The sequence below is a fragment of the Microcoleus sp. B4-D4 genome, assembly GCF_036705185.1.
In the GTDB taxonomy this organism is placed as follows: Bacteria; Cyanobacteriota; Cyanobacteriia; order Cyanobacteriales; family Microcoleaceae; genus Microcoleus.
Genome location: NZ_JAUBTX010000001.1, coordinates 351,688 through 409,358, shown reverse-complemented (window position 1 = coordinate 409,358; position 57,671 = coordinate 351,688). Strand labels below are relative to the sequence as shown.

Annotated in this window: 47 protein-coding genes, 1 tRNA gene and 1 riboswitch (2 of these 49 only partly in view); of the genes, 23 read left to right on the top strand and 25 right to left on the bottom strand. The window is 45.5% G+C overall.

All coding sequences use genetic code 11. The annotated features are described in order from the left end of the window. A protein-coding gene (locus tag QUB13_RS01670; protein WP_333378196.1) for a ribonucleoside-diphosphate reductase subunit alpha crosses the window boundary here: on the top strand, positions 1-807 show its 3' portion. It extends 1,452 nt beyond the left edge of the window; 807 of the gene's 2,259 nt are visible here — the last part of the coding sequence; its start codon lies beyond the left edge, outside the window; its stop codon occupies positions 805-807. 90 nt (positions 808-897) lie between these two features. Then, positions 898-1,932, top strand: coding sequence for a ribonucleotide-diphosphate reductase subunit beta (locus QUB13_RS01665; protein WP_333378193.1), 1,035 nt, complete (start codon positions 898-900; stop codon positions 1,930-1,932). Between the two features lie 908 nt (positions 1,933-2,840). On the opposite strand, the gene QUB13_RS01660 is transcribed toward QUB13_RS01665, so the two are convergent. Together QUB13_RS01660 and QUB13_RS01655 are read right to left on the bottom strand one after the other, a co-directional pair. Then, a complete protein-coding gene (locus QUB13_RS01660) occupies positions 2,841-3,332 on the bottom strand; it encodes a hypothetical protein (RefSeq protein WP_333378191.1) in 492 nt (163 codons plus the stop codon). Between the two features lie 247 nt (positions 3,333-3,579). Then, the gene (locus tag QUB13_RS01655) at positions 3,580-4,167 is read right to left on the bottom strand and encodes a tetratricopeptide repeat protein (protein WP_333378188.1); all 588 of its coding nucleotides are present in this window, start codon (positions 4,165-4,167) and stop codon (positions 3,580-3,582) included. A gap of 195 nt (positions 4,168-4,362) precedes the next feature. On the opposite strand from QUB13_RS01655, the gene QUB13_RS01650 reads away from it, so the two are divergent. From QUB13_RS01650 to QUB13_RS01640, 3 genes are all read left to right on the top strand, one after another. Beyond that, entirely contained in the window at positions 4,363-5,610 is a 1,248-nt protein-coding gene (locus QUB13_RS01650) for a WD40 repeat domain-containing protein (protein WP_333378185.1), read from the top strand. A gap of 69 nt (positions 5,611-5,679) precedes the next feature. After that, on the top strand, positions 5,680-6,003 hold the full coding sequence (locus QUB13_RS01645; RefSeq protein WP_333091468.1) for a hypothetical protein: 324 nt from the start codon (positions 5,680-5,682) through the stop codon (positions 6,001-6,003). After that, positions 6,000-6,365 carry an aspartyl protease gene (locus tag QUB13_RS01640; protein WP_333378182.1) on the top strand — a complete coding sequence of 122 codons (366 nt, stop codon included), beginning with the start codon at positions 6,000-6,002 and terminating at the stop codon, positions 6,363-6,365. The genes QUB13_RS01645 and QUB13_RS01640 overlap by 4 nt, the downstream gene beginning before the upstream one ends. A gap of 237 nt (positions 6,366-6,602) precedes the next feature. Here QUB13_RS01640 and QUB13_RS01635 read toward each other — a convergent pair whose 3' ends face one another. Both QUB13_RS01635 and QUB13_RS01630 read right to left on the bottom strand, forming a co-directional pair. Then, positions 6,603-7,538 (bottom strand): isoaspartyl peptidase/L-asparaginase, encoded by a 936-nt coding sequence (locus QUB13_RS01635; protein ID WP_333117484.1) that lies wholly within the window; start codon positions 7,536-7,538, stop codon positions 6,603-6,605. 64 nt (positions 7,539-7,602) lie between these two features. Continuing rightward, positions 7,603-7,758 carry a DUF2256 domain-containing protein gene (locus tag QUB13_RS01630; RefSeq protein WP_333378179.1) on the bottom strand — a complete coding sequence of 52 codons (156 nt, stop codon included), beginning with the start codon at positions 7,756-7,758 and terminating at the stop codon, positions 7,603-7,605. Between the two features lie 128 nt (positions 7,759-7,886). Between QUB13_RS01630 and QUB13_RS01625 the strand changes: the two genes are divergently transcribed. The 3 genes from QUB13_RS01625 to QUB13_RS01615 all read left to right on the top strand — a co-directional run bounded on the left by QUB13_RS01625 (position 7,887) and on the right by QUB13_RS01615 (position 11,336). After that, positions 7,887-8,897: an RNA methyltransferase gene (locus QUB13_RS01625; protein WP_333378176.1), complete on the top strand. Its 1,011-nt coding sequence runs from the start codon at positions 7,887-7,889 to the stop codon at positions 8,895-8,897. A 290-nt stretch (positions 8,898-9,187) separates the two neighbouring features. After that, positions 9,188-10,759 (top strand): serine hydrolase, encoded by a 1,572-nt coding sequence (locus tag QUB13_RS01620; RefSeq protein ID WP_333378172.1) that lies wholly within the window; start codon positions 9,188-9,190, stop codon positions 10,757-10,759. Positions 10,760-10,928: 169 nt separating this feature from the next. Further along, entirely contained in the window at positions 10,929-11,336 is a 408-nt protein-coding gene (locus QUB13_RS01615; protein ID WP_228050322.1) for a hypothetical protein, read from the top strand. A 220-nt stretch (positions 11,337-11,556) separates the two neighbouring features. On the opposite strand, the gene obgE is transcribed toward QUB13_RS01615, so the two are convergent. From obgE to QUB13_RS01595, 4 genes are all read right to left on the bottom strand, one after another. After that, on the bottom strand, positions 11,557-12,597 hold the full coding sequence (obgE, locus tag QUB13_RS01610; RefSeq protein ID WP_333378170.1) for a GTPase ObgE: 1,041 nt from the start codon (positions 12,595-12,597) through the stop codon (positions 11,557-11,559). Between the two features lie 638 nt (positions 12,598-13,235). Next, a complete protein-coding gene (locus tag QUB13_RS01605; RefSeq protein ID WP_333378167.1) occupies positions 13,236-14,123 on the bottom strand; it encodes a Mo-dependent nitrogenase C-terminal domain-containing protein in 888 nt (295 codons plus the stop codon). Positions 14,124-14,740: 617 nt separating this feature from the next. Continuing rightward, positions 14,741-15,814, bottom strand: coding sequence for a class I SAM-dependent methyltransferase (locus QUB13_RS01600; protein WP_333378164.1), 1,074 nt, complete (start codon positions 15,812-15,814; stop codon positions 14,741-14,743). A 458-nt stretch (positions 15,815-16,272) separates the two neighbouring features. After that, positions 16,273-16,584, bottom strand: a complete 312-nt coding sequence (locus QUB13_RS01595; RefSeq protein ID WP_228042653.1) for a 30S ribosomal protein PSRP-3 — start codon at positions 16,582-16,584, stop codon at positions 16,273-16,275. 176 nt (positions 16,585-16,760) lie between these two features. On the opposite strand from QUB13_RS01595, the gene QUB13_RS01590 reads away from it, so the two are divergent. Beyond that, complete coding sequence (locus QUB13_RS01590; RefSeq protein WP_333378161.1) at positions 16,761-17,546, top strand: TIGR01548 family HAD-type hydrolase; 786 nt, start codon at positions 16,761-16,763, stop codon at positions 17,544-17,546. Between the two features lie 195 nt (positions 17,547-17,741). Here the strand turns inward: QUB13_RS01590 and QUB13_RS01585 are convergent, their stop codons facing one another. After that, positions 17,742-18,560 carry a tetratricopeptide repeat protein gene (locus QUB13_RS01585; RefSeq protein WP_333378158.1) on the bottom strand — a complete coding sequence of 273 codons (819 nt, stop codon included), beginning with the start codon at positions 18,558-18,560 and terminating at the stop codon, positions 17,742-17,744. 303 nt (positions 18,561-18,863) lie between these two features. Between QUB13_RS01585 and QUB13_RS01580 the strand changes: the two genes are divergently transcribed. Then, the gene (locus QUB13_RS01580) at positions 18,864-19,625 is read left to right on the top strand and encodes a cobalt-precorrin-6A reductase (protein ID WP_333378154.1); all 762 of its coding nucleotides are present in this window, start codon (positions 18,864-18,866) and stop codon (positions 19,623-19,625) included. 367 nt (positions 19,626-19,992) lie between these two features. Next, the gene (locus QUB13_RS01575) at positions 19,993-21,528 is read left to right on the top strand and encodes a flavin-containing monooxygenase (protein ID WP_333378151.1); all 1,536 of its coding nucleotides are present in this window, start codon (positions 19,993-19,995) and stop codon (positions 21,526-21,528) included. Between the two features lie 110 nt (positions 21,529-21,638). Here QUB13_RS01575 and QUB13_RS01570 read toward each other — a convergent pair whose 3' ends face one another. From QUB13_RS01570 to QUB13_RS01555, 4 genes are all read right to left on the bottom strand, one after another. After that, complete coding sequence (locus QUB13_RS01570) at positions 21,639-22,859, bottom strand: CapA family protein (protein ID WP_333378149.1); 1,221 nt, start codon at positions 22,857-22,859, stop codon at positions 21,639-21,641. 591 nt (positions 22,860-23,450) lie between these two features. After that, on the bottom strand, positions 23,451-23,846 hold the full coding sequence (locus QUB13_RS01565) for an SH3 domain-containing protein (protein WP_333378146.1): 396 nt from the start codon (positions 23,844-23,846) through the stop codon (positions 23,451-23,453). A 61-nt stretch (positions 23,847-23,907) separates the two neighbouring features. Then, on the bottom strand, positions 23,908-25,734 hold the full coding sequence (locus tag QUB13_RS01560; protein WP_333378143.1) for an N-acetylmuramoyl-L-alanine amidase: 1,827 nt from the start codon (positions 25,732-25,734) through the stop codon (positions 23,908-23,910). A 189-nt stretch (positions 25,735-25,923) separates the two neighbouring features. Then, positions 25,924-27,606 carry a potassium channel family protein gene (locus QUB13_RS01555; protein ID WP_333378140.1) on the bottom strand — a complete coding sequence of 561 codons (1,683 nt, stop codon included), beginning with the start codon at positions 27,604-27,606 and terminating at the stop codon, positions 25,924-25,926. Positions 27,607-28,001: 395 nt separating this feature from the next. Here QUB13_RS01555 and QUB13_RS01550 point away from each other — a divergent pair, with 395 nt between their 5' ends. The 3 genes from QUB13_RS01550 to QUB13_RS01540 all read left to right on the top strand — a co-directional run bounded on the left by QUB13_RS01550 (position 28,002) and on the right by QUB13_RS01540 (position 32,458). Beyond that, positions 28,002-28,919: an FkbM family methyltransferase gene (locus QUB13_RS01550; protein WP_333378137.1), complete on the top strand. Its 918-nt coding sequence runs from the start codon at positions 28,002-28,004 to the stop codon at positions 28,917-28,919. Positions 28,920-29,268: 349 nt separating this feature from the next. Then, the gene (gene cobJ / locus QUB13_RS01545; RefSeq protein WP_333378135.1) at positions 29,269-31,113 is read left to right on the top strand and encodes a precorrin-3B C(17)-methyltransferase; all 1,845 of its coding nucleotides are present in this window, start codon (positions 29,269-29,271) and stop codon (positions 31,111-31,113) included. A 559-nt stretch (positions 31,114-31,672) separates the two neighbouring features. Continuing rightward, a complete protein-coding gene (locus QUB13_RS01540; protein ID WP_333378132.1) occupies positions 31,673-32,458 on the top strand; it encodes a hypothetical protein in 786 nt (261 codons plus the stop codon). A 152-nt stretch (positions 32,459-32,610) separates the two neighbouring features. Here the strand turns inward: QUB13_RS01540 and QUB13_RS01535 are convergent, their stop codons facing one another. From QUB13_RS01535 to QUB13_RS01495, 9 genes are all read right to left on the bottom strand, one after another. Further along, entirely contained in the window at positions 32,611-33,372 is a 762-nt protein-coding gene (locus tag QUB13_RS01535) for a nucleotidyltransferase domain-containing protein (protein ID WP_333378129.1), read from the bottom strand. Positions 33,373-33,403: 31 nt separating this feature from the next. Next, a complete protein-coding gene (locus tag QUB13_RS01530; protein ID WP_333378125.1) occupies positions 33,404-34,345 on the bottom strand; it encodes a nucleotidyltransferase domain-containing protein in 942 nt (313 codons plus the stop codon). A 194-nt stretch (positions 34,346-34,539) separates the two neighbouring features. Beyond that, positions 34,540-35,535: a site-specific integrase gene (locus QUB13_RS01525; RefSeq protein ID WP_333091504.1), complete on the bottom strand. Its 996-nt coding sequence runs from the start codon at positions 35,533-35,535 to the stop codon at positions 34,540-34,542. A gap of 119 nt (positions 35,536-35,654) precedes the next feature. After that, positions 35,655-35,726 (bottom strand) — tRNA-Val (locus QUB13_RS01520). A gap of 125 nt (positions 35,727-35,851) precedes the next feature. Then, positions 35,852-36,064, bottom strand: a complete 213-nt coding sequence (locus QUB13_RS01515; RefSeq protein ID WP_194011129.1) for a DUF2839 domain-containing protein — start codon at positions 36,062-36,064, stop codon at positions 35,852-35,854. 65 nt (positions 36,065-36,129) lie between these two features. Beyond that, the gene (locus tag QUB13_RS01510; protein ID WP_333378120.1) at positions 36,130-37,638 is read right to left on the bottom strand and encodes a helicase C-terminal domain-containing protein; all 1,509 of its coding nucleotides are present in this window, start codon (positions 37,636-37,638) and stop codon (positions 36,130-36,132) included. Between the two features lie 22 nt (positions 37,639-37,660). After that, positions 37,661-39,190 (bottom strand): pentapeptide repeat-containing protein, encoded by a 1,530-nt coding sequence (locus tag QUB13_RS01505; protein WP_333378117.1) that lies wholly within the window; start codon positions 39,188-39,190, stop codon positions 37,661-37,663. A gap of 284 nt (positions 39,191-39,474) precedes the next feature. Next, a complete protein-coding gene (locus tag QUB13_RS01500) occupies positions 39,475-41,037 on the bottom strand; it encodes a pentapeptide repeat-containing protein (RefSeq protein ID WP_333378114.1) in 1,563 nt (520 codons plus the stop codon). Between the two features lie 95 nt (positions 41,038-41,132). Further along, positions 41,133-42,698, bottom strand: coding sequence for a pentapeptide repeat-containing protein (locus QUB13_RS01495; protein WP_333378111.1), 1,566 nt, complete (start codon positions 42,696-42,698; stop codon positions 41,133-41,135). A gap of 38 nt (positions 42,699-42,736) precedes the next feature. Here QUB13_RS01495 and QUB13_RS01490 point away from each other — a divergent pair, with 38 nt between their 5' ends. The 6 genes from QUB13_RS01490 to ccmS all read left to right on the top strand — a co-directional run bounded on the left by QUB13_RS01490 (position 42,737) and on the right by ccmS (position 51,411). Continuing rightward, positions 42,737-43,576 (top strand): prephenate/arogenate dehydrogenase, encoded by an 840-nt coding sequence (locus QUB13_RS01490; RefSeq protein ID WP_333378108.1) that lies wholly within the window; start codon positions 42,737-42,739, stop codon positions 43,574-43,576. A gap of 67 nt (positions 43,577-43,643) precedes the next feature. Next, complete coding sequence (locus tag QUB13_RS01485) at positions 43,644-45,479, top strand: APC family permease (protein WP_333378105.1); 1,836 nt, start codon at positions 43,644-43,646, stop codon at positions 45,477-45,479. A gap of 652 nt (positions 45,480-46,131) precedes the next feature. Further along, complete coding sequence (locus tag QUB13_RS01480; RefSeq protein WP_333378102.1) at positions 46,132-47,037, top strand: hypothetical protein; 906 nt, start codon at positions 46,132-46,134, stop codon at positions 47,035-47,037. 300 nt (positions 47,038-47,337) lie between these two features. Beyond that, positions 47,338-48,801: an RtcB family protein gene (locus tag QUB13_RS01475; protein WP_333378100.1), complete on the top strand. Its 1,464-nt coding sequence runs from the start codon at positions 47,338-47,340 to the stop codon at positions 48,799-48,801. Positions 48,802-49,009: 208 nt separating this feature from the next. Then, entirely contained in the window at positions 49,010-50,809 is a 1,800-nt protein-coding gene (locus tag QUB13_RS01470; protein WP_442922121.1) for an ABC transporter ATP-binding protein, read from the top strand. A 167-nt stretch (positions 50,810-50,976) separates the two neighbouring features. Further along, positions 50,977-51,411, top strand: coding sequence for a beta-carboxysome assembly chaperone CcmS (gene ccmS, locus QUB13_RS01465; protein ID WP_333378094.1), 435 nt, complete (start codon positions 50,977-50,979; stop codon positions 51,409-51,411). Between the two features lie 91 nt (positions 51,412-51,502). Here ccmS and QUB13_RS01460 read toward each other — a convergent pair whose 3' ends face one another. The 3 genes from QUB13_RS01460 to QUB13_RS01450 all read right to left on the bottom strand — a co-directional run bounded on the left by QUB13_RS01460 (position 51,503) and on the right by QUB13_RS01450 (position 53,469). After that, positions 51,503-52,438 (bottom strand): spermidine synthase, encoded by a 936-nt coding sequence (locus tag QUB13_RS01460; RefSeq protein WP_333378091.1) that lies wholly within the window; start codon positions 52,436-52,438, stop codon positions 51,503-51,505. 108 nt (positions 52,439-52,546) lie between these two features. Continuing rightward, positions 52,547-53,155: an adenylate/guanylate cyclase domain-containing protein gene (locus QUB13_RS01455; RefSeq protein WP_333116930.1), complete on the bottom strand. Its 609-nt coding sequence runs from the start codon at positions 53,153-53,155 to the stop codon at positions 52,547-52,549. 59 nt (positions 53,156-53,214) lie between these two features. Next, a complete protein-coding gene (locus QUB13_RS01450; RefSeq protein WP_333378087.1) occupies positions 53,215-53,469 on the bottom strand; it encodes a hypothetical protein in 255 nt (84 codons plus the stop codon). 718 nt (positions 53,470-54,187) lie between these two features. After that, positions 54,188-54,334: riboswitch (cobalamin riboswitch) on the top strand. 568 nt (positions 54,335-54,902) lie between these two features. Between QUB13_RS01450 and metE the strand changes: the two genes are divergently transcribed. The 3 genes from metE to QUB13_RS01435 all read left to right on the top strand — a co-directional run. After that, positions 54,903-57,149 (top strand): 5-methyltetrahydropteroyltriglutamate--homocysteine S-methyltransferase, encoded by a 2,247-nt coding sequence (gene metE, locus QUB13_RS01445; protein WP_333378084.1) that lies wholly within the window; start codon positions 54,903-54,905, stop codon positions 57,147-57,149. After that, the gene (locus QUB13_RS01440) at positions 57,133-57,573 is read left to right on the top strand and encodes a hypothetical protein (RefSeq protein WP_333378080.1); all 441 of its coding nucleotides are present in this window, start codon (positions 57,133-57,135) and stop codon (positions 57,571-57,573) included. The genes metE and QUB13_RS01440 overlap by 17 nt, the downstream gene beginning before the upstream one ends. Positions 57,574-57,652: 79 nt before the next feature. Then, positions 57,653-57,671 carry the 5' portion of a hypothetical protein gene (locus QUB13_RS01435; protein ID WP_228042705.1) on the top strand. Its footprint extends 446 nt past the window's final position, so 19 of the gene's 465 nt are visible here — the first part of the coding sequence; it begins with the start codon at positions 57,653-57,655; the stop codon falls past the right edge of the window.

Sequence of the window (57,671 nt, the reverse complement as noted above, 5' to 3'; positions counted from 1 at the left end):
GCCGTGCGGATTTTGGATAACACGATCGATCTAACCACACCGCCCTTTGCCGCCAGCACCACACATAACAACAAATATCGCACGATTGGGGTGGGCTGCATGGGGTTAGCCGATTGGTTGGCCAAGCGCCATCTAACTTACAATCACCTGCAAGAGATTAGCAATTTGTTTGAAGACATCGGTTACTATTGCACCGCCGCATCAATGAATCTGGCAAAAGAGCGGGGGGCTTATCCTGCTTTTCCCGGCAGTGAATGGAGTAAAGGTCATTTGGTAGGAGCAAAGCCCGTGAAGTGGTTTTTGGAAAACGCCAGTCAGCCGGAACGTTGGCAAACCTTGAGTCAGGCGATTCAAGAGCATGGCATTCGCAATTCCCATATCACGGCGATCGCGCCCAATACCTCTTCATCCTTAGTCCAGGGTTGTACTGCCAGTGTGTTGCCCGTTTATAGCAGGTTCTTCTATGAAAAATGGGCCAAAGGGACGGTTCCGGTTGCGCCACCTTACATTCGGGATCATTTCTGGTTTTACAGTGAAAACAAGACGCTGAATCAACGGGTGGTAATCCACGCGATCGCCACGATGCAGCAGTGGATTGATACAGGAATTTCAATGGAATTATTGTTCAATCTAAATGCAGGTGTGTATTTTCCTGATGAACCAGATCGCTCTCTCAAGGCAAAAGATATCTTTGACATCTTGGTGTTAGCTTGGCACTCTGGCTGCAAAGCAATCTACTACATTCGCACCGTACAGAAAGATAGTTTCAAAGAATCTAGCGATGGCTGTGTTGCTTGTGCGAATTAACTGATTATTTCACTTGTTGTATTAACTATATCGGATGAACTCACAATGGTTTTAAGTCTAGCTACACCCTCAGCGACTGCATCGAATCGAATGCCAATTAATCCCGTGTTCAATCCCCTAGGGAATGATGCAACAGGAAATCGCAAGATTTGGTTTGGCGAAACAACCAACTTGATGCAGTTGAACGATGTTCGCTACGGCTGGGCAGTTGGACTGTACCGACAAATGCGGGAAAACTTTTGGATTCCTGAAAAAATTGATGTGACTCAGGATGTGACTGATTATGCTAATCTCACGCCTGGGGAACGGCGAGCTTTTGATGGCATCCTCAGCTATCTGACATTTCTCGATTCGGTACAAACCTGCAATGTGCCGCACATCAAAAATAGTGTCACCGCACCCGAAATCTCCTTGTGCATGGCGGAACAAATTTCTCAGGAGGCAATGCACAATCAGTCCTATCAGTACATCATTGAAACCATTGTTCCTAGCGATCGCCGTTCCCAAGTCTATGAGTTTTGGCGCAGCGATCGAGTGTTGAAACAGCGCTGTCAATTCATCGCCGGACTGTATCAAAAGTATGTTGACGATCCAACCCCAGAAAACTATTTTGTCTCACTGATGGCAGATTATCTGCTAGAAGGGTTGTATTTCTACAATGGATTCAACTTTTTCTACAATCTGTCCTCACGAATGCTGATGGCTGGAAGTGCCGATATCTTTAGAATGATCAACCGAGATGAACTTTCCCATGTGCGACTGTATCAGAAATTACTTCCAGAAGCGATGGAAATCTTTCCGCACAGTCAGGAGCAAATCTACGAAATGTTTGCGACTGCGGTGGAGCACGAGTCTCAGTGGGCCGAGCACATTGTTGGAGATAGCATTCTAGGTATCACAACCAGCAGCACAGAGCAATATACAAAGTACCTTGCGAATCAGCGACTCAAGGCGATCGGCTTAGAACCGCTTTTTCCTGATATGAAATACAAGAAAAGCCCCTACGCTCATTTGGAGCGGTTTTCAGATACCAAGAAAGAGGCCAACACAAAAGCCAATTTCTTTGAGTCTAGTGTCACCAGTTACGTGATGTCTTCTAGCCTTGAAGGTTGGGATGATTTCTAGCTTTTGGCGATCGAACTGACACTCTTGATAGATTTGTCGCGGGGAATGTCAGTCCGCTAAAGTCTAAGATGTTCTTGATTGAATGTTAACGAAATATTTATTAGCTTTTGTTTTCCCCGATCGCACAAAAGCTAATAATATATATAACCTTTCGAGCGAAGGACACACCCACAAACTAACAACAGCTTAAAGGAACGAAAATTTAATAAATTAAACATCTGCCACACTTCTCTCTATCTCTCTCCAGAAGCTCAGGGATAAAGAGAGGCAGAGCCTCGCCAATCTGCATTACCAGGCAGAGCGAAAGTAACGAGCCAATCGCTTAATTTATATCGTTTCCGGTTACATCGGAATGATGTTAACAGTCAACAGTCAACAGTTAACAGTTAACAGTCAACAGTCAACAGTCAACAGTTAACAGTGAATTTACTATTCCGATGAAGAAAGAATTTGATATTATTAAATTTTAATTCCTTAGTGCGATCGCCCTCTCCCTTTCTCCCCTTCTCCCCTTCTCCCCCTCAATCGCCCTACACAATCTATATAAGCAACAGCTTACTCGCAGACTCATCCAAAAATTGATGCGTAACGGCGATTCAACCCAATCCGCGCCAACAACTCCTCTCTTAGCGGGCGGTTGAAACGCATCCCAAACTTTCCTTTCCTTCTAGGCCAGAAGCACTAAAGAATCAAGGGGGTATTTAAGTCGGATTTTGTATTATTCATAGATTAGCTTAAATATTTCTCGCCTACAACTAATATCACGAGTTTACTTGCGCCTTGGTTTGAGATAAGCTGTGGCGCGGCGAATAATCTTAAATAAGCGCATAAAAACGTTGAAAAATCTCAGCAATTAGAGCTTTAGCTACCATCAACAGCTTTAGCAAAGAAATATGAGACTGTACGCCTCAAAATAACACAATTTTCTCATTTTTAATCCCGATCGCTGACTTGTACGGTGCTAAATTCAGATACTCGCAAATCAAGTCAACAGTTTTTTGCTGTTCTTTGGCGATCGCATTACTTCCCAAACAAACGCGATCGCCCCCCAACATCAACAAATCAACATAGTAGCTGAAATTCCCCTCGCTATCTGCTATTGCGTTTAATTCCACCGCACAAATATTGCGAGTTGAGCCTTGTGTAACGCGATTCAGCCACAAACCCCGTCGTTTAACGGTCATTTTGTCACAACTTTTATCAAAAATATAAATTTCATCTATTGCGCCGTCCAACAAACACAGCGAAAACAACAAAAATATACCTCCACCTATCCAATTTGACACGAAAACAATCTGCCCTAAGCCAATTACGATAAAAGGAGAAATTAATAACAAACCATCCCCGAATCTACAAGTTTGAATTGTTAGTTGAGTTGGTGTTTGCTTGATAACTTTCATGAGTAGATATTGGAAGTTTGCAAACAAGGTTATTTAGAAACGAAAATTTAATAAATTAAACATCTACCATACTCCTCTATTTCCCGAAGCGGCAAGGTAAAGAGAGGCTCTTCCTCCGCACCTGCATTACCAGGCTCTTCCTGGTAGCTAGCAATATTGGGATTTTACAAACAAGGTTATTTACTAATTTCTCCGCTACAGGCGATTGCTCGTGCAACAATTATTTGAGACGGCTACCGGCGATTCCCTACGGGATAGGTGCGATCGCGCTTTTCGCATTTTCAACAGCCTTGAGAGCATAACCATCGCCCGGTCGCGCCTCCAAAGCTTTGTTAAAATGGATTAAAGCCGTTGGATAGTCTCGCTGCGCGTAGTAGACATAGCCGAGTTTCATCGATTGTTTGAACTCATCTTTGCTATCGGGCGCTAGAGAACTTTGAGGAGATGGCCGAGAACTCGGAGGTGATTCTTGACTTGGTGATGGAGAAGTGTTCAAATCCCCTGGAAAAGAAGAGGGCGATGGATTATTATTTTTTAGTTCTCGATTCAGCTCAGAATCCGGGCTGTTTGTAAAATTTGCGCCATAAAATACTGAAATAGTGATACCTCCCAACACAAACATTAGCAAACCCGCACATTGAATCAAGAAAGTTTTTATAATTTTTTGATTGCTCCAATTTTTAATATAAAAAACTAAGGCAGCACAAGGTACAATTAAGTAAAGCACTCCCCAAAAAGTTTCCTGTCCGAAAGCTTGAACTAATCCCAAAATATAGCCAACAAGACTTAAAATCAAACCGAGGCCAAAAAATAAGGGGATCGCAATACCAGGCATTTTGTTTCTCCGGTTAATGTAGAATTATTTAGCAAACTGTAGAAGTCAGGATTTCGGCAGATTTTTTACCAGAAACTCTTTTGGCTGTTTGCTGTGTTAAAAATAGATTAGCGGTGAAAACAGTTCGATCGCGCACAGCGAATGTTAGGATTTTGGTTAGGAATTTGACTAGGAACTCGATCGCGACTGCCACAAATGACACCCTCAAACCTCGATCGACCAGAAGAACCTTTTACACGGGCTACCCGCGACTGGGACATCGAAAAGCTTTACAGCGACTTAGCAAACGCCAAACAAGAATTTGCCCCCCACACCAGAAGAGGGCTGACACCAGTGGAAAAAAGGCATTTGTGCGGCTTGTTGTGCGGGTGCAGCCCGGCCGAAATAGCGGCACTTCTCAACAAACAAATCAAAGGTGTAGAAGTTGACTTATCTAAAACTTTGTATCGATATATAGAAACGCTGACAAATCGGCCTAGAAATGCTCTCAAAAATTGGAGAGATGCGATCGACTGGCTGGATATAGCCGGGTATAAAAAACAACTAAAAACTTCATCCGGCGCAACCTTAAAAGCCACTCTCCAGCATTCAGACAGCATTCTATCCGCTGCCATCAGTCCCGACGGACAATTACTCGCAACAGGTTCCCACGACAGTACAGTGAAGGTTTGGAGTTTGCACAGCGGGGAACTGTTGCGGACTATTTGCGGACATTCAACAGCCGTGTTGCTAGTTGCTTTCAGCCCCGCTAGCAAAACGCTGCTGACACGATCGCGCGCGGGCACTGTCAAACTCTGGAACCTGCAAAACGGCGAACTGCTGAAGCGTTTAGCAGACGTACACCGCCACGAATCCGTCGCTGTGAGCCCCGACTGGCAAATTTTGGCGATCGGCACCACCAGAGGCACTGTCAAGCTTCAGCACCTCAACAGCGGCCAACTGCTGCAAGTTTTGGAAGGCTATCAAGGAGATGATATAAGTGCGATCGCCCTGAGTCCAAACGGCAAAATGTTAGTAGCCAGCGGCCTCAATGCAGCCAGCGGTTTCTGTCGCGCCACAGTCACTTTGTGGGAACTTCCCAGCGGCGAAGTGCGGCGAACGTTTGGCAGCGAAAATTATGTAGCAATTACTCCCGATAGCGAAATTCTTGTCAGTTACGGCTACAAAAATCTCGCCCTGTGGAATTTGCAAACAGGCGAATTATTGCATTCTATGGAAACAGGAATTCGCATCACTTCCGCCGCCATTAGCCCGGACGGGAAATACTTTGCGGTGGGTTGTTTTGACGGTACTGTCAGACTTTGGAATCTTGGCGGTGAGTTGCTGCAGTCTTTGGAGGGAAATTCGGGCCCTGTGTCTGCGTTGGCGATCGGGCATTTGGGCGAAAATCTGGTTAGCGGCAGCGAGAATGGTACAGTTAAACTTTGGCAGTTGCGAAGTTAAGATTGTTAAGGTCACAGGCGATATTTGCTAAAATAGATAAAATAGATTCAGAGCCAATACAAAAAAACTATGATAACAGCACCTGCCGGCTGGAAACCCCGCCGGATCTCTGACAAATACAAAAAAACTCCAATTTCTCCCGAAGAGAAAGCAAAACAAAAAGCTGAAAGCCAAATGCGGTGGCAGCGCTGTCGCCCGATTTTTGAACGAGTCCGTGACGAACTCATGGCGACTCACTATAATTGGTACGTTGTTATCGATCCTGATAGTGGCGAATATTTTGTTGAGAAAGATCAACTCGTCGCTTTTGGACAACTGCTAACAAATTATCCCCAGAAACTAATGGTTGTTCGGCGCTTGAATGAAACCGGAGTTTGCGGCAGTATTTTATGATTCAAGGAAGGTTTGATGAAGAGAGAAATCAAGTATTTTTTGAAATAAGTTTGGTAGCGAATGATGGCGAACTCATATTTGTGGATGCCCTTCTAGATACTGGATTCACCGGTTGGTTGGCGATGAACAGCCAAGATTTAGATTTTAATTGGCCACTTGTAGATGATCAATACCCCATGAATACGGCACGAGGAGAAGGTGATTTTAGTATTTATATCGGTACTGTACAAATTGACGGTCAAGAATTTAATGTTCCTGTGGTAGTAGGAGATGAGATCCCAGAAATTATCATCGGGATGGAATGGCTAAAAACTAAACGGTTAGTGGTAGATTTGGTGGCGGGAATCCTGAGTTTGGGGTAAAGTTGTCGGATCTTTATATAATATCCGGGCGATCGCTTATGATATAGGTAGGTTTGGTTGAAGAATGAAACCCAACACAATCTTCAATTTGACGTTGGGTGTCACTTCGCTCAACCAAACCTACGAATGATAATTTTATGATAATTATTCATCGGGACTTGATATTAAATAACACCGATCGAGCACCCCGACTCTTTGGAGAAGTCGGGGATCTGAACTAACGATCCAGAAAGCTTTTTAAGCAACAAAAATCAGCGTTCCCTGGTTGGATTCCAAAGTATCGCCCATTTGCGTACCGTCGTGAAAAGCACCCAAAATTACCTCGCTAGTTTTGCCGATCGCGATCGCACCGCTAGCATCAATTCCAATTGCGCCAAAATCCCGCTGGCGCGAGTCAGCTTCCGCAAAAGAACGCTCAAAAGCAGCCTTCAAACTCAAACCATCCGTTACCCGAATCACAATCCGCGCCGCCAAACACTCATCCATAATGTGCTCGCCGATACCCGTACAGCTAACCGCCGCATTACCAGTCGCGTAATTTCCCGCCGGCATCGCCGAGTCGCTAACCCGCCCGATCCGTTCAAAACCCTTGCCGCCAGTCGAAGTTCCAGCAGCCAAACCCCCCGCGGCATCCAAAGCTACAACTCCGATCGTACCAACACCAGCAGGTTCCGCCACCACATCAGCCATTGCCTTGCTAAAATTGCCTTGGCGTTCCTGCATCCACTCGTGCAAACGCAAATCCGTCATCGGATCGTAAATCGGCAAATGAAGTTCTCGCAGCAATTCCGCCGCCCCAAAATCAGACAATACCCGATCGTCCGAAGCCTGCAAAAACTTAGCAAGTTCGATCGGATTTTGAACCCGAGAAACATTAATCGCCCCGCTGAAACGCTGCAGCAAACCGTCCATCAGCGAAGCACTCATCCGAATTTGCCCGTCCGACTGCACCACAGAACCGGTACCTGCATTAAAACGCGGGTCATCTTCCAACAACCGACAGCCTTGTATCACCGCATCTACCGCACTCGCACCGTCTTTGAGCAGCGGATAAACGGCCTCCAAAACATCATAAAGCGATTTGCGAACCGCCTCAATTCCGCCCTTGCTGTGTAGAGAACTACCGGCACCGCCGTGAATAACTAACTTTGGTTGCACTTGTTGCGATGCCATATTTTTAACCTTAAAATTTTTCTTTTGCAATCTTAGCTTTTGTTAGGCAAAGAGCAAAACATTTTTAATTTTCTGTACTGTGGCGGCGGCGGCGACAGCGTTCCGAACAGTATTTCACCTCATCCCAGCAGTCGGCCCATTTTTTGCGCCAAGTAAAAGGTCGATCGCACACAGGACACATCTTAGTCGGTAACTCAGATTTCGATCGCTGCTTAGCCATGCTAATTTTGAGAATACACTATCTGAAATTATCCGCGTTAATCCGCGTTAACCTACATTAAATCTGCAGTTTTCCGATAAATTCAAGGATTTATGCAATAACTATAATTCAGCTATCTCCCAGTAACAATGGTCGCAACGGCATTAACCAACATCCGAATCGTCTTAGTCGAACCCGCAGGGCCATTAAACGTGGGTTCAGTAGCCCGCGTCATGAAAAATATGGGTTTGCGCCAATTAATTTTGGTCAATCCCCAATGCGATCATTTAGGGCAAGAAGCCCGACTGATGGCCGTGCGCGCCGCCGATGTCTTGGAAACGGTTAAAGTAGTAGCAACTTTACCAGAAGCTTTGGTAGGATGTGTCAGGGCGATCGCCACTACAGGAGACGACAGTCGATCGCACCCAATGCAGCTAGAAGCACCAGCCGATGCTTTACCTTGGTTGCTAGAAGCCCCCAGCGCCCTAATTTTTGGTCGAGAAGACTGCGGCTTGACTAACAGCGAATTAAACCGCGCCCAGCGCCTGATCCGCATTCCCAGCAGCGATGCTTACACCTCCCTAAATCTCGCTCAAGCAGTCGCTATTTGCTGCTACGAATTATATCGGGAAGAAGGTTTCCGAAGGAAGAAGGAAGAGGGAAGAAGGAAGAAGGAAGAAGGAAGTTCGGCAGCGGATTTTGTAGCGGATTTAACGGATGCTACGCAGAGAAGGGAAAAGTCCGAGGGTATATTTTCCCAGTCTCCCAATCCCCCCCTCTCCCAGTCTCCCAATCCCCCCCTCTCCCCCTCTCCCAATCCCCCCCTCTCCCCCTCTCCCAATCCCCCCCTCTCCCAATCCCCCCTTCTCCCAATCCCCCCCTCTCCCAATCCCCCCAACAGTGCTCCGCTGGAAAATTTAGAGGGATATTACCAGCAACTAGAAACACTGCTGCTGAAAATTGGATATTTGCAGCCGCACACAGCAGCGAGTAGGATGGAAAAGTTTCGGCGTTTGTACAATCGCGCCTATCCGACAGTGGATGAAGTCGCCATGCTGCGGGGCACTCTCCGCCAAACAGATTGGGCAATAAAAAATTACGCGCGATCGCCAGTTTCTGATACTCTGGATGCGTTGCCGGAAAATCCAGCGGATAGCTAGGAGAAATGCAGATAATTTGGGAGGTAAGATTGAGGCTTGTTGGCGAACAGGATTTACCCGCTTGTCACCAAAGAAACTGGGTTTCTTGACTAAAAACCTCAACTTTAAGGTAATTTCCCGGCAAGAAACCCGGTTTCTACCACGGGTGCGTTTCCGATAAATCTAAAATTCCCAATCTAAAATCTCAAATTGATTGGCTGACAACCTAAAAAATCTTAAACTTGAAATTTACAGTGCAGAAGGAGTAAGACGTGGCAGAGCGGTTTCCCAAACGATCGATATTATCAGTGATGTCCTCGATAGCCTCTACCAACTCCGGGCCACAACCGCCTAAATCGGGCAAAACAAGTCAGTCTGGCAAATCCGGCCGCCGTCGCCCGCCCCAACCGCCAAACGGCCCAGAAATTCCAGCATCCGAACCTGCCACTTTGTCACCGCAACCAAGCCGCGTCACGAAAATTAGAGCCAATTCTCCCGCGCCTTCCCCCGAAGAATTGAATGCACAGGACTTTTTGTCCGATCCAAAATCGGCAATTAACCCTAGAAAACCCAAAACTACCAAAATTTCGCAGTCGAAAAGTCGCCAATCGCGCAAAAAAAATCTCGCTGCTGTCGATTTGTTCGATTTTCCACAGCCAAGTCTGGAAAATGTCAGTTCGATCGCCAGCAATCCCATCAACGAGCCCGAAACTACAAAACCCCGCGCCCCCCGCAAAAGTCGCTCCAGTGCGCCCCCAACGGCTATTCTAGAGCTGGAAACAGCCCCAAATGTCAAAAAAGCCCCTGTGCCGAAACCGCGCCCGCAAGGGAGCAATAGACCGGGCAAAAAATCTGCTATTCCCAGGGTGCCGCCGTTGGTGTACGCCACTCGGTTGCTGATTTTGGGAGTTGGGATTGCGGTGATTTGCGGCACTCTACTGTCGGTGGCGAATGCTGTGAATCGATCGGCTGTAGCGACACAAGAAACGCCCGCACAGCCAAAAAACCCATCCGACAGCGCAGTTGCAGCCCCGCTGGCTTCAGAAGCCCTACAACTGAATCAAGAATTAGCAGCTTTGAAAACACAAGTTCAGGTGATGGCAACAGAAAATCCTACCTTGAATGCGGGAGTATTTTTAGTTGATTTAGATACTGGAAGCTACTTAAATTTTAACGGCGACGTGCCTTTTTCTTCAGCTAGCACGATTAAATTGCCGATTTTAGCAGCTTTTTTCCAAGCAGTTGATGAAGGCAAAGTGCGGTTAGATCAGGTGCTGACGCTGAAGCCGGAACATATTGTGGGCGGTTCTGGGCAAATGCAGGACGATCCGGCGGGTACGAAATATTCGGCTTTGGAAGTTGTCACAAAGATGATTGTAATCAGTGACAATACGGCGACAAATATGATGATTGAATTGTTGGGAGGTGCTGAGGTTTTGAATCAGCATTTTGCGGCGTGGGGTTTGAGGGCGACGGTACTGCAAAATAAGTTGCCGGATTTGGAGGGAACTAATACTACTAGCCCGAAGGATTTGATTAATGTTATGGCGCAGATCGATCGCGGAAATTTGGTTTCGGTTAAGTCGCGCGATCGCATTTTGCAAATTATGCGGCAAACAAAAAACGATAGTTTGCTACCGAGAGGTTTGGGGGAAGGTTCAGTTATTGCTCATAAAACGGGTAATATTAATACGATGCTGGCCGATGCGGGGATGGTGGATTTGCCGAACGGGAAGCGTTATTTGGTGGCGGTGATGGTGAAGCATCCGGTGGATAGTGAGAAGCCTGCTCAAAGTTTGATTCGGGATATTTCTAAGATGAGTTACCGCTATTTGAACGACGGGGAAACGCCTGCAGAGTCAAAGGTGAAAATTAAAAATTAATTGATTCGCCTTAAAATAGTTTCGCATTCAGGACTTGAGTCCGCATAAAATCGCAGGACTAAAATCCTAACTGCGAACCTATAACTTAGAGGCTGTTCGGACAATTTTTAACTCTTCCGGGTTCCTTAGCGCGAGTGCTGTAGACTTCAGAAAGTATAAATGAGTTTGTATGATGAAATTACACGCCCCAATTGCTTGTTTGCTAGCGCTTTCAACTTTAGCTGCGGGAGTTTCTCCCGCATTCAGCAATCCCCTTCGTTCTGCTGAAAGCGAAGTTACGGATATTACGGTTATTTCCAACAATATCGAACTGAATCGCGCGAAAAATTTAGCCCGTCAAGCTGCAGAAAATGCTAATGGGGGTTTGGGAAAATATCGAGCGGAAGCGGCGATGCACGGTGCTTCGGAGGAGTCGCCTTTTGTTGATAATGGGGATGGTTCTTGGACGTTTACTTTTCAAGGTCACAAACCGGGTGCGTCTGTGTATACGGTGGAGACGGTGGTGACGGTTTTCCAAGATGGGAGGGTGAGGGTGGATTACAACGGGCGGATTCGCAGTTCGTTGAATTTCAGGTAATCGATCGTAAAAGTATCATTTCAGCCACCGGCGATGGCTTGAGGCAAAAAAATCAACAGCCCTCAAAACTAATCACAGCAAGCATTACAGCGTTTGCGGCCATAGTTTTTTTTCGGCACTGCACCTCAAACCCTTGCTGTGCAAGCAATACAGCCGAAAAAATTGACCCCTCAAAAAAACACCTACCGATGACCGCAAAAACTCATGAATCAGAACCGGGCTATAAAACTCCCACTGCTGAGAGTTCCTCAGCCTCTTTCTCATTCATCTCGTCGAGTTTCTGCCAAACTTCGTGCATCAATTCATTCAACCCAACTCGACTCACAGCGGAAATCAACAAAACCGGAGCACCGCTAATTTCTTGCAATCGCCCGATCGCACTTGCAATTTCCTCATCCTCAAGATCGATCGCATCCACCTTATTAAAAGCCAAAATCTGCGGCCGATCTGCCAATCCTCGCCCGTAGGCCTTCAACTCATCCTGAATTGTCATGTAATCTGCGATCGGATCTTCATCAGTAATATCAATTAAATGCAGCAACAACCGAGTCCGTTCAATATGCCGCAAAAACTCGTAACCCAAACCCGCACCTTCGTGAGCCCCGGCAATTAATCCCGGAATATCAGCAAAAACAGTACCGTCACCTGTCGGCTTTCTAACTACCCCCAAATTCGGAATTAAGGTTGTAAACGGATAATCTGCAATCTTAGGACGAGCCGACGACAAAGCAGAAATCAGCGTTGACTTACCAGCATTAGGCAAACCAATAATTCCCACTTCAGCTAATAGCTTTAATTCCAGCCGCAAAAACTTGTGATCGCCTTCCTTGCCCGGTAACGCATAATCAGGAGCCCGGTTAGAATTCGTCAAAAAACACTTATTACCCAAACCGCCCTTGCCACCTTGAGCAATACAAATAGTCTGTCCGGGAACCACCAAATCTGCTAAAATCGCTTGAGTTTCGGCATCGTAAACTACCGTACCGCAGGGAACCTCGATCGTGCGATCGTCCCCAGAAGCCCCAGTCATATTCTTCGGCGCGCCCCGCTTCCCGTCTTGAGCTTTAAAAATCCGGTTGTACTGAAAATCTAGCAGCGTTTGCAAGCTTTCCACCGCCACTATAAACACAGAACCGCCGCGCCCGCCCGTACCGCCGCTAGGCCCGCCCGCCGGCACATACTTTTCTCTACGAAAAGCGATCATACCGTCGCCGCCCTTACCCGCCACGACTTGAATATCAGCTCGATCGATAAATTGCATAATTTAATCAATAGTAATCAGTCAACAGTCATTAGTCATCAGTCAGCAGTCATCAGTGTCAACTTAAGACTAAAACCTTTGGTATCTCTCGTTTTCATCCGAGTCTCGCTCCCCCTCGCATCCCCCTTAATCAGGGGAACTTTGAACACTTCCGGTTCTCCCCTCGTTAAGGGGGAGTAGCGAGTTCTTCCTGCTGGGCGATCGATAACTTAATCGTCAAACAGCAGACTCATACTAGCTTTAACGTTAATTTGACACTAATGGTTAGTATAATACCAGATTTCAGTAGAATATTGCTCTTTTTCTTGAGAATGCTGAGGCTGCCTAAAAAAGTCTAATCGCGAATTACAGTCGCTGGAAAAATATAATTTTAACAACAAATTTGCTATTAGCAGGACTTACCCACAAAAATTGAATAAACCGAGTTTTTCTACTGGGGCGGATGGCTATAACGATTCTTTTTTCCAGAAAAACTCGGCTTTTTGCGTCCCGGACTAATTAGCAGTCATTGGTTAATCGTTACATTCATTAATCCTAGATTTCGCAATGTCTAAATGACCAATGACCAATGACTAATGACCAATGACTAATGACCAATAACCAATGACCAATGACTAATGACTAATGACTAATGACTGCTAACAATATGACGATACATCTTCCTGACAATCATCTGCTAAATAGCAGAGAGCTCGAAAGCGCATCCCCACCAACTGTTCGTAAAGCGGGTTAATCTTGCACATCGCCGGAATGTGGACGATTTTGCGCCCGAACAATACAACATCTCGCTCAAACGGACATTGTGGCGGAATCATTTTGCAGACAAAATGTGCCACTTTGGGATCGTGAATTTCCCAGCCGTCCAGCCAATCTTTGACCGGTTGCAGGACGTTTTTGTGGTGTGGTTTGCGTAGGGGAGATGAAAGGGGTGTGCCGGCGGGGACGGAGTTTGAATCAAAGGCTATTTGGCTGTTTGGCCCTTGGGGGTCGCAGTTGCTGTCTGCGATGGTGTGTCGCAGAGATTCGATCGCCTCGATGTTGTGACCCAAAGCTGTGCAAAACTTGTACAGTACCTCATCTTCGCTCAGCGAGTACGTACCGTCTGCTAAGGCTACCATGACTGCTGTTCTCAAAAAATTCTCCCCGTTGGCGGTGCCTTTCCCTAACACAGCAGCTAGTTCCTCTGCCGCAATCGGTTCAAACTCTGTCTCAGCAGATACTGGATGTAATTCATCCTGAGTTAGGTTCGCAATGATTTTTTGCTCGTTTTCGTCAAAGTTGCCGTCAGCCCAAGCAATTGTCAGCAATCCGCGCAGCCAAGCGGTAATTTCTTCATCGGTGCAGTTGGTTTTTGCGTTACTCATCAGCATTTCTAGTGGGATGTCGCAGTCCTTTTCTTGGTTTGGAGCGGGAGAAATATTCCCCTCTAAATAATTTTTACTGCTTTTTTGGTCGATCGAGCTTTTTGTTGAAGGTTTGTGCCTGAAGATTGCTCCAAACGCTTGTAGTGGACGTGTTAAAAGCATATTTGTGTCTCAGGAGCTTCGCTGATTAGCGAGCTAATTTATTGGGTAGTTCTACTCCCCCAAAATGTCATCTATCGGGAGGAATAGGTTTGTTCGATCTTGATTGTAGTTGCACGGATTCCAGATGGCGATCGAATTTTTCGCAAAAAATCACAGGTTTGTTAACATAGGAGCTGCTAAGAAACCGAGTTTCTCCCACACGGGCGATCGAACTTCGCTATGTTTACATCTTAATATATATTTTTGTAAATTTTTGTATATCGGCTGCAACATTTGACCGCGAGCCGGCTTGATGATTTGGGAATAAAAAGACTTGATGTGGCTGTTAGCCTGTGTTGTCAAAGGTTTCGATTGCTGTGTTAGCCTCGAAACGATGGGATTGATTAAAAAAATTACTCCAAAAGAAGTATAAAATTTGTTTGCCCAGCCGTCTTTGTGAGGTGGGGATATGTGAGATTGTCGATCGAATTGAGCGATTCTTGAGGGCGGCGCACTCTACAACTGACAACTGACAACTGACAACTGACAACTAACAACTGACAACTGACAACTGACAACTAACAACTGACAACTAACAACTGACAACTGACAACTGACAACTAACAACTGACAACTGACTAACTACGGCGACACAAAATCCAGCGCAATTCCATTGGCGGACGGGCGTTTGCCATCGGGAAAACATCTCTACCTGTTGCCCAACTGGGAAACCAGGGCGTGGGCGGCCAGGCTGTTTCTGGTAGGTGGTGGCGTTCGTACTCCCACACCAACTCGTTGGATATTGGGACTAAGGGCAACCCTTCCATTGCGGTGGCGAGTTCTTGGGGCGTGAATAAAGTAGACCAGGATAGCTGGGCAACTTGTCGCACGAGGGCGTCGGGCTGGTAGTCGCCGACGGTTAAAAATGTGCTGAACAGCAACACGCCTCCGGGAGAGAGGAAATCGCACATTTTGGCTAGGAAAAGCCGTACTTGATCGCTGTCACGAAAATGCGAGATGACTTCGGCGGCAACTGCGAGTTGGTAGCCCGCTGGTTTCATCCGCATTAAGGGGTCGAGCACGTCGCCTTCGGTTACTGTGACGGGAAGGTTTTCGGCTGTTGCTGCTGCTTTGAGTTGTTCTGCAAAACTTGGGGTGAGTTCGATCGCATCTACAGCATAGCCCAATCGAGCCAGGGGTAAGGTGTTGCGTCCGGTACCGGCCCCCACGTCTAATATGCGGATGCGATCGGGATTTCCCAATTTAGCAGCCGTTGCCATCAATTTTGCATCTGGATGAGAACCGAACAGGGGAGGTTCTCTGGTGTCTACCCAGGTTTTATACTGTTCTCCAACTGTTGAGGTAGTAACAATCACTTTGCAGGCCAAGCCTGTTTGCGGCGGCTGCACTGATTCGTATTGCAGGATCAGCATCGATGCTGTTGAGGTGCGGTAGCCTTGTTCTAATTTAGTGGCTAAAAGCTTTTTGAGTTCCTCCCTGCGGTCTTCTGGCAGGGGTCTGTCGAGGGTGGTAAATAGTTTTTCGATTGATTGGAGATAGTGGTTTAGCATTCCCGGCAGGCAGGGAAAAACTAATTCTCCGCGTGCGGTGGCGCGAGTGTTAATTTTGTAGAGGATGGCTTGCTGGAGAATGTCGGGATTTGTTACCAGCGGTAGTTGTTCGGTTTGGTCGATCGTGGTTTGGGCGCCCATAGGTTCCGGGAAGAAGTTATTAGTTATTAGTTATTAGTTATTTGTTATTGGTTATTAGTTATTAGTTATTAGTTATTGTTTATTGGTTATTGGTTATTGGTTATTAGTTATTAAAAATCTTTTTAGAGCTAATTGTACAATAACTTAAGACTAGAAAAAAGCAGATTTTTGATTTGTTTTGTTGGGTAGCTGAGGATTTTTAGATTGTAGAAAATCCGATTTGAGAGCTTTATTTTGGATAAGTCTCAAATTTCAAATTTCAAATCGACTAAGCCCTAAACCCGAGTGTCTCTGAAAATGGGAGTTAGGATCTCGATCGACTGTGGCGCATTTAAATTGTATGTTGGCCGGCGAGGTGGAAAAAGCAAAGATTCAAGTCTTTTGGCCTTCTCCGCCTCTGTGCTCTATCCCATCAGCCATAACAGCCAATGTATATGGGTAGGAACTAAAAGCTGGGCTTAGTTGCTGCCGGTAAAAGTTACTTCGGGGAACTTCGATTGAGCTTCTGTCATCGGGCGCCGTCTGCCTTCTTCTTGCCAGTAGTTGATGACTTCTGTGGCTTGGTTGAGGATTTCGACGCGATCGTTGTCAGCAATCCAGTGTTTGGCTTCGAGTTCGTTTTTGAGGTCTTCCCACGCATCTTTGCGCGGCCAAAAAAAGTAGGATGTCAGCGGGCTAGTTCCTTTGCCGACAACTTGGTCAACGGCGAGGGCAACATTCTCTTCTAGCCAGAGAACTTTTAAGATGAACTTGGACAAGCAAACCTCCAGGGTTTTGATAGAATTTGTTAAAAATTTCTACAATCGCTAAGCGTAGCACATTCTGTTCGATAATGAGTGATCGGTGATTAAAAGTTTTGTCGCGCGGCTGGGTTTCGCGCCCCTTCTGGGCCCTAAATCAATCAAATTTGTGCAAAACTCGCCCCAGTTACCAGGATAATTAAGTTGTGAACAGAGTTATTTTAGTTTTTGATATTGACGGTGTGGTGCGGGATGTGTCCGGTTCCTACAGGCGGGCGATCGCGGATGCGGTGGAACACTTCACGGCTGGTGCTTTTCGCCCAAATTCTCTGGATATCGACTCTCTGAAGTCTGAGGGAGTGTGGAATAATGACTGGGAAGCGTCTTTTGAGCTAGTTTGCCGTTATTTTGAGGCGATCGGGCGATCGAGAAATCAACTCACTCTCAACTATGACGAATTAGTGGCTTTTTTCCAAAGTCGCTATCGCGGGCCCGATGAGCAAAATTGGACTGGTTACATTTGCGACGAACCGCTGCTGTTAAGTCCGGCTTACCTAGAAAATTTAACGCTTGGCGGTGTTGCTTGGGGTTTTTTTAGCGGCGCGATGCGGGCTGAAGCTGCTTATGTTTTGACAGGGAAACTGAGTTTAAATTCCCCTGTGTTGGTGGCGATGGAAGATGCACCGGGAAAACCAGATCCGGCTGGACTTTTCGCAGCAATTGAACAGTTGGAAAACCTGCACGGTTTAGCAAAGAATTTGCCCGTGGTTTATGCGGGAGATACTGTTGCCGATATTTACACGGTGGTGAAGGCGCGGGAATTGCAACCAAATCGGGTTTGGCTTGGTATGGGAATTTTGCCACCTCATGTTTTGGATGATTCTGTGCGCTGTGAGGCTTATAGTGCAGCGCTGAAAAAAGCAGGTGCGGCTGCAGTTTTCAGGAATGTCGAAGAGTTGAATACTGCACGGATTGAAGAATTAATAAAGTAAAAAGCCAACCTGCTGCTGATTGCCAAAATACCTACAATCCCCGTCGAACGCCATAAAAAACGTTTGTAGTGCGGAATTAATTCCGTCAAATGCTGCGGACTAAAGTCCGCACTACGAACGAATCTTACTGCGGTTAACGGATCGGACACGATATTACCTATTACCTATTACCCATTACCAATTACCATTTAGAGATTATTTTAAGTTCAAGAATTTGTCTAGGGCGCTGACTACAACTGGCGGCCAGCGGCGGGTTTTTGCAACCCAATCGAGGTCTTTGTAGCGAGAATCGAGGCCGACTGCTGCTACCCAATTGCTCTCAGCTTCACCGCGATTTCCAGCTTCCCAAAGACAGGCGGTGAGGGCGGCTCTCATGTCGGCAAATTGAGGGTATCTGCGGACGATGTTTTTCATGTTGCGAATTGCTTCTTTGGTTTGCCCGTTTTGATACAGTGCTAGGGCGTGGTTGGCGCGAGCAAAGGCGTATTCGGGGGCTAGTTCAAAGGCTTTGTTGTAGTCGGAAATTGCTGGTTCCCATTCTCCTAAACCTGCTTCGGCGTTACCTCGGTTGTTGTAGGCGGCTGGATCTTTGGGGTCTAATTCTAGTACGTGATTGTAGTCGGCGATGGCTTCTTCCCAACGTCCTAAACCTTCTAGGGCTGTGCCGCGGTTGAGGTAGGGATCTGGGGCTTCGGGAGCTAGTTCGATCGCCTTTTCGTAGTCAGCAATTGCTGGTTGCAGTTTGTTTTGGCTGACTCTAGAATTGCCTCGGTTGCTCCAAGCGGCTGCTTGTGAGGGGAATTTTTCGATGATTTGAGTCCAGAAAGTTTCTGCGGCGGGAAATTTGCCTTCGTTGGTAGCTTCAAAAGCTTTTTGAATGAGTTCTGCTAATTCCTGCTGGGAAGCTGCAATGTCTGTGGGTTGTTCTTGTGCGGCGGCGGGCGCGATGTTTCCCAACCAAACTAACCCGGTTACAATTAATACTGTAAAGAATGTGAAAAGTGAGCGAATCATTTTTGTTAGCAGTTGAAACTTTACTAAACATATTATTAACCAAAATTGCGGGCGTTGGTTAGGGGATGTTTGAAAAGTCTCGGCGACTTAAGTCGCAGCTAGACAGACAAAACCTGCCTCCGCAGGTTCTGAAACCCTGGATTTTCTTGAGAAAAGTCTCGGCGACTTAAGTCGCAGCTACACAAACAAAACCTGCCTCCGCAGGTTCTAAAAGCCTGGATTTTCTTGAGTTGGCGCAGGCGGACTTTGGTTGTGTAGTTGCGGTTTTAACCGCCAGTTTGTGTAGTGGCTAAGGATAATTTAATGAAAAAACGATTGCTAATTTTGGGCGGAACCGGGGATGCTGCTAAACTGGCTGCCAAAGCGTCTCAAATCGCCGATATTGAGGTGGTTTCTTCGCTAGCAGGACGCACTCAACAGCCTTTTACTCCAAAAACTGGTACGGTGCGAATTGGGGGGTTTGGTGGGGCGGCTGGGCTGGCGGCGTTTTTGGATTGTAGCCCGATCGACTTATTAATCGATGCGACTCATCCGTTTGCGGCTCAGATTTCTGCTAATGCTGCGATCGCTGCTGCTGAGTGTAATGTGCCTCATTTGATGTTGGTGCGCCCTGCTTGGGAGATGGTGGAGGGCGATCGCTGGATTGAAGTTGCCAGCCACTCGGAGGCTGCAAAGGCTTTATTAGGGCAGTCTCAGCGGGTGTTTCTGACGATTGGTAGGCAGGAATTGGCGGAGTTTGCTGGTTTGGATGCTATTTGGTTTTTGATGCGGGCGATCGATCCTCCTGCACCCAATACTCCTGTTCCTAACGGTAAATTGTTATTAGCAAGGGGGCCTTTTACATTGGAAGACGAGCGAGAATTGCTGTTAGAATATCAGATTGATACAATTGTTAGTAAAAACAGCGGGGGCGGTGCGACTTATGCTAAAATTGTTGCGGCTAGGGAACTGGGAATTTCGGTTGTGATGGTGCAGCGACCGCAGATTCCCGATGTTGAGCAGGTTGATAATGTTGAACGAGCGATCGCTTGGTTAATTAAGCAGTTATTAGTTATTAAGTTATAGCAATCCTCGCATCAGCCGCAAAATCGAGCGAGACCAGAATCCTTGCAGTGCGAGCCAGAAAGCTCGCGTATAATGCAAGCAAATCATTTAGGATTGCTATACATCTTTTTCGCGATCGGAATGTGGCAGCGCGCCTCAACTGAGCTTGTAGCAGCCAGACGGCAAGAATTGCTCTCCCCTTAGTCTACAACTACCTAGACTACTATCAGCAGTTGGGGTTAAGGTCGCGGATTTGACAGGGTGACAACCCCTCTGTCTGCGTGAGAGCGATCGATTTAAACTCTTCTGAGTGCAAGGCTTCCGGTTTTTTGTCACTGCGTCAGGAGAATTACTCTAATAACCATACCAAATAAGGAGACTCAAATATATGCAATACAAAAACGGTATGCCAATTGCCATTATTGGCGCGGGGATATCAGGCATTACGACAGCCCATATTCTCAAGAAAAATGGTTTCCAAGCAGTTGTTTTCGAGAAATCCGAAAAGCTTGGCGGAGTATGGGCACTTGCATACCCAAACGTACACCTGCAAAATATCAGGGAACAGTATCATTTATCTGATTTTCCCTGGCCGTTCACGCCCGATTTACATCCCACCGGAGAACAAATCCTGAATTATTTGGAACAAGCGGTCAACCATTTAAAGCTTGATGTGCGGTTAAATCATGAAGTTATCGAACTCAAAGAAACAGAAGATGGCTGGCTATTAAAATATAAAAACCAGGATGGCGTTCACGAAAAATTATTTGGATACGTCGTTATCTCAGTTGGGCAATATACAGAAGGAAAGTATCAACCTAAATTTCCAGGTATCGAAGATTTCGGCGGGAAAATCATCACTGAACGGGATGTGCACGCGCTTGATATATTCGACAATCAACGAGTTGTAATCGTTGGCTTCGGAAAAAGTGCTTTGGACATGGCGACTTTCGCAGCCAAACAAGGCGCGCAAGTAAATCATGTATTTCGTACACCGCGCTGGCTTGTGCCAGAATGGATTTTGGGCGTACATTTTACCTACCCATTATTCAGCCGTTTTGGAACAGTGATGATGACAAGTTGGGCACATCCAACCGCCATTGAACGTTTCCTGCACAATCGCCTTGGTTTCATTGTTTCAGGTTTTTGGGATTTGATTGCATCCATCTTCCGCTTTCAAGTTCAGCGAAATGTTTCTGGAAAAGACCAAGCCGCCCAGAGTCGCATCAAAGCTGTACAACCAGACCACAAACTATTGCATGATTTACGTTCAGCCACAGCGGTTGCGCCTGAAAATTACTATCCCTTTATTGCAGAAGGAAAAATCTCGCCCCACCGTGCAGAATTATCTGGTTTTTCGCGAGAAGCAGTAAAGTTGAAAAATGGTTGCGAGATTCCATGCGATTTAGTCATTCTATCTTTGGGTTCGCAAACGCCGATTTTTCCATTTTTGCCTGATCAATATCGAAAAATGTTGGAAACCGAACCCGATGGCGTGCAGTTATATCGCCACTTGCTTCATCCTCGCATTCCTGGCATTGCCTTTGCCGGGTTCAATCATGGATATATGCACGTACCAGCAGTCGAAATTGCCACACAATGGCTGTGTGCTTACTGGCGTGGTGAACTTGAGTTACCTTCCAGCGAAAATATGGAAAAAAGTATTGAATATATCCGCCAGTGGAAACGCGCAAATATTCAATTTGAACCTTCGCGATCCTGTGCAATTAACACTCGCTTTCAACAATATATTGACATCATGCTTAAAGATATGGGTGTTTCTCCTTACCGAAAATTGCCTAACATTTTCGCTGAGATATTCGGCAGATATCAAGCATCAGATTATCTTGGCGTATGGGAAGAATATAATCACAAAAAGAAAAGTCGCTCTACTCCACTACACCCTCTTCCGTTGGATACATGATTGCTTCCCTAGTTTAAGTTGTTACCTTACCAACGGGCACTGCCTGGGAATAAAAATCGATCGGCTCTAACTCCAATTACAATCACCAGGACCCAATTCCCAATCGCAAATTACTTTGATTTTTTCTGACTCTTCAAAGAGTTGAGATGATTGTTCATCTCTTGTAAATATGCTTTTAAAACTGGATATTGCGAAGTTGTTAGCAGCGGATCTTTTTTCTGGGTGACAGTTGTTTCTAAGGGTAGAATCCGATAATGATATTTGTTGTTCAGAGTATAGCGGTGTACCCAAGTCGGAATGGTTTTGATGCCGGTGATTTCTGTGGTTTTTTCGGGAAGTTTTTGGCGGATATTTACTTGCAAAATTACGCCTAAATCGGTATACTTTTTGGTTTGACCGGAGATGAAGTTTCCCATTGAATAAATTGCTACAGCTTTGCGGGTTTTCCCGTTTTTTCCGGGGAAGTTAAAGATTTTGTAAGGTTGGACAACGTGGGGATGACTGCCGAGAATGATGTCTGCACCGGCTTTTAATAGGTTTTCAACTAATTGTTTTTGTTGGGTGTTTGGCTGTCGCTGATATTCGTCGCCAAAATGTAGGGAAATTGCGATTATATCTGCTCCTTGTTTGCGGGCTTTGGCTATGTCTTTGATTATCTTTTTTTCGTCGATTAGGGAAACTAAGTAGTCTTTGCCTTTGGGTATGGGGATGCCGTTTGTGCCGTAGCTGTAGGCTAGCATGGCTAGTGAAATATTGTTTTTGGTGATGATTAAAGTACGATCGCCCGTAGCTTTCGATTTGGCTGTTCCTGTGGAGGCAATTTGCCGATCGCCCAAATTTGCGATCGTCCTAATTATGCCTGTTTCTCCCCGATCCAAAGCATGATTGTTTGCAGTTGTCAAGATATTAAATCCGGCTTTTTTAGCAGCATCCAGTAATTGAGCCGGTGCGTTGAATAGGGGATAGCCCGTATATCCGCCCGCATCTTTGCCCGCTAAGGGTGTTTCGAGATTTCCCGTTACCCAATCGCCTTTTGAGAGGATGCTTTTAACTGGTGCGAAGAAATTGTCAAAATTGTATGTTTGTTTTTTTGTGTCGTAGCCGGAGATTGTTTGGGTACTGTGCATCATGATGTCGCCGACAGCAATTAATTTTGCTTCTTTAATCTCCGACTTTGGCTTGGCCGGAACAGATGCTGCTGCAATTGGCGATGGCGTCCCGCCCCGCAAGCTACGACTTTCTGTAGGCTGCGTGTTAGTTTTTGGGGTTTGGATGTTGCAGCTTGCGATCGAAAGCATGGCAATTACCGAGAGCGATCGACTAAAATTCATGATTTATGATAGTGATACCAGTTCAAAAAAACAATGCAAGTGCAGGCAATATCCCAACTATTATAGGGGTTCTCAAGCTTGGTGAAGTATGCCCTATGCCCTATGCCCACTCCTAGCACCTCATGTTACGATCGAAAGGCTATATTATGTCATCAATTATTCAATAATATAACCCAACACTTGGGGGTTAAAAATACGGGGAAGTTTAAACCAGGTTTTATAGAACCCATTTGATATCTATTCTGCGTAAATCTCAGAAACCGGGTTGATCTCTATATTTCTCGTCACCCAAAAACTCGTATAAACTCGGTTTCTCGCCCCTTGCGTAAATCTCAGAAACCAGTTTCTCTCTATATTTCTCGTCACCCAACCCAAAAACTCAAAGATGTCAAATGGGTTCTATACAAGCTTGCACCCGCACCAGGAGGCTGGGCGAAGCCGAAAGTCCTGGTGCGGGTTGAATACCGGGCCGTTAAAATTACCTTATTGTCAGTTGGGGTTGCTAATCTATCCAGACGATCGATAATACCTGCCAATAATTGACCATCTCAAAAAACAGCCCGCACTATCACGAAAAAATCGCTAAATTCCCTATTGCCGCCACCTGTCAAATTGGTCTTCAGAACAACCATTAATAAATTTATTGTTCACCCAACCATTAAGGATTGTCAAAGTTTCATTAGGAGGATTACCCGAAAATGTCGCCGCAATTTTTACCCAATTACCTTGTCTGCTGAGGGCCCGAACTCCGTCTCCTCTTTTGAGTTTAGCTACAACCGCGTACTTATTGCCGGGGCCTTTGCGAATGTTGACTGCGCCACCTTCACCTGTAATAAATGAGCACTGAGTTTGTTTTTTTAAAGCTTCTACTTTTTGGGAAGAAAGATTTTGCTGTCTGCCAAAAACGGGAAAGCTGTAAAGTGAGAAGCTTAAAGTTGCAACTGCCGCTGCAATGAAAAAGGCTTTTGATTGAGTAAAAATTAGCATTTCTTTAATCTCCTCGGGTTGGAAAAACTGAAGTCCGAACGACCGAACTGTTATTGGACTGTTATTTGATGGAAGCAAACCATTCGGTAATGCCTTGGGCAATTGCCTCGGCTAACTTCTGCTGTTCTGTCGGATTCACAATCCATTCAAATTCTTCGGGATTAATCATAAATCCCAATTCCATTAAAACAGATGGAGTAACTGCAGGACGAGTCATGGCTAGATTATTCCAGAATACACCATAGCTCGGACGGTTCAACTTGGCAACTAAATAGTTGTGCAAAAACATTCCCAGACTGTGGGCTTGGGGATGAAACCAGAAAGCGCCGACACCTTTAGTATTAATTGCATCGCCGTTATCCGGCAAGGCATTGTAATGGATCGAAATTGCGATCGCTGGTTCTTCTTTTTGAATCATTTCTACCCTCGGCGGCAAATCCAAATCGACATCTTCTACCCGCGTCATTACCACATTTGCGCCCCGATTTACCAATTCCTGTTGCACCAATTTCGAGACCGTTAAAGCTATTGTTTTTTCCCTAATTCCCACTGGACTTACAGCACCTCCATCCTCCGGCCCGCCGTGTCCCGGATCGATGAGAATCTTAATTCCCGATAAGGGTTTTGCTTGCGAATTCGGCATCATGCTTGTATTCGCCGGCGGGTGTTTTAAAGACAGCACTAAAGTTGTGCCGTCGTATCTCAGCTTATAGCCCCACTGCTGGGCTGATTTGAGATTAAAAGTGTATTGTACTTGCAGTGGCGAGATTTGTTGCCATTCCAAACGTGAAATTACCGGGTCATCAGAGACGCGAATAATGTCAGTTTGAGCGGTGGTATTGTACAGCGTTAAAGTGAACGTGCGTTCTCCTTCTTGCACGGTGACTGGGACTGGTGTTTCTAAGGGGAATAAGACCTCTGTCCAGCCGGAAACTTGACGCGAACTGGCGCTGCGAATAATCGATCGCGCGGGAACTGCATCCTTGACAATTTGCACTTCTGATGCTTTGATCCAAGCACCGTAATCGAGCCGAATCCATTCTCCCTCGCGCCCGATAACTGTTGCTCGCGTTCCCTTCGGTAGCGGTGTCATCCGAGAAAAATCTGTACTCGCCCCGGTTCTAGCGACACCAGGATCTGCTGTTACTTCGGCTATTTCTAACTCAGCCGGGGAGAGAATAGAAATCTTGCCGGTACCTTGCTGGCTGATAGTTCGATCGTTCATTGTTAGCTCAAATACTGGCACTCCTAAATCAATTTTTTCTGTTTTTGGTAGGGAGGAGTTAGACTCATTTTCGCCCTTTAGCAAGGGTGGATTTGGGGGAGTTATAGCGCAGCCTTGATACTGTTCGGTGCTGCTTTTGGCGATCGGGGAATTTTCACCTAGCAGTACAGATTTGTTGTCGGGGAGTTCGACTTGCGATCGCGCTTTTAAAGGAATAGTAACCCCAGCCAATTTTACCGCAACTAAAGCATTCGCCGGAGCGATCGCCCCAAAGCAAATATATTCCCCCGGTAAACTCGCGACATCGACTTTCGGTGTCAGCGAATTTTTAGCAAAAGCCAATCCAGCGGGGACTTCCGGCTGATTTGACTCCCGCGTCACCTTAATTTGAACTTGCTGATTTTCGTAACGCAAGGTAAAGACATTTTCGCCTAATTGCAGGGGAACTGTCGGGGCGAAATGACCCGCCCCGCTGCGCGGAATTTGTTGGCCATTTACCGATACTTGTCCGGTTGCGGGGGCGGTACCGATTAAAAAAATGCGATCGGCTATTGTTTTGTGGTTGGCGGGAGGATAGGCGACAGACAAAGGTTGAGCGGCCACAGCTACAGAGGCGATCGCCATTATCAAGCCAAACACACATAATCCTAAAAATTTTCTCATTCTACATTGCAATTAATTGAGACTCTGTTGGTCATTTATACTAGAAGTTGCGCTAAACCCGGGAGAAATCTGGGAAGAAACCAGGTTTCTGAGGATTAGCCGTAAGTCCAATTTACTCTACTAGCCCAATTTTATCAGGTTTGTAGTTGCAATTGAGCGATCGGCAACATAAATTGCCACGTCAAACCATTAAGTTTTAATCAATTCCGAGGTAGTTCTCCACAGTAAATCCAACCGATTTGCCGGCATCGTCAAATACAAAACATCCCCCGCACTCAGACAACAATTTAGCAAATCCCAGCCGTGAATAGTTTGACAATTAGTTTCCACATAAAGAGGCACAAAATCAGCAGATTTCGCAGCATCTTGAATGCGGTAGCCGCAAAAAGGATGTTTTGGCGTAATCAATGTTGCTAAGCAAACCCACAGACTGTCAGCAGTCATCCCGTTGCCCAAAATTCGACCTCCAATCGCCGCCGCAGCGAAAGCAGGAGCCGCTAATTCCGTCGGGTTCAAAACTCCTTCAAATTCAAAAACCTGCTGCACCATCAAAGCAAAATGCGAGTCTTGATTGCGGACAATCACCGGCAGTTTCGGTGCTAATCCTTTAGCAGTCAAGGCAATTTCTAGATTGGACATATCGCTGCTAGTAACGGCCAAAAGTGCAGCAGCTTGGTTAACATTAGCAGCTTCCAGAGTTTCGGACAAACTAGCACTTCCGTGAATTACTGGAATTTTCAGAGAGCGAGCCGTACTCAGAAAGCGACTGTTCGGATCTTGCTCGATCGCCACAATATCATAACCGTTAGTGTGCAGTTCTTTAGCAATTTGTATGCCCATGCCGCCCAGTCCGCAAATAATGTAATGATGGCGCTGCGGAACTCGCGTTATATCCCAATATTCGGTAAAGCGAGTTCCCAATACATAATCGTTGAGCAGGGCGTAGCAGATGCCGATGATGCCCGCTCCAACTAACATCATCATCACCGTAAATAATTTAATATTTTCTGGAGCTTGTTCGGCAACTTTTTCATAGCCTCCGGCACCAGTAATCATCCCTACCGAAAAATATAGAGAATCGACAATCGAGATATTTTCATCAACACAAATATAGATAGAAGTAGCTATTCCAATCATTGCCAGCAGAGTCAGTACCACAATTACTGCTTGGCTGTGCTGCTGAAATCGGCGGAGGCTAGTTAAGCTTTTAAGCAGTTTTTGAATCAAAGTTTTTTGGGGGCTGCGGAGAGTCGGTTCTGAGGCAACAATTAGCCGATCGCCTTTTTGACACTGCCGGCCCGCAAGCACCGCCGATACTAAATCAGTTTTGTTCGCCGCCGGGAGATAATAAATCAACATTCGCGAGCGATCGTTCCACAAATCGCTGAGATTGCGATCGAGCCAAGGATGATTTTCATCGATATATTCTTCGTGAATCGGCCAAGTGCGATCGAACAAACGCAACTGTCCAATCGCCCGATTTCCCAGAGCAGCAAAAGCAAAAACCGGAGCAGCCAAAGCCGAAACGCTCATCGAAGTGTGCTCTGGCAAAGAGTGATCGATTCTGTCGCCCAAGCTAGTATTGAACAATCTGTTAATGATCCGAATTTGAGGATTGAGAATCCTCGCCTGCATCAAAACTGCCAAATTTACAGCATCATCATTTCCTGCGATTACTAAAGTGTGAGCTTTTTGAATGCCAGCGGCCAACAGAGTAGAAGCTGCTTGCAAATTACCGACAACCACATCAGAAGTTTCGCCGCGAATTGGGCGATCGCTAATACCGATCGCGATCGCCCCCTGCTGTCTCAACAAACAAAAAATCTTGTGTCCCGTGCGCCCCAACCCACAAACAATGATTCGAGGTTTCATAAGTTATTTGCCAGCCGATTTCAAAGCTGTCCTTGGTAATTTTACTTACCATTCTTGACTGCGGCGGCTTTGAAGAATGTAGCTAAAAACACTATCTAGGATGTTTGTATCGTAGTCTCTAAATTTTGACACTACTTAAGCTGTTGTGCATTTAAATTGTATATTTCGACGATCGATCAAAAATCTTCTCCCCCAATCCCCCTCTACCCCGCCCCCCCTCAATCACCATACACAATTGGGATGTACAAGAGCTAAGCGATTCGAGGTATAATTGTGTTCACGGGGTGACAACCTCTGGATCAAGCTTGTCTCTCAAAGATTTTGAAGTCTCTGGCAGCCAAAAAGATAAAATCTTAGTAACCAAATTCTTGACACTGAACTGGAGAAATATCAAAATGAAAAGCACCAAACTAATTTATATGATTTTGCCCTACACGCGCCGGGAACTGCCGGGATGGGGAAAATTATTTGAAAACTTAGGTGGGTATAAAAGTGAATTGTGGAAAGATGCCCCTACCCGTACTATACGCGGCAAGTTTCATCAATATTTGATGACTCTCGATCTTTCCTCTTGGCACGAACGAATGACATATTTTCTAGGTCGCTACTACGAGTTAGATATCCAAAAATTCATGATCGAAGCCGTAAAACCGGGCGATAGTTTTATCGATGTCGGAGCTAATTTAGGAATGATTACTCTGATGGCAGCACGGTGTGTTACTCCGACAGGGACTGTACATTCCTTTGAACCAAATCCTTTGGTTTTTAAGCGATTGCAGGCGAATGTGAGTAACAATGAATTGCAGCAAGTTACCCTGCACAATTGCGGTCTTGCCGAACGACAAAGCGAACAGACACTAACTGTAGTCAATGAAGAGTTGGGGATGGGAACTTTTACAAAGATTCCTCAACAAGATGAGTCGCTAATTTCCAGCCAGTATCAACTAACCGTGTATCGCGGAGATGATATTTTGCCTGAAGAATTACCAGGAATCACTTTTATTAAAATTGATGTAGAAGGGTTTGAACCCCTGGTAATTCGAGGACTCGATCGCACAATTCAACGCCTGCATCCAGTAATCTTGACAGAGGTAGTGCCGGAACATCTAGAAAGGGGCGGTTTCAGTGTCAAAGAACTTTGCGAAATTATGCAAAGTTATGGCTATCAACCTTTTAATATCTCTACCAAACGTTCTGGGTTGCGACATCACCTCCAATTAACTAAGCTTACAGATAATCAGATGACAGAAAATGTGTTGTGGCTGCATCCAGAAAATAATCTTTCTTCACGCTTGGGAAAGTATTTTGAATGATTTTAAAATGGTTGAAAAACCCAGTTTATTTTAGCTTCGATTTAAGGGCTAAAATGCTTTTTTTACTGTTTATTGAACGTAGTTTTTGAGATCAATACTCCCTTAACCCATAATCAAAAAAATCAAAACGCTATTTTTCTGTATCTCGGCGACTTTATCGCTTCTGAGATTAATTTTTTTGACAAAATTTTTCAGTATGAAATCGCTCAAAATTCTAGCCCCAAAAACTGTTTTCTTCTCTTCTTTAGTGCGCTTGCATAACGTCACTTTCATCGGTTCGTCAAATACGTATTCGTGAAGCAAGCAGAAATCAAATCCAACCAGTGCAAACACAGCCCTATATAAAACCGTGAATCTAGTTTCTCCCGCCATAATTATCCTAGGTCAAAACAGCCTGCCGATCGCCCAAACCATCTCCGCAGTCTTCCCAGGTTCCCAGATTTACGGTTTAGTCGATCGCACATCCGACACAGACATCAACTTTAGCAACTTCGGCGAAACACTGCGGGAACTATTCGCAACCCAAACCCCAATCATCGCCATCTGCGCCGCCGGAATCATCATCCGCACCCTCGCGCCGCTGCTGTCAGACAAACGCGCCGAACCCCCAGTCTTAGCCGTCGCCGAAGACGGAAGCGCCGTAGTACCGCTGCTGGGCGGTTTACACGGCGTAAATGACTTGGCCAGAGAAATTGCTGCCGCCCTAGGCGTACAACCCGCCATCACCACCACCGGAGATATCCGCTTTCGCACCGCCCTGCTGAGTCCTCCCCAAGGCTATTATTTGGCGAATCCAGAGGACGCGAAGACTTTTATTTCAAATTTGCTCGCCGGGGCAAAAGTACAGCTAGAAGGGGCTGCTAACTGGCTTTGGGAGAGCAATTTGCCCTTAGCGCAGCCCGCCCCTACGGGGGCTACAACGGAGAGGATCGCCCCCGCAGCCAAATTAACCATCCGCGTCACCGAAAAAGCAGTTGTACCGACACCCGACTGTTTAGTTTACCACCCGCAAATTGCAGCATTTGCACTCACAAATCTATCCTATATTGAGCCGGAAGTAGCAGTTTCTTACGTGCAGCAAATCTTGGAAAATACCGATTTAGCAGCAGCTTCTGTTGCCGGATTTTTTGCTTTAAAACATGAGATGGGAAATCCGACTTTAGAAGCAATTAGCCAATACTTCAAAGTGCCAGTCCGTTTTTTGAATCTTCCAGAACTTGTGGAATTCGACACAGTTAAATTAATAGAATATAATGCCAGTTTTGATGTCACCGCTGCCCAAATTAGCCTGACAGCAGCCGGTGCAAACAGTCAGTTAGTCGAAGGCGATCGCACAAACGCCTTTTGTTGCGCGATCGCCCTGGCTGCAGAACCGATTGATGCAAGCGCGATCGGAGTTAGCCGCGGCAAACTGGCGATCGTCGGTACCGGGCCCGGAGGCGCGCCCTGGATGTCGCCGGAAGTTAAGCAAATTTTGCGCGAAGCCACCGATTGGGTGGGTTACAAGTTCTATCTCGACTTGGCCGGAACCCTGCGAGAAGGACAAAAGCGGCACGATTCCGACAACCGCGAAGAGATCGATCGCGCCCGTTTTGCCCTAGATTTAGCAGCATCGGGAAAATCTGTCGCCGTAGTTTCGTCGGGAGATCCGGGGATTTTTGCGATGGCTGCGGCTGTGTTTGAGGCGATCGACTTTGACAGCAAACCCGAATGGCAAGGCATCGACATTCGGGTAGCACCGGGGATTTCTGCGATGCAGGCGGCCGCTGCTGCGATCGGAGCACCCCTCGGACACGATTTTTGTGCGATTTCGCTTTCGGATATTCTCAAGCCTTGGGAGGTCATAGAACAGCGGATTTCGGCGGCTGCAAAGGCGGATTTAGTTATGGCATTTTACAATCCAATCTCGAAACAGCGGATTTGGCAATTGGGAAGGGCGATCGAGATTTTGTTGCAAACTCGCGATCCTAAAACCCCGGTTGTATTGGGGCGAAACCTCGGCAGGCCAGGCCAATCTGTGCGCGTTTGCACCCTCGGCGAATTCCAGCCGGAAGATGCGGATATGAGAACTTTAATAATTGTTGGTTCGAGTCAAACTCGGATTATTCCCCGCAAATATGGAGGAGATGTTTGGGTGTACACGCCGCGCAGGTACGATTTAAGTTCGCAGTCAGGACTTCATCCCGATCTTTAAGGACTGGCTTCTGTGACTGCGAACTTAGTTAATTAGTCCTGGAGGCATGGGCGATCGGAAATCGGGTTTGATGGACGAAAATTATCTGTTTTGACAGAAAGATCAGGTAAAAAACCCGGTTTCTTCGGTCTTAATGCGTCTAGGAGTGTTAATCTCCGGTTAATTCTGCCTCTTGTTCGATCTCAGAGTGTTTACTGAGATTGGCGATCGCCTTTGATGTCAGAAATTCTCCGTACTTAGGGCGATCGGCTGTCTGAAGCCGAGTTTCTCTGTCAGAGATCGATCGAATTTAGAGCTCTACTCAACCGCAGTCAGGATTTCAGCTTCATTTTTCGAGATCTCTAATTTACGTTTCAATAAATAAATAAATTTATAATTTGCAAAAATAAAATTAAGGGCGATCGATCTCTGCTACATTTCTTAATCAGGCTATAATTTTACAATAAAAAAAAATAAACTCTTCACCGCGATGACTCATCTATGCCCGTAGATATACGGAGAAAAGTTTTTTTGGGATAACATATGCTTAATCCAAAATTAAACAAACGGTTAAGAAAACATGAAATTTCAAATTCCTCTAGCTCCAGGGACTATCACCCAACTTTTGCTGAGAGTAGTCACCTGTCTGGTTGTAATATCTTTCTTAAGTCAGATGGCTGCGTACTTGTTGCCTGGTGTATCGTCGGAAAACTACTTAGTAAGGGCATTCGGCGTTGATTCCGAGCGAAACATTCCAACCGCATACTCAGCTTTGGCATTGCTGTTTTGTTCTTTCTTGCTGGGTACGATCGCCTATGTGAAAAATTTGGATAGTTGTCGCTACAAGAATTACTGGAAAGTTTTATCATTCATATTTGTATATCTATCTGTAGACGAAGCTGGTCAATTGCACGAAAAACTGATACAACCGATGCGAACCATGCTAAATGCCACAGGAATTCTTTACTTTACTTGGGTTGTGCCCATCGGTATTCTAGTAGTGATATTTTTATTCTCCTACATTAAGTTTCTGTTCCACCTTCCTGTTCCTACAAAAAAATTGTTTGTTGCAGCAACCGCTATTTATATTGGAGGAGCGCTAGGGATGGAATTGGTAGGAGCATACCGATCTTCTACAGCGGGAGAGGATAATATACTTTACCAGATAATAGTAACAATTGAAGAGTCATTAGAAATGGTCGGCATCGTCGTATTTATCCACGCCTTAACGTCATATATCAAGACATATTTTGGTGGCGCAAGTTGGAATATTTACATACCAGGAAAACACACACAAGTTACCGAACATGAAAATATCGGCATACCTGCCCTCAGCGGACGAGCCAACACAAATATCTCAAGGTAAATCACTTACAACCGGGTTTGATGAAGGACAAAAATACTGCATTCTGGCCTTGAATCAAAATCAAAAACCCGGTTTTTTTAGTATTAGTTTGTCTGCGAATAGATGTTCTGCAATCTTCGGCGCACCAAACGAGTAATTAGAAGTGGAACAGCTTAGTTCACAGATGCCATCCTCACCTTTACCAAGAATTCACTAAGAGCAACCTTTGCATCAGGATTTGACGGCAAATGACTTGTCAAACTTGCCTCTTCTAATACATTGATTAGCCGATCGCGCTCCTGCTGATAAAATTCAATATCTGTATCTTCCAGCACTGATTTTTCGTCACCAGCCAGCTTGCGATCGATCAAATCAGGAATATACGACAACTGGAACTTCTGATTTAGTGTAACCAAATTCGCCTCAACTTCCCCCGTTTGCATCAAATGAATCCCCGCCAGCAACACCCGGTAAACGTACAGCAGCGGCTTAACCCGACGCGGGCTTTGTTTCTCAAACAATCTCCATTGAGTCTGAGCAAAACCTAGATAGTGGTGGCTGTGGTGCTTGGTAATGCAGTTCGAGGCGAGTTCTTTTAACTCCTGATGTTCCTCGCTACTATAAACTATAAGTGGCGAATACAGTTGTTCCAACACGTAGCCGTTGCGCTTCAACAGCAACTCAAGAAACTTTTTAATATCGTGAGTGACTAAATCGAGTTCCATTTTCTCCCGAACTTCCGAAACCTCGATTGTTTCTTCTCCCGAAATCAGTCCAATTACTTTCGGTAGCGGCAAGATATGTACTCCCCGCAAGTCGAAATCAGAATCTGCCGAAGGAAAACCGTATAAGTGCGATCCGCTGACAGTCGCAAACAGCAGCGGATAAGGTCGAACTGAGATAATTTTGGCTAGATTAGAGAGATATTCTACCATGATTTTCTATGTTATTTGCCCGATCGCACTTTTAGCCGATCGCACTTCTACGAGATTTAATCAAAAACTGATTGGCTTTCTCGTAATTAGGACGTTCTGGTAAGGAAGTTTCTGCAAAAGCGCGATCGAACTCTGCGTGCAAGCTCAACCGCCAGCGATTCACCTCATCCCAGGATATTTCTTGATTGCGGATAGATAGCAATTGCGATCGAAAATCCTGCACCCGCACCGGCACAAACCCCTCCTTGAGCACCGTAATTCCTGACAGCAGCAACCGAATTAAGTGCATCGCGTGCTTCGATCGCACTTCTCCTGTATTCCGCAAGTCTTGCTCCATTTTTTTAAATTGAGACAAAACGTAGCTATTGTAAGTTTGATAAATTAATTGAGACAGAAAGATTTCCCGAATTTCTAGCAATTCTTGTGCTACAGGAGAAATTGTTTCTACTAAAGGCGTGTACAAACATTCTAGCACATTTGGATTAGCTTTTAGTGCCAAAACTAGAAACTTTTGCAGTTCCCAATAGCATTCCTGATTTTCCTTGTTTTCCAATTGTTCTGGAATGCCGTAAAGCGACCAATGAAGAATTGCCGGCGGCTGGTAAATCCCGCGCCTGTCTGTATCGGATTGCTCGTTATCCAAACCGTAGGCTCTGGAACCAACAATGCAGCGGTAAATTACAGAATCATAGAGGTTATATTCTGCGAGAAAATCTCCTCCAGACTCTAATCCTTCACTTTGAAACTGTTTGCGGATGCTGAATTCGTGTCGCCGCAGACTAACTTGTGTTGCGTCTGGGAGTTTGACTAAATAGGCGTGGGAATTGTCTGTAGGCGATTTGACAATGACACCTACTGCGCCTTGTTTCCAAGATTTGTCTCCACCGGGGTTTTTGACCTCAATTTTGGTGACAATTTGGGTTCCGGCGGGCACGATTAGGTTGAAATTTTGGGAAAGATTGGGATTTGTCACGAGGAAACCTCCTGCGGAGACACGAGCTACATTCTTATTGTAGTATATTTGTAGTGGAAAATGGGTGTTTTGGGCGATCGATCGTTTTGGCGTAGGTTAAATGCTGTTTCAGTAAGTCTTGCATCTACTTCTAACAGCAAAAAAAGTAGTAAATAAATATTACTTACTTAATTTAAACTTTTGTGCTGATATTTCTACAACAAAGGTACTTCGATGGTAGCAGTAATTCCCGCATAGTGCCTCATAATTATCTCAGGAGTATTACCCACCCATTTTGCTATTTGTACAACATTGATGCCAGCTTCTAGACATTGTGTAACGAATGTGTGCCTAGTATGGTACTGGCTCCTATATTCACTAACTAGACCTTCTTTGACCAACTTTGTTACAACCCCATCCACTTTATTTCCATGCCTGTTTTTATATCCCTTCCAAGCTCTGCTTAGGAAATTGTGATCGTCAATTTCTTTACCTTCGGGACTGGGGAATACTAAAGATTCTGGATCGCCACTTTCTGGCTTAATTAATTTTAGAAAGTTTTGTAATTGAGCATTACAAGGGAAAATCCTTGGTTTGCCAGTCTTAGTACCTTTTCTATTTCCTCTAACATAAGATTCACAAAAACAGATGTGGTGGCAGTCAGCATCTATATGTTTCCATTTTAGCCCTATAGCTTCCGAAGTCCTGCATCCTGTAAAAAAAAGAAATTTAACAAAAGAGGCATAATGGCTATAGTAGCGATCTGTCTCAAAAGCTTTTATGATGGCATCTTTTTCAGCCTTAGAAAAAGGTTTTATGTCCTCTAATTGTTTAGGTTGTGTTTTGATATTCTTGGCCATACCTAAAAAAGGGTTGTTAGAAATATGACCATACTCAACACCCCAATCACAACAAGCTGTGATATTATTTAAATATTTTTTAGCCGTATCGGGATTAAAATTATCAATCAAATAATCTCTTATTTCTACAGCATCTTCAAGAGATTGTTTTGGTAGCTTTTTAACATGAGAACTTATGGCACTGTAAGCATTTTTAAGAGTGCTAACTGCAACTGTCGGAGTTTTATAAACTACATACATTTCCCACAACTTTGATAGAGTTATTGCTGGCTTTGGCTTAATTGCTTCTACAACAGTCAGATATGTCTGATTTCTGTATTTACCATTGGTAGCTTTCTGTGTAGTGTTCATAGCTTAATCCTGACTATGGCTTTGGAGCAATCATAGTCATTTCGTAGTTAATAGTCAATGTAAAGCCAAAAATCTTGGCTAAATCCCCCTAACTTTTGATATATATAGATTTAATAAGATGGGCGATACAGGATTTGAACCTGTGACATCTACCGTGTGAAGGTAGCGCGCTACCACTGTGCCAATCGCCCGTAGATAATTACGATACCATACCAAGTCCAAATGTGCAACTAAATTTTTCCAAAAAATTCAGCCGCTTGTTTCCCAGTTAAACTCGACACAATGCCCAGAACACAGGCATTTGTCGAGCCTAGCATCAATCAACCACCCACCAACCCGCCGCAGGGCCGACAAACCGCACCACAATCCACCAACCCACCAACAGGCTAATCCCGATCCAGCTTCCGCGAGATGTCCACCTCACAAAATCTTCGCTTTGGGTTTTCGTGATTGGCAGCCACGAAACGATGCGCTCTTCTTTACCGAATTCGTCGCCGATCGAATCTTTACGACGCTTAGCTTCACCCATAATTTTTGTCTGCTAAATCAGATTTCAATTGTATAACCAACCAAATTATACGCCAACAGGTCATCTCAGGCCTGCGTCAGCCAAGTCGTATCCAAATAATTAATCCTCGCAAACGGACTCAGCGCCGCTAAAACCTGCTGCCCGTAACTGCGGTGAATCACCCTGCTGTCAAAAATCGCCACAACCCCCTGACGTTCTCGCACCGGCGCGATCGCCCGCTGCAACTCATTCAGCGCCGCCGGCAGCAAATACAACCGAAACCAATCTAGACGCCGCTCCTTATAATAAGCCACACGCGCCGCCACCAAAGGATTCTCCAAGGTAGGTAGCGGCAAAGTGGCGATCGCCAGCAAGTGAGGCGCGCTCAACTCCCCCTGATATTCCCGCCAAAACTCCCACCCACTCACCAAAATCCCATTCTCCCCCACATCAGTTTTTTCTACCTGCACCCGAGAACCGAACTCAGAAGCCAAAATCGCCGCCAGCCGAGCCCTCAGCGGTACATCACCAACAATCAGCACCGTTAAACCCGCCACCGACACACTCATCAACAGCAAAGTCCGAATTTCTTGAATCAAAACACCCTGAAATTCCGGCGTATTCGGCAGCGGCAGCCAGTTGGGAATGTACAGTTGAATTAATTCGTTTTGTCGATCGGGCGAAAACTTCACACTCGTCAACTCTGGCAATCCCATCATTTGCCGGAAGATCGGCGCCTTCGGTTCCACATCCACCGCACAGCCAATCAACACCACAGGCACCGCAGACCAAATTTTGCCCAAAACCTCCGCCACCTGCACCGGCGCGCAGTAGAGAGAAAATGACCCGCTCGATCGATGAATTTGCGCCCACCGCAGTTGGCCGTTAGTTTGCCAGCAATGCCAAAAATTGCTCCAAGCAGCCGGAATCAGCCCGTTAAGCTCGATCCTTCCTAGCAGCCCCTCCAAAATATTTTGCTCTGCAGTTTCCAGCAAATAGCACTCGTCAGGCTTAGCTGGATGCAGAAACACAGCCCGCGTTAGCAGTACCCGCACTTGGAGGATTTCATCCGCCAGCATTGGCTCAGATTGCATTAAATCATTCCAGTCAGGAGGTTGCAAACCCGCAGTCAACTGCTGGCGCGTCCAAACTTCCAAATCATCCACACCGTCGATAATTGTCGGAATATTGCCGCGAAGTTCCGAATTTTCCGCCAAGCTATCCGCCAGCCAAGACTGCGGATCTATGAGCGTCAGCCCTTGGAAATCGGCATTATGGGAATAAATCTCGATCGGCTTCTCTGTTTGCAGCCACTCTTGCAAGCGAGGAATTTCCACCCGCTGCAAATGTTCCAGCAGCGGTGTCGGCGCAACTAAAATCACCGGATCGGGCCACATCAAAACCGGCATCAAATAACTGACTCGATACCGCTGTCGGTAAGCTCCTGCGGGCAGCCCCGTTTGAATTAGAGCGCTGCGCCCCAAGCGCAAAGCCCGCGCCACGAGACGCGCCATCGTTAAATGGTGGGGCCAGTGCGGCTCGGAGTGCGATCGCAAGAAGTGGAGCAGCGAGTTGTGGACTTCTACCTCAATCAATCGATTTCACAGTTGATATTGCTCAATCAACATAATCAAAACTTGCCAGAAAATCAACTACTTTTTGACGCTCTGGCACACTGAATTTATTCTCCTGATTTTTTCCACCTCGCCCACCAAAATTAGGGTGAGACTGCACGGTCAAACTTTCCTGCCCAGAACTAATTAAAATAGTTTGGGTAGGCGATTGAAAAAACTTGGTCTCCCGAGCTAAATTTAGTGTTATTTGCAGCATTTCCTTCGCTTCACTTAAATTATCTATCGCTGCATTCAATCCTTTATACAACTGCACAATTCGGTTTTTATTCAAATTTTGACTTGCGATATTTTTGCTAACAGCCACAATATTTTTCTGAGTTTCTAAAGCATCATTAAAAGGCAAAATTGCTAAAAAAGCGACTGGCAATAAATGTTCGTCGCTCTCAAATCTAAAAGTTATATTTGTCCGGCGGTAGCCTACTTCAATATTGGGAGGAAAGCTCATTGCCCGGTAATGCCGAGCTATTTCACTATACGCTGTTGCTAAAGTGATGTTTGCTGAGTAATCTAAAACTGCATCAACCACAATTCGCACTAATCCCGGCGTATGATTTAAAAATTTTCTCGCTTCAGACGGCGAATTAAATTGTTGAATCGCAGAGCGATCGCCAGCATAGCTGATATCAACCCACTCGCAACTAATATTATCGGCGATGATGCCAAATCTGGGAACCGAATAGAGTTTAGCCCCAGTTAAAATTGCCCCCGTCAAATCTGCCCCCACCCAATCTGCGTTAATCAAATTAGTTTCTGTCAAATCTGCGTGAACCAAATGAGCATTGGCTAAATTAGTATTTCTTAAATCCGCTCCGTTGAGGTTAGCTCCGTTGAATTTAGTATCGATCAGATCTGCGCCGTTAAGGTTGGCTCCGCTCAAATCGGCCCATTTGAGGTTAGCTCCGCTCAAATTGGCACCGCTGAGATTCACCCCCTGCAAACAAGCTTGTCTCAGATCCGCATCGATTAAATTCACGCCATTAAGTTCTGCTTTTGTCAAATCCGCACCGTGCAAGTTAGCTCCTTGAAAGTTAGCCGATGAAGCCGAAGCACCTCTGAGATTTGCACCAGAAAGATTGGCACCGCACAGGTTAGCTTCTATCAGTTTTACCTCTCTTAAATCGGCTTCCGTTAGATTAGCACGACTGAAGTTAGTTTGGCTGAGTTGACAGCGGACTAATTCGCCTCTAATCAGCGATGCTCCGATTAATTGAGCCGCAGTTAAATCGGCTCTCACTAAGTTGGCTACGTTGAGATTAGCCCCGTTTAAGATTGCCCGCGAGAGATTAGTGCTGCTGAGTCTAGCCACATTTAGGTTAGCTTCTGTCAAGTCAGCATCGCTCAAGTTAGCGCCGCTGATGTTGGTGATAAATAAGCTAGCCCGCCTTAAAATTGATTGGCTGAGGTTGATGCGGCTGAGATTAGCTTCATTCAGATTGATTCCTGTGAAATCTCTGTCGCCTTCTGTGTATCTTTTGACGAGTTCAAATCGTTTGAGAAGTTCTTCAGCTCCCATTTTTTTAACCTGAATGAAATGCAGATCGGCTAATTTTTATGTGGCATAAATCTAAATTATCTCCACTGAATTTATATAGCAAACCCAAGGTTATTACATTTTTAATTGCTGAAATTATTGCCAACAATTGTATTTACATTTTTCTTGATTCCTCCTTCCTTCTTCCGACGAACTTACATCCGTTACATCCCGTACATTGCTCGTTGCCGAACTTCCTTATTCCGACGGACTTACATCCGTTACATCCCGTACATTGCTCGTTGCCGAACTTCCTTCGGCTATATTTACTCGCCGAGCTGATAAAAGCTTTTGACAAACTCAATCACCGTATTTAGGGGAGGGGTTGTGAATCTTTGGGCTTTAATTGCAGGACTGATCGAGGTTTTGGTGACTCCAGGCAAATTTGCCAAGTTTCTGCCAAAGTCTGGGTGATAGTGAACCATCAAACTTTCGGCGATGGAGTTAGCGAGTATGGTTTGGGTAGGCGATTGGAAAAAACTCGACATCAATTCGCGTTCGAGGCGAATCGGCTGAATTTTTAATTCCCCTATTTTTCTGATTGTTTTGGTCAGCATTACGTTCAATTGGACTACTAGATTTGAGACTCTGACTCCCTGGTGATTGCCATTTTGGGGTTGAATCATTTTGATCAAAGTAATGAGATTTTTTTGAGTAAATGCCGCGTCGCTAAAGGGAATAATGGCAACGAAAGCTGTGGAAAACAATTGCTCGTCCCGCTCTATTCTAAACGAAATGATTGTCCGCCGCGAGTTAACTTCTATGCTGGGAGGATGGCTCAAACCCGAGTATTGACGGGCAATTTGGCGGTAGGCAGCCGCGAGGGCAAAGTTAGCGTCGGGGTCTAGGGGTCGATCGACAATAATTTGAACTGTCGGCGGTGTAGCATTAAAAAACCGTTGAGATTCTTGTGAGGTAAACCGCTGGATGTGGCTGCGATCGCCGTTGGGACTGAGGTCAACCCAATCGCAGGTAATATCATCTGCTTTCAGATCAAACCTCGACACCCCATAAATTTTTGCCCCCGTCAGCGCCGCCCCGGTCAAATCTGCGCCCACCCAATCAGCGTGAATCAAATTCGCTTGAGTCAAATCCGCGTGTACCAGAGTAGAGTTCAACAGATTGACATTGCTCAAATTTGCCCCGTACAAGTTCGCCCCGCTCAATCTCGCTTCATCGAGGTCAGCGCCGGTCAAGTTAGCCCCGCTGAGGTCGGCCCACCGCAGATTAGCGCCTCGCAAGTCAGCGCCGCTGAGGTTGGCTTGAGACAGATTAGCTTGTCTGAGTTCTGAATTACAGAGGTTTACTCCTCGCAAGTCCGCCCTGCTGAGGTCGGCTCTGTGCAAGTTAGCCCGTTCCAAGTTGGCCGCTGTCAAACAAGCGCCTCTGAGGTGAGCTCCGCTGAGGTCAGTTTGCTCTAGATTGGCTTCTCTGAGGGTTGCTTCTCTCAAATCTGCTTCGCTGAGGTTCGCACCGCTCAAGTTTGCACCGCTGAGGTCGGCTCTGATCAATTCGGCTCTGATCAGTGTAGCTTCGACGAGTTGGGCTTCGCTGAGGTCGGCTCTAATCAGGTTAGCTACGTTGAGAATAGCGCCGCTGAGGTTGGCTTTGTTGAGATTAGCACCGCTGAGTCTAGCAACATTGAGTTTGGCTTTTCTCATGTTGGCGTTTGACAGATTGGTGCCGCTCATGTTGGTTAGGCTCAAGATTGCCTCGCTGAAATTAGCCCCAGCTAGATCGATTCTGCTGAGATTTGCCTCGCACAGGAGGATGGCAGTAAAGTCTCTTTCTCCTGCTGCATATTTGGCTATGAGTTCTTCGGCGTCCATGCTGTTCACTTTCCCTGATGTGTTAGCTAGAACAAAGCTTTGTTGTGCCAACCTTTAAATAGAATAAGCATTTTTTGTAACTTGATGCAATATGCTTAGACATCTATATTGTGGAAGCCTTTGATAAAATCCAAAATGCTGCTGATATTAGCTTGACCCAATTTTGTATTTTCGGCTAATTTGGCGGTGGTTGCATTGTTCGGAGCGTATTTTTTTTTGAGCTGGCGCTTGCCGAAGGCTGGGTGATGATATACGCTAATTTTTTGATCGCTGGAATTAATTAAGATCATCTGTGTAGGAATTTGAAAAAAATTGATGCTTTCGCCAATTTTTGGAAAAGAACTTGAAATTTTAATTTGGTCTACTTTGCTGATAGCTTGGTTGAGATCTTTGCTGGATAATTGGACGTGTTTGGATTCTTTAACGTTAAGTTTGCCTGCGTCGTGGGATTGAATCATTTTCATCAAAGCTATCAGGTTTTTTTGAGTTGTGGCGGCGTCGTTAAAAGGAATGATGGCAACGTAAGCGGTGGCAAATAATTTATCGTCGCTGTCCATTTTAAAGGCGAGTACGGTGCGCCGGGAGCTGACTTCGATGGTGGGTGGCTGACTTAAACTCGGGTATTGTTGGGCAATTTGGTAATAAGTTGCAGCTAGGGCAAAATGAGCGCCTTGGTCTAGGGGCGAGTCAATTACAATCCGAACTGTGGGTAAGGTTTCGTGAAAAAATTCGTTGGTTCCTCCCGAGTTTAACCAATAAATTTGGCTGTGGTCGCCGTTGGGGCTTAGATCTACCCATTTGCAGGTCATGCCTTCGGTTTTGATACCCAGCCGCGAAGCTGCGTGGAGTTTGGCTCCGGTTAAGGTGGCTCCGGTTAAGTCGGCTCCAATCCAGTCGGCGCGGATCAGATAGGCGTTTGACAGGTCGGCGTGAACTAAACTTGCATTGAGTAAGTTGGCGTGGCAGAGGTCGGCTCTGCTGAGGTCGGCTCCGCTCAATTTGGCTTCGCTCAAATCTGCCCAGCGCAGGTTGCAGCCACTGAGGATGGCCCAGCGCAAATTGACTCCGCTGAGGTCGGCTCCGCTGAGTATGGCTTGAGTGAGATTGGCTTGTCGGAGTTCCGTCCCTCGCAAGTCGGCGCTGCTGAGGTCGGCTCGACTGAGGTCGGCACCTTGCAGGTTGGCTTGTTCGAGGTTGGCTTCTGTCAAGTACGCGCCGCTTAGGTGAGCGCCTCGGAGGTTGGCTCCGCTGAGGTTGGCTCCTCGCAGGGTGGCTTCTGTGAGGGTGGCTCCGCTGAGGTTGGCTCCGCTGAGGTTGGCTCCGCTGAGTTCGGCTCGAATTAGCTCGGCTCTGATCAGTTTGGCTCCTGTGAGGTTGGCTTTTTTGAGGTCAACTCGGACTAGGTAGGCGACGTTGAGGTCGGCGTCGGTGAGGTTTGCACCGCCGAGATGGGCGCCGCTGAGTCTGGCGATGTTGAGTTTGGCACCGGTCAGGTCGGTTTTGCTGAGGTTGGCTCCGCTGAGGTTTGCTACACTCAGATTCGCACCCTTGAGGTTGGCTCCGCTCAAGTTGACTCCGCTGAGGTTGGCCTCAGTTAGGTTGATTCCGGCAAAGTTTCTTTCTCCGGCGGCATATTTTTTCAGGAGTTCCTCGACTGTCATGGGGGCGGCACCGTATCATTTATCCCCATTTTATTGCTATGAATATCGGTATTGTAGGACTTGGTTTAATTGGTGGCTCGATCGCTCTGGATTTGCGATCGCGCGGGTTTGATGTTTTTGGGGTTTCGAGTCGCCAGCAGACTTGCGATCGCGCGCAAGAAAGCGGTGTTGTCTCTGAAGCCAGCATACACCTGTCTCTGATGGCAAGAGCCGATTTGGTTTTTATTTGCACGCCGTTAGGAGCGATCGAGTCGATCGTCCGAGAGTTGATACCCTATCTTTCCCCTGATACTATTCTAACCGATGTCGGTTCCGTAAAAACACCCATAGTACAAGCTGTGTCTTCTCTGTGGCCGAATTTTGTGGGGGGACACCCGATGGCGGGGACTGCACAAAGCGGGATCGAGGCGGCGGTAAGGGATTTGTTTGTGGGGCGGCCTTATGTCGTGACTCCGACTCCCCAGACTCCGCTGCACTCTGTGGAGAAGGTGGAGGAAATTGCGCGGTTGTTGGGCGCTAAAGTTTATCGGTGCGGAGCACAGGAGCACGATCGAGCTGTGGCTTGGATTTCTCATTTGCCGCTGATGGCTAGCGCGACTCTGGTTGCTGCCTGCGCTGTTGAGGGCGATCGGGATATTGTTAATTTAGCCCAACATTTGGCGAGTTCGGGTTTTCGGGACACGAGTCGCGTAGGGGGCGGCAACCCGGAGTTGGGAGTGATGGTGGCGAAATACAATCGAGAGGAATTGCTGCGATCGCTCTCTATTTACCGCGACAGTCTCGACGAGTTTATCAACGATATCGCATCCGAAAATTGGCAAGCTCTCGAACATAAGCTAAAGCATACTCAAAAAGCCAGAAATAATTATAACTTGTGAGCCCAAAATTGCTTAAAACTGCTCCCATCTCGATTATGATTTGTGGACGCCTCTATATTGAGTTTTAATGTACACCTATTCTCGACTCAAGCGGGTTTTACTGGGTGAATCTTTGCCCACCAGCGCATCTGTTCACGAACGGCTGAGCAACGCTACAGGACTGGCTGTTCTTGCTTCCGATGCACTGTCGTCTGTTGCCTACGCTACTCAAGAAACTTTGCTGGTACTGTTACTAGCGGGGAGCAGTAGTTTGAGTTGGTCGTTACCTATTTCGGGCATTATTGTTTTACTGCTGGCGATCGTGGCGCTGTCTTACCGACAGACGATTAAAGCTTATCCAAACGGCGGCGGCGCTTACATTGTAGCGCGAGAAAATTTGGGTACTTATCCGGGTTTGATCGCAGCAGCTTCCCTGATGATTGACTACATACTCACAGTTACGGTGAGTATTTCTGCTGGTGTGGCAGCCTTGACTTCAGCGGTTCCCTCGCTGCTGCCCTATACGGTGGAAATATGCTTAGTTTGTATTGTCTTAATCATGTTTGCCAATCTCAGGGGCTTGCGGGAATCTGGCAAAATATTTATGGTTCCCACCTATGCGTTTATCGCGGGTATTTTTGTCTTGATTGGCTGCGGTTTATTCCAACAGGCAACAGGTCATGTTTTGCCGGCATTAGAAAATATTCCAGCCAAGGAACCTTTGGGATTGTTTCTGATCGCGCGCGCCTTTGCTGCTGGCTGTACGGCGCTGACTGGAGTTGAAGCGATATCGGACGGTGTGTTGGCTTTTAAACCTCCTGAATGGAAGAATGCGCGCCTAACTTTAACTTATTTGGGCGTAATTCTGGGGGTAATGTTTTTAGGAATTAGTTACTTGGCTCATATTTATCAAGTGATTCCTCAAGAAAATGAAACGCTGCTTTCTGTGTTGGGAAAACAAATTTTTGGTTTGGGTATATTTTATTACTATTTGCAGATTGCAACTCTGTTAATTTTGCTGTTGGCGGCGAATACGAGTTATGCGGATTTTCCGCGACTGTGTTATTTTTTGGCGCGGGACGGGTTTTTGCCTAGGCAGTTGTCGCTGTTGGGCGATCGGCTGGTTTATTCTAATGGTATTAATCTGCTCAGCTTCTGCGCGGCTTTGTTAATTATCATCTTCCAAGGCGATACCACTGCAATAATTCCGCTGTATGCGGTTGGGGTTTTTACTTCTTTTACTCTGTCTCAATCGGGAATGGTAATTCACTGGTTTAAGGAGCGAGGTAAAGGTTGGCAAGCTAGTGCTGTGATGAACGGTATTGGTGCAGTGGCAACCACGGGAGTTTTGGCTGTAATTGTCGCTACCAAATTCCTTTTGGGAGCTTGGGTTGTGGTAGTAACTATTCCGATCGTAGTCAGTCTATTTTTAGCTATTAACCGACACTATCGCTATGTAGCCGCTCGCTTGAGCATTCAGGGAATCGCACCTAAATCCTATCTTCGGAGACCTAAAGTTAAGGATGTGAAACATCCGGCAGTGGTGCTAGTCGGACAGTTGCACCGGGGAACTTTGGAGGCGCTGGATTACGCTCGTTTAATTGCTGATGAGGTTGTGGCGGTTCACGTAGATATTGGTTTGACAGACATAGCAAAATTGCAAGCGGCTTGGCAAGATTTGCAGTCTGACATTCCTTTGGAAATTCTGGAATCGCCTTACCGTTCTGTTGGTGAGCCTTTAACTCACTTTTTGGCTTTGTTTGAAGAGCGGCGGCCGGGAGTGTTTTTAACGCTGATTATTCCGGCGTTTGTGACGCGAAATTGGTGGGAGGGACTGCTGCACAATCAAACTGCTTTCTTTTTGAAGGCGGCTTTGCGCGCTAAAAAAAGTCTGGTGGTGACGACGGTGAGGTATTTTCTGTAAGCAATCTTTAGTTAAAGATTTGCCATTTTACGCTCGTTAAACAAATGTATGGCTGCTGGGTAAGATTTGGAGAGAAGATTTATTTAAGCTATCGCGAATTTAAATTGTATCTTTCAATCTTTGTGGCAAAAGCATCAAATCCTCTCCCCTTCTCCCCATCTGCCATAACAGGCAATTTAAGTGCTATAAATATGGGAATATTTTCCGCATCTCAAAAGGTAGAGCCAAATTTCATGCTCGTTCCATTTGATATAGACAAATTAGAGTTTAATTAAAATCCGGTTCTCAGACACCTTGATTAATTTTAATAACCGAAATAAATCGCTTTGTGACAAGTTACAGCATATTCCAAGTTCGTGAAGTACAGTAGCAGCTATATTGTGTGGTACATATTATGTAGGGTGGGTCCCTGCCGGCGCAGGTTCAATGAAACTTGCAGATTGTTGATGATGGCGACGCACCTTACTTACTACAAGATGGTGTGTACCACATATACATGGAATATGGTGTATGTGTCCAGCTTTACTGAAAATAGAGTCTCGAAGCCCCCCGATTTAAAAAAAAATAAATTTTCTGATAAATTACACTTGTCTAAATATCAGTAAGTTATAATGAACCTGTGCAAATAATATGAGCAGGAAAAAAATAAATCATGAGCGAACTCGTTAGTAAGCTAAGCCAAGTTTCAATGGTGTCAGCAAATTTTGGCAATCGGTTAGCCTATAGAACAATTCTGCTGGATTGGTTTGATTTTTTAGGTGGCAAGCCCGGCGAAGTTGTTGTTGTTGACGGCGGCAGCGATAGCGAAACTCAAAAACTTTATTGGGAACTGTATCAAGAGGGTTTGATTGATAAGCTGCAAATCATTCCCCCGCACCATAAAGATAATGACAAGGAGAGGTGTTTTATTCAGGAGTATACAGCCGGAGTAATTGCTAGCAATCCTTATATATTGTGGTTCAAAATTGATACGTTACCTTACAGAGAAGGTCACGAACGTTGGTTGGAGGAAGCGATCGACGATCTCGATCGAGATAACGTTTTTGCAGTGGGCGGTGCTTTTAATAGAAGCTATCCACATTTCGAGGCTAAGTCTGGATGGTACTTCAGTCAAGCCTGTACTATCAATTTTTCTTTGATGAAGCGCAGTACGTTCGTCGCAGTTATGCAAGAATTTGCGGGAGAGTATATTGCTTCTGGGTTTCAGGGAGAACATGAATTTAGCAGGTTTTTGCTTGAAATAGCATTTAGCGCATATATGGATCGCCACAAGGTTTATACTTTATGTAAAATAGAAGACCCAACTTGGACGGTATTTCATACAAATGCTCAAGACGAATATTTGCAGGAAGTGCGTAAGAAATATTTGGAGCGCCAAAATATTGAAAGTTTTATGAACCCATGCCTTTCTAAGGACATAAGTCAATTCCTTTATTATGGAAAGCCACCGATCAAAAGTGGAAGTTTGAAGAAAATGCAAATGATTTTAGGAGAAACAAAAGCTGGGAGTTATTGGCGGGAGTTTAAAAAACATTTTTATCCGTCAACAAACGATTAAAAATGCTAGCCAGCTCACTTGAATTTAAAGTTTAATTGGACAGGAATTACGCTGCATGAGTCAATAAAAAAACCGAACACTCAGAACCCCGCAACACGTAAAAGTTGTCGGGGATCTAACAGAAAAGCGTTTTAGGTTAGCTTGACATATCAAAAATGATGTGTCAGGATTGTAGTAAGTGAAAAAGTTGCCTTTCAACCTTTCTCCAAAAAGATTGCGGCTGCTGAACCAAAGTCTTTTACTAACTACAACATCTCTTCAATTTGTGGGGGTTGCATAGCAACCCGCAACAGACTATTTATGCAGCAGCCAAAAAACTTGAACCGGCTTTTGCGAGCTTTGTCTCGGCAAGGTCTGGATGTTAGTTACAGCAACAAAGTCTACTCTATTTCTCTCAAGAGTTCCCTGGAAAAATACTGGCAGGATGCTAGTGCTACAACAGCAGAAGTTTTGCTCCCAGAGGATTTTCCTGTGGAAGCAAAGGCGCTCAAACAGTTGGCAAATTTGGCGAATGTTCGACACCCTCAAGGTGGTTGCGTTTGTCGCGCCTGCGCTACTCCAGATTTCCATCCGGGGGATGCGGGAGTGGCAATTGGCTCGATCGTCAAAACAGCAGGAATGGTGATTCCGGCGGCTGTCGGTTCCGATATTAATTGCGGGATGCGGTTGCACGTTGCGGATTTGTCGATCGAACAATTCCTCAGTCAGCGCGATCAATTTGTAGAATTGCTCAAAGGCGATTACTTTTTCGGTACTCGCGATGTCAGCATGACTGCAAAAACTGCTCGCGCGATGTTCCAACACGGGATTCCCGGATGGCTGGATGCTTTGCGGGACAAGCCAACCGGCAGCGCGGCCAATTCGGATTTCGAGCAGTTGGCGACAGAGTGCAATCGCACTTTCGGAGGCGGTTCCATGAATGGCGATGTCAAATGGGCTCCCGAAGAATTAGTCCCAAATGACGGCTTAGTCAGGGATGGCGGCTTAGGTACCATCGGCGGCGGCAATCACTTTGTGGAAATTCAAGTGGTTGAGGAAGTTGTGGACAAGGCTACGGCTTATACTTGGGGAGTTCGATCGGGACAAATCGCTTTCATGATTCACTCCGGTTCGCGGAATGTCGGCAAATACATCGGCGGAATGTGGCGCGATCGAGCTTGCGAAGCCTGGCCAAAAACCCTAAAATATCCTGAATCCGGGCTTTTTCCGCTGTCTGTCGCAGCAAATCCGGAACTTGTAAGTAGCTACCTGCAAGCGGAAGCAACGGCCGCCAATTACGGTTTTATCAACCGTTTGCTGCTAGCAGAATTTCTGCGGTTGCGTTTGCGGCAAGTTTTCGGCGATGTCGAAGCTCCCTTAGTATACGATTTGCCTCACAATATTACCTTAGCTGAAGGTGCCGGCTGGGTAACGCGCAAAGGCGCTTGTCCCGCACATTCCGGCCAGCCTGTAATTGTACCGGGTTCGATGGGTGCGCCGTCTTATTTGCTGGTTGGGAAGGGGAACGATCGATTTTTGCGATCGGCCTCTCACGGTGCTGGCAGAGCGCGATCGCGCTTCGATATGAGTCGCAAAGGTGTTGACAAAACTGACTCCGCTTTGGGATTAACCGGCGTAGATTGCATTACTTTGCGCGAAGAACGCAGAATCGAAGAAGCACCGGCAGCTTACAAGCCAATTCAACCAGTAATTGACGCTCAAGTTGAGGCGCAAATAGTTGGTGTAGTCGCTAAAATGAAGCCCGTGTTAACATTTAAAGCGTAGCCTGGGGCTATTTTTCCATTCTCAATAACTGTGTCTAAAGCAGGCTAAAAGCCCGTTCTAAAAGACAATTTTTTAGTTGTGGAACGGGCATCTTGCCGAGTCGGAACAGGCTAAAAGCCCGTTCTAAAAGACAATTTCTTAGTTGTGGAACGGGCATCTTGCCCGTTTCTCAAACTGTGAGAATAAGTGAAAATCTAAAAATTACCCAATTACCCCCAATCCTCAATTGTCACCAGATCAATCAAAACCTGTCCATCCCCTGAAGCGGCTGCTGAAGTACGGCCGCCGCTACCGCATCAAAACTTGGCTGGCAAGTATTTGCTCGCTGCTGAATAAATTCTTTGATTTAGCGCCGCCAGCATTAATCGGTATTGCCGTTGATGTAGTGGTGAAACAACAAGATTCTATCCTGGCTAAGTGGGGCATCAAAGATGTTTTTTGGCAACTGGCAATTATTACTATTTTGAGTTTAATTGTTTGGACGCTGGAATCTGTTTTTGAATATGCTTACGATTATTTGTGGCGCAATTTAGCTCAGGATATCGAACACGATTTGCGTCTGGAAGCTTACAGCCATTTGCAAGAATTAGAATTAGCTTATTTTGAAGAACGCAGTACGGGTGGTTTGATTTCTATTCTCAACGATGATATCAATCAACTCGAACGTTTTTTGGACGACGGCGCTAATGAGGTGATTCAGGTAATTACAACCGTTGTCGTAATCGGCGCGGCTTTTTTTGCTGCGTCTCCTGGTGTTGCTGGGCTGTCAATGCTGCCGATACCTTTTATTATTTGGGGTTCGATCGCCTTTCAAAATCGCCTCGCTCCTCTCTATGCTGACGTGCGGGAAAAGGTGAGTTTTCTGAACGGGCAACTGTCGAATAATTTGATGGGAATTACTACTATTAAAAGTTTTACTTCCGAAGATTACGAAACTCAGCGCATCGAAACACAAAGCCAAGCTTACCGCCAAAGCAATCAACGGGCGATCGCACTTTCGGCTGCTTTTATTCCGCTGATTCGGGTGGTGATTTTCTTGGGGTTTATTGCAACGCTGTTTCTGGGCGGCTTGGAGGTTGTGGCGGGCCAGTTGTCTGTGGGAACTTACAGCGTTTTGGTGTTTTTGACCCAGCGGTTGCTGTGGCCGCTGACTCGCCTGGGAGATACTCTGGATCAATACCAGCGCGCAATGGCTTCTACTAATCGGGTGATGAATTTGTTGGATACGCCGATCGCCATTCGCACGGGCGATATTCGGTTGCCGATTAGCTCGATTAAGGGCGAGATAGAATTTAAAAATGTTACCTTTTCTTACAATCAAAGAAAGCCGATTTTGCAGTATTTTTCCCTGACTCTGCCGGCGGGTAAAACTACTGCGATTGTTGGCGCAACTGGTTCGGGAAAGAGTACGCTGGTGAAATTGATTTTGAGGCTTTACGAGGTACAGTACGGTCAGATTTATCTCGACGGTATAGAATTAAATAACCTGAATTTGAAAGATTTGCGGAGAGCGATCGGATTGGTGAGTCAAGATGTGTTTTTGTTTCACGGTACGGTGGCAGAAAATATTGCTTACGGCAGTTTTGAGGCAACAGATCGAGAGATAGTAAATGCTGCTAAAATTGCGGAAGCTCACGAGTTTATCGCGCAATTGCCGGACGGTTACAAAACTATTGTAGGGGAACGCGGTCAAAAATTGTCGGGGGGACAGCGGCAGCGCATTGCTATTGCGAGGGCTGTTTTGAAGAATCCGCCGATTTTGATTCTTGACGAAGCTACTTCAGCGGTGGATAACGAGACGGAGGCGGCAATTCAGCGATCGCTCGAACGAATTACCAAGAATCGCACAACAATTGCGATCGCCCACCGTCTTTCTACAGTCCGCAATGCCGATTGCATTTGTGTCATGGAAGAGGGGCTAGTGGTAGAATCGGGGCAGCACGAACAACTTATCGAACACGATGGAGTTTATGCGTCGCTCTGGCGCGTGCAATCTGGTATAAGATAGAAACGCAGCGGTTTTGGGCATTGGCCAAACAGGTCATTGGGCATTGGTCATTGGTAATTAGTTATTCACACTCTTCTAATAACAAATAACCAATAACAAATAACCAATAACAAGTAACCAATAACAAATAACCGTAAGATATTAGTTTCTACAAGCAAAAAGAGAAAATGTTTTTATTTGATAGCCCTGAGTCCAAACCCAATCCCAATAGCTGGCGCAGCAAGTTGGATACATTTGTCAAAGATAACAAACAAGAATTGGCTGCTTTGGCTTGGGGGCTATTTTTGGAGAGGGGCGAAGAAAGTGAGGATGTTTTGGGCATTGATGTTGTAGAAAATCCGCGTTTCGTGTATTGTAAAAAAGAGGCGATCGAGGAGTTGAACCGCCAAGTCAAAAATCATATTCAGGAAATTTTAGGAATTTTAAAAGCTCACAAACCTGAAAAAGAAGTGGCAATTGTGGCGATCGGCGAAGGTGAAATCAAGCTAATTTTATTTGAAATTGACCCCGCACCTCCTGTTTGTTTTGAGCAAGCAGCGACGGATGTCGATACATTGCTAGCTCGCCTAGAAAAGCAAATGGCTGAATATATCAAAGCATAGATCGTATCAAATACTATTCAGTCGGCGGAGGCGGACTTTGTGTAGACGCGGTTTCCACCGCCGTCCGATCTGGTATTAATCGAATTTGATATCAAAATAACCAAGAATCAAAATAACCTGCGGGCGGCGAATCGTCATGCAAAACTTGAGCTTTATCTAAATTAGGTATAATTTCAGCTAATTCTGAACCTACTCTAATATCAAGCCCCCTATCGATTAAGGAAAATGAAAAATCATACCCATCTTGCAAATATTTTGCTCTGGAAACAATCTCGTCTTTCTCTAAACTAGGGCTGTTACTCCCAATTAAAACGCTATTAATATCCTTCCAAAGAGACACGCACACCTGAGAAAACACGCTTTGAAAAGTCTTCACCTTTTCGGCATAAAACTCATCTCTTTGCAGCAGATTTACCAGCACAACTCCCTCCCCAGACAAGCGTTTTTTGCAGAGTTGATAAAATTCTTTGGTAGCCAGCCTGTGCGGAGAGTAGCCGTTGCCACAAAACACGTCGGTCATGATGATATCGTACTGAATATCTGAACTTTGTTGCTCTAGATACTCTCTCCCGTCTTGAATTGCGACTGTCAGCCGATCGCCCAATTGTACCCCAAAGCACTGGGTAGCGGCTTCGATCGCGATCGGATCGACATCGGCACATTCCATGACAGTTTCCGGTAAATAGTGGTGCAAAACTAAGGGAATTCTGCCGCCACCAAATCCAGCGATGTAGATTCTTTGAGGTTGGTTTTCCCAGATTAAACCCAACATCATCGCTTGGGTATATTCAGAAACTAAATGCAGGGGATTGTTGAGGTCGATGACAGATTGCAATAAATCTGTATGCAAATTCACTTTCTCTACCAAAGAGAATTTAATTTTATTTTTATCTTTATTAACTGTAACATAGTGAACTCCCGACTCTTGACAAAAAATTACTCCATCCGGCTGTTGTTGCACCCAAGCCAGCCGCTGTTGAATATTCGCTAAATTGAGAGTTTGCCAGTTTTTTTGTTGGTCAATCATTAATTTTAAATTTTATGGCACACAGGGGCAGTCAGAAACCGGGTTTTTGGAGAAAATCCTGCTTCGCCACCCGCAGATTCAGCAAAAAACCCGGTTTCTTGAGTTTGATTAAGCAGGCTGTACGCGCTTGTAAGTCACTAACTCCAAACCAGAAATCGAAAAATCAACTCTTTCCCAATCTTCCTTCTCACCCTCCAAATTTTCAAACGCTGCGGAGGTGAGCAAAATCTCTCCCCGTTCCGCCAAATCCTCTCCCAGCTTGGCTGCTAGATTGAATTCAGATCCGTACATATCCTCTCCTTCCAGCATCAAAATATCACCGTAGCCAATTCCAATGCAGAGGTAAATATCCATTTCCGGCGGCAGAGTTGTGTTGACAGCCCCCGTTTGTTTCAGACAGTCAATTGCAGCTTCAACAGCCGATTTCACATCGGGAAATACTGCAAAAATATTGTCGGCTTCTTCTTTAACAACAATGCCGCTATATTCCGAAATTACGGGCTTGACAATTCCGTGCATCCGGTGAATCATTGCCAGAAAGTGGATGATTCCGTAGCGGACAGTTGTCCGCGAAAACCCCGACATATCCATTACTAAAATTGCGTGGGTTTGGCGGAATGTGGCATTAATTTTTTCATCAATTTCTGCCATTCTTTCGGGGTGTTCGTTTCTTTCTTGCAGCAATTTTTCTAAATAACTGCGGTTATTTGTTTTCATTAGCTAATAATACTAGATTTGGGTAATTTTTATCAATTTTATTAAGCGCTTCCAAGCCGTCATCTCCCTGAATTACGTTCAATTCGTTGCATCTCAACTGATGTGAAATGCACTCTCGCTGGCTGCGGAAATCTTCCACCACTAAAACTGTACTTATCACTCCCCACCTGTTTTTTTAGGTGAACTCGTTCGCTGCTGTGAGTTATCATTGCTGAAATTATTTTACCCGCATTGGATGAATTTGCGATCGCCTTCCCGGAAAAGCTGCTGCGGCTAATTTTCAACCGAGAAGTTGTTGGCAAGCTGTTGTGCATTTAAATTGTATATTTCGACTATAGATCAAAAATATTCTCCCCCTCTTTACCTCCTCGCGAAGCCGAATGGCCCCTCTCCCCGTTTCCCCCTCTCCTCCTCACCATACACAATTGGGATGCACAACGGCTTAGCGGCTTGGTGACGAAGAGGTGGCGATGCTGCATTTTACGGCAGAAGAAAGCGATGCAGCAGCGCTGCTGTTTGGCTGCGACTGTCAGTTTTGCGTCAATTCCCGGCGATAGTTGCGCCGTTTGCCGCCCTTGGACTTGACTTGAGGCGATCGCCTTCCACCCTACAATAATTTGATTATTTGTTGAAATACAATTTAAATATTGATTAGCTTAGCAGCGACTCATCCTAACTTCGCAAGACTCAAACTAAACATATTTTTAGACGGTGGAAGTGAGAAAATTAAACAGTTGAAAAAACCATGCGCTGATAATATTTGGGCGGTGTATCTTTCATGATTATAACTTCCAGGATTTGGTAGCGGGAATCCCATTCTGCCGTTAATTTATAATCTTAAAGATGCAGGAAAATGATTTCGAGCCGGACTTACGCATCGACACCAAAGAAACCGGGTTTTTGCCTGATTTGCTGGCTGCAACGAAGGATTTTGATGAAAAACCCGGTTTCAAATCGCGCAGGTGTTCAAGATTATTGATGATATTCGATCGCCCGACCGGATCTTAGGGGTTGCATATTTTGGAAAATGTGCTATGGTATGACCTAATCGGTTCTGGTGGAGATCAGCCACTAGACGAAAGGGGGAAAGTTCGGTGCAAACCCGGCGCTGTCCCGCAACTGTGATGAAGCGTAGAGTAGCTTCTTAGTCAGGATGCCCGCCGATTGTATCGTTCTATTAACCCATCTGCGAGGTACGGATGTCTTCAGCATTTTGTTTTCGATTCGATTGTTTTTCACCAGACGTTGCGCGATCGGCTATTATGCTCCTTAACCCGTGAGAAACCTTTGGTGCAATTGGTTTCTAGAGCAACATAACGAGTTAAAAAAGTTAGCCTCAACAGCATTATCTAGTTTTAGACGCAAGAAATATTGCGCGGGGTTTTGCCTGCTGTAATTTCTAACAGCTTTGTGATAGCGATGTTAGATATTCAGACGGTTTCACCTTTGAGGCGTCACATTACATTCTGATGACATTGCTGTAGAAAATTCTGCATCGGATACCCCTTAGTTTCCGACAGAGTTTCTATGGAATATCAAAGACTCAACTGGATCATTCAGCAAATATCAATAGTAAAAATTCAGTCATCTAATGTCCGGTTCATTACCATCACAAAAACCGTTTGTAGTGCCGACTTCAGTCCGTACTACGAACCAATCGGACACGATATCAATTGCGATCGCTCTTTGTAATATCGCTATTTGTACTGATGATGCTATTGAAACCCATACTTAAGAGAGAAAAATCATGTCAATTTTAACTGCAACAATTGGATATCCTCGCATTGGTAAAAATCGCGAAGTTAAAATCGCATTAGAAGCATTTTGGAGTGGCAAATTAGATGCCAATAATTTATTGCAAACAGTCAGAAAAGTAGAAATAGAAAACTGGCAAACACAGCTAAAAACAGGTATAGATCGCATCGGTGTTGGCGATACTACCCTCTACGATAGTGTTCTGGATTGGACAGTTCGCCTAGGGTTAATCCCCGATAGCTTTCGGGATTTATCAGGTTTAGATCGCTACTTTGCAATGGCGCGGGGCAAAGAAGGGATACCTGCACTAGAAATGACTAAATGGTTCGACACCAACTATCACTACCTGGTGCCAGAAATTCCCTCAGAATGGCAGCCTGCTGATTTTAGCGACTTTCTCGAAACGGTTAATCGCGCTCAAACTTTATTAGGCGAAAAAGTAATTCCTATTGTTTTAGGCCCCATTACTTTATTGCGATTGAGTCGGTTTGACATACCCTTGAATGAAGCAATTTCAAGATTGCGAGAGCGTTATCTGGCATTGCTGAAAGCCTTAAAAAACTTGGGTATTTCTGAAGTGCAAATTCACGAACCTGCCTTGGTTCTGGGTGATGCTGGCCAATTCAAAGAAGCCTTTGAGTCAACCTATACTTCCTTCGCTGAAATTAAACTTCCCATCGATTTAGTTACTTACTTTGATGATTTAGGAGATACCTATCCTTGGGTGATACAGTTACCAGTTGCTAAAATCAGCTTAGATTTCACTCGCGGATGCAATTTAAAATTGCTTAAAGAACAGGGATTTCCTGCTGATAAACGATTGGGTGTGGGAATTGTAGATGCTCGCAATATTTGGCAAATTCGTCCAGAACAAGTGCTGCCAGTGCTGCAACAGATTCAGCGAATTACGCCGGATATTGTAATTCAGCCGTCGGCATCATTGCAGTTTGTTCCCTACGATGCCGCACGGGAAACAAAGTTGCCAGAACCTCTCCGCAACGTGTTGAGTTTTGCCGAACAAAAACTGCAAGCTGTGAAGTTTTTGGCACGCAGTTTAGCCGGAGAAGAGACTGAGAGCGATCGCGCTAAAATTAGCAATGCTTGGACAACCTTCGAGGAGTTTAGCCCTACCAATATTGCCGTACAGGAACGCCTGAACAGCCTGACAACCAATGACTTTCAACGCAAATTATCCTACGGCTTGCGGTTGTCGAAACAGATTTCTCTGCCCATTTTTCCCACCACAACGATCGGCTCATTTCCTCAAACCCCGGAAGTGCGAAAACTGCGGCTGCGCTACAAAAAGGGTGAATTGAGTCAAGAAAACTATCAAGCTGCGATCGACGTTCAAATTGCCGATAGCATTAAAATCCAAGAAGAAATTGGCCTAGATGTGTTGGTGCATGGCGAATTTGAACGCACCGATATGGTGGAATATTTCGGACAACAGTTGGATGGATTCGCCTTCACGGCAAATGGCTGGGTACAAAGCTATGGCAGCCGTTACGTGCGTCCGCCGATTATTTACGGTGATGTTGTTCGCACTGATCCAATGACTGTACGCGAGTTCAAAGTAGCGCAATCATTGACGCAAAAACCCGTTAAGGGAATGCTAACAGCCCCCGTAACAATTTTAAATTGGTCATATCCGCGCACCGATATTTCTAGACAAGTACAAGCATTTCAAATAGCTTTGGCCTTGCGCGATGAAATAGCAGATTTAGAAGCAGCAGGAGCGCAAGTAATTCAAGTAGATGAACCAGCATTGCGCGAAGGCTTACCTCTGAAAGTAGAAAACTGGAATCAATACCTGTCTTGGGCTGTAGATGCGTTTCTTCTGGCTACCGCAAGCGCTCATCCTCAAACTCAAATTCACACGCATATGTGCTACTGCGAATTTGGCGATATCATCAAAGATATTGAACGGTTAGATGCCGATGTAATTTCGATTGAAAATAGCCGCAGCAATAACCAAACGCTGCATGAAATAACCGCCGCAGGTTACACCTATCAAGTGGGTAATGGCGTGTATGACATCCACAGTCCAGTGGTGCCAACGACAGAACAGATTTTGCAACAACTGCGAACTGGCATTGCTAATCTACCAACTCAACAAATTTGGGTAAATCCCGATTGTGGCTTGAAAACACGACGTTGGGAAGAAGTAATTCCGGCGCTAAAAAATATGGTGGAAGCTGCTAAAATCCTGCGGGAGGAAGTAAATGCGACCGGAAAATAGCGTTTGGCAAGGAAATTTTGGCTATTGGCAACAGGGATTTATTCACACCAATTTGCTGGTTATTGGTTATACAGGATGGAAGGGATTTGAGTCTTTCGGGCGGGGTGTTGTGGTCTGTGATGTAGATACTCAAGTTCTTGGTTCTACAATGACAAGCCTCGAATCAATTCCTTTTCACATTCAGTTTATTCCTGTGAATTTGATGGAATTTTATCTGGGATCGCTATCCGTTGACTCATCGAATATTCCATCTGTGATAGCAGCAACTGTTAAGTACAATCCAGAGCAAGATATTCTGCTATTGCTGAAATTTGGTCGTCAAACAGAGGTAAATCTATTAAGCAAACTAGCCATTCCTCCTGCCGATTGCTACGAACAAGTCTGTAGGCGATGGGAGGAATTTCAACCAAGTTTGACATCCTAAAACTTTCGCTCTTAATGCCTAAATTCAACTCAATTCATATTTCGCATAGGTTGATAACTTGATACTGGATATTTAATAGATGATGACATCTGAAACAA

Bases quoted from the DNA above. Each gene is read 5' to 3' on its own strand.
- QUB13_RS01665 (WP_333378193.1), top strand. From the start codon at position 898: ATGCCAATTAATCCCGTGTTCAATCCCCTAGGGAATGATGCAACAGGA.
- QUB13_RS01660 (WP_333378191.1), bottom strand. From the start codon at position 3,332: ATGAAAGTTATCAAGCAAACACCAACTCAACTAACAATTCAAACTTGT.
- QUB13_RS01655 (WP_333378188.1), bottom strand. From the start codon at position 4,167: ATGCCTGGTATTGCGATCCCCTTATTTTTTGGCCTCGGTTTGATTTTA.
- QUB13_RS01650 (WP_333378185.1), top strand. From the start codon at position 4,363: ATGACACCCTCAAACCTCGATCGACCAGAAGAACCTTTTACACGGGCT.
- QUB13_RS01645 (WP_333091468.1), top strand. From the start codon at position 5,680: ATGATAACAGCACCTGCCGGCTGGAAACCCCGCCGGATCTCTGACAAA.
- QUB13_RS01640 (WP_333378182.1), top strand. From the start codon at position 6,000: ATGATTCAAGGAAGGTTTGATGAAGAGAGAAATCAAGTATTTTTTGAA.
- QUB13_RS01635 (WP_333117484.1), bottom strand. From the start codon at position 7,538: ATGGCATCGCAACAAGTGCAACCAAAGTTAGTTATTCACGGCGGTGCC.
- QUB13_RS01630 (WP_333378179.1), bottom strand. From the start codon at position 7,758: ATGGCTAAGCAGCGATCGAAATCTGAGTTACCGACTAAGATGTGTCCT.
- QUB13_RS01625 (WP_333378176.1), top strand. From the start codon at position 7,887: ATGGTCGCAACGGCATTAACCAACATCCGAATCGTCTTAGTCGAACCC.
- QUB13_RS01620 (WP_333378172.1), top strand. From the start codon at position 9,188: ATGTCCTCGATAGCCTCTACCAACTCCGGGCCACAACCGCCTAAATCG.
- QUB13_RS01615 (WP_228050322.1), top strand. From the start codon at position 10,929: ATGATGAAATTACACGCCCCAATTGCTTGTTTGCTAGCGCTTTCAACT.
- obgE (WP_333378170.1), bottom strand. From the start codon at position 12,597: ATGCAATTTATCGATCGAGCTGATATTCAAGTCGTGGCGGGTAAGGGC.
- QUB13_RS01605 (WP_333378167.1), bottom strand. From the start codon at position 14,123: ATGCTTTTAACACGTCCACTACAAGCGTTTGGAGCAATCTTCAGGCAC.
- QUB13_RS01600 (WP_333378164.1), bottom strand. From the start codon at position 15,814: ATGGGCGCCCAAACCACGATCGACCAAACCGAACAACTACCGCTGGTA.
- QUB13_RS01585 (WP_333378158.1), bottom strand. From the start codon at position 18,560: ATGATTCGCTCACTTTTCACATTCTTTACAGTATTAATTGTAACCGGG.
- QUB13_RS01580 (WP_333378154.1), top strand. From the start codon at position 18,864: ATGAAAAAACGATTGCTAATTTTGGGCGGAACCGGGGATGCTGCTAAA.
- QUB13_RS01575 (WP_333378151.1), top strand. From the start codon at position 19,993: ATGCAATACAAAAACGGTATGCCAATTGCCATTATTGGCGCGGGGATA.
- QUB13_RS01570 (WP_333378149.1), bottom strand. From the start codon at position 22,859: ATGAATTTTAGTCGATCGCTCTCGGTAATTGCCATGCTTTCGATCGCA.
- QUB13_RS01565 (WP_333378146.1), bottom strand. From the start codon at position 23,846: ATGCTAATTTTTACTCAATCAAAAGCCTTTTTCATTGCAGCGGCAGTT.
- QUB13_RS01560 (WP_333378143.1), bottom strand. From the start codon at position 25,734: ATGAGAAAATTTTTAGGATTATGTGTGTTTGGCTTGATAATGGCGATC.
- QUB13_RS01555 (WP_333378140.1), bottom strand. From the start codon at position 27,606: ATGAAACCTCGAATCATTGTTTGTGGGTTGGGGCGCACGGGACACAAG.
- QUB13_RS01550 (WP_333378137.1), top strand. From the start codon at position 28,002: ATGAAAAGCACCAAACTAATTTATATGATTTTGCCCTACACGCGCCGG.
- QUB13_RS01540 (WP_333378132.1), top strand. From the start codon at position 31,673: ATGAAATTTCAAATTCCTCTAGCTCCAGGGACTATCACCCAACTTTTG.
- QUB13_RS01535 (WP_333378129.1), bottom strand. From the start codon at position 33,372: ATGGTAGAATATCTCTCTAATCTAGCCAAAATTATCTCAGTTCGACCT.
- QUB13_RS01525 (WP_333091504.1), bottom strand. From the start codon at position 35,535: ATGAACACTACACAGAAAGCTACCAATGGTAAATACAGAAATCAGACA.
- QUB13_RS01515 (WP_194011129.1), bottom strand. From the start codon at position 36,064: ATGGGTGAAGCTAAGCGTCGTAAAGATTCGATCGGCGACGAATTCGGT.
- QUB13_RS01505 (WP_333378117.1), bottom strand. From the start codon at position 39,190: ATGGGAGCTGAAGAACTTCTCAAACGATTTGAACTCGTCAAAAGATAC.
- QUB13_RS01500 (WP_333378114.1), bottom strand. From the start codon at position 41,037: ATGGACGCCGAAGAACTCATAGCCAAATATGCAGCAGGAGAAAGAGAC.
- QUB13_RS01495 (WP_333378111.1), bottom strand. From the start codon at position 42,698: ATGACAGTCGAGGAACTCCTGAAAAAATATGCCGCCGGAGAAAGAAAC.
- QUB13_RS01490 (WP_333378108.1), top strand. From the start codon at position 42,737: ATGAATATCGGTATTGTAGGACTTGGTTTAATTGGTGGCTCGATCGCT.
- QUB13_RS01485 (WP_333378105.1), top strand. From the start codon at position 43,644: ATGTACACCTATTCTCGACTCAAGCGGGTTTTACTGGGTGAATCTTTG.
- QUB13_RS01480 (WP_333378102.1), top strand. From the start codon at position 46,132: ATGAGCGAACTCGTTAGTAAGCTAAGCCAAGTTTCAATGGTGTCAGCA.
- QUB13_RS01475 (WP_333378100.1), top strand. From the start codon at position 47,338: ATGCAGCAGCCAAAAAACTTGAACCGGCTTTTGCGAGCTTTGTCTCGG.
- ccmS (WP_333378094.1), top strand. From the start codon at position 50,977: ATGTTTTTATTTGATAGCCCTGAGTCCAAACCCAATCCCAATAGCTGG.
- QUB13_RS01460 (WP_333378091.1), bottom strand. From the start codon at position 52,438: ATGATTGACCAACAAAAAAACTGGCAAACTCTCAATTTAGCGAATATT.
- QUB13_RS01455 (WP_333116930.1), bottom strand. From the start codon at position 53,155: ATGAAAACAAATAACCGCAGTTATTTAGAAAAATTGCTGCAAGAAAGA.
- QUB13_RS01450 (WP_333378087.1), bottom strand. From the start codon at position 53,469: ATGCACAACAGCTTGCCAACAACTTCTCGGTTGAAAATTAGCCGCAGC.
- metE (WP_333378084.1), top strand. From the start codon at position 54,903: ATGTCAATTTTAACTGCAACAATTGGATATCCTCGCATTGGTAAAAAT.
- QUB13_RS01440 (WP_333378080.1), top strand. From the start codon at position 57,133: ATGCGACCGGAAAATAGCGTTTGGCAAGGAAATTTTGGCTATTGGCAA.